The organism is Tabrizicola sp., from assembly GCF_041911175.1.
Classification (GTDB): Bacteria; Pseudomonadota; Alphaproteobacteria; order Rhodobacterales; family Rhodobacteraceae; genus Tabrizicola.
The window spans coordinates 1-55,000 of the sequence record NZ_JAYRPN010000071.1; the positions used below are offsets into that span (position 1 = coordinate 1).

Genomic DNA, 55,000 nt, shown 5'->3' on the forward strand with positions numbered 1-55,000 from the left:
ATGCCGCTCGGCCAGTTTTTCCAGCCAGTCGCGCGGCAGGTCCAGCGCCTGCAGCACCTGATCCGCCGTCACCCCCTCCAGCCCGGAAAACGCCCGCGCGAAGGCCCGGTCGAAGCGGTCGATGTGTCGCTCGTCCTTGACCAGCGTCAGCCGGGCGAGGTGATAGAACCCCTCGGGGTCATAGATCACCAGCCCCGCCGCCATCGCTTCCAGAAAGCTCAGGAACTCCCGCAGCGATACCGGCACGCCTTCTTCCCGCAAGGTCTGGAAGAACGGCAGGAACATGGCCTAGCCGCGCATCATGCGGTCAAGGTAGATGGTGAGAAACAGCCCGACCAGCCCGAAGATGATCGCATGCGCCACCGCGTAAAGCAGGATATCCGCCAGCTTGCCGCCGCGCGCCCTGGCCCGCAGGCCGCCGCCGATTGCTCCCAGAAGAAGACCGCCGATCACGAACATTGCGCCCCTTTTCCGGGGCGATGCGGCCCCCTCAGCCCTTTGTCGCCCGGTCTGCCACCGACGCGATGTCGCGCATCCGGGCCTTGACCACGCTGTCAGGGCCGAAGCCATAGCGCGCCCATGCCGCACTGTCCATGCGCAGCGCGGCGGCTGCCGTGGGGTTGCCCAGCTGGTCCAGCGCCTCGGCCTTGATCAGCATCAGCGTCGCCAGCAGCGCGGCGTTCTGGTGCCGCTGCACCACCGGCATCGCCCGGTCGGCCAGCCGCGCGGCCTCCTCGGCCAGCCCGCCCGCCAGCGCCATCGCGGCCAGTTGCATGTCGATATGGGCGATCTGCAACTCGCCCCCCGGCAGGCGGGCATAGATCGCCGCCGCCCGGTCGAAGGCATCGAACGCCCGCGCGGGCTCCGATCCTGCCAGCAGGCGACCGACCGCGAAATAGCTGAAGGCCAGCCGCCCGTCCTGCCAGCCGGAGGCCTGCGCAATCGCCAGCGCCCGCTCCGCCGCCGCCTTCCGCGCGGACAGAGTGCCGGTCTTGCCAAGCGCCGCCTCGACGGCACGGGTCCAGTCGGGCGGATTGCCCTGACCCACGGCAGCCGAAGTGCCCAGCCGCGCGGCGACCTCCTCCCGGCCCATCCCGCTGGCCAGCGTCGGCGAATAGGTCATCCGCAGGATGTCCATGTCGAAATCGGTCAGCACCGACTGGAAGTTGTCGTCGTTGAAGACGCTGTTCGACAGCCGGTACAGGTCGTTCAACGGCCCCAGCGCCTGCGCCAACTCCTCGTGCAGGCAGTCGCGCACTTCCTGCGGGCTGGTGTCGGCGGGAATGAAGATCGCCGCCGTCTCGCGCCGGGTGACGCTGGCCCAATCGACCTTCTCGGACCCGCGCTGGCGCCGGTACTCGGCCAGGGAGGACACGTTCGGCACCACGAAACAGGCCGCCGTCGGCGCCAGCCGCCGCAGCTCGGCGCGCGAGGCGAATTCCACCGTGATCACCGCCGGCCCGGTGGTGGGCGAGATGTCGATCCCCGCCTCGCTTCTCAACCGCCCGATCAGCACCGCCAGGTCCTTCGCCGCGCTGGCGGGGGCAGGGCCGCGCATCGCCACCGTCACCGGCCCCTCGAACCGGCTGAACGTCTCCAGCTCGTGCCCGTTCTCCATCGCGAAGGTCAGGTCCATGAAATCCCGCGTCAGGGACGATCCGCCCGACGGCACCGCCAGCGCCCGAAAGGCCGAGGGATCGCCGAAGCCCACGCCCACCGGAGGGCTGTTCTTCGAGACCTGGGCAGGCGGGGCACAGGCGGCAAGCGTTGAAAGCGCGGCAAGGATCAGGGGCAGGCGCATCGAAAGACCAGTCGGACACCGCCCCTGGCAGCTTGGGGCCGGGCAAGTGTCCGGCCAGCCGGTCCTCTGAGTCAATTCGGGAAAAACCGCCGATTTTCCGAACACTATCCCTCGCGGTTGAAGTGACCTGTGCCGCAGGATGTATTCGGGACGGTCACGGAATATTACAAATCCAACACTCGCGTCCCGCCGCCTGCGGGTCCGAAATCGACCGCCGTCTGATTCGCCCGGTCCCGGCTTCGCGCCGGACCCCCGCGACCCCGGCTCGCCACAAGGGCTACCGCTGCCCCCGCGCCATGAAGGCCAGCCGTTCGAACAGTTGCACATCCTGCTCGTTCTTCAGCAACGCCCCGTGCAGCCGGGGCAGGGCGGTCTTTGCGTCCTTGCGCAAGTCCTCCGGCGCCAGGTCCTCGGCCAGGAGAAGCCGCAGCCAGTCCAGGACCTCGGACGTCGAGGGCTTCTTCTTCAGCCCCGGCACCTCGCGCAGCTCGAAGAACTGCGTCAGCGCGGCGGCCAGCAGGGCCTCCTTGATCCCCGGAAAATGCACCCGCACGATCGCCGCCAGCGTCTCCAGGTCGGGAAACCGGATGTAGTGGAAGAAACAGCGCCGCAGGAAGGCGTCCGGCAGTTCCTTCTCGTTGTTCGAGGTGATGATCACCACCGGCCGGTGCTTCGCCCGCACCATCTCCCCCGTCTCGTAGACGTGGAACTCCATCCGGTCCAACTCTTGCAGAAGATCGTTCGGAAACTCGATGTCCGCCTTGTCGATCTCGTCGATCAGCAACACGACCCGGCCCTCCGCCTCGAAGGCCTGCCAGAGTTTGCCCTTGCGGATGTAATTCGCGACCTCATGCACCCGTGCCTCACCCAGCTGGCTGTCGCGCAACCGGCTGACGGCATCGTATTCGTAGAGCCCCTGCTGCGCCTTGGTGGTCGACTTCACATGCCATTCGATCAGTGGCAGCCCCAGCGACTGCGCCACCTGCCGCGCCAGCTCGGTCTTGCCGGTTCCGGGCTCTCCCTTCACCAGAAGGGGGCGCTGCAACGTCACCGCCGCGTTCACCGCCAGCGCCAGATCGTCTGACGCGACGTAAGTTTCGGTCGTGGCGAATTTCATCGCTCTGTCAACATCCTGTTTCCCGGCCATTCACAAACCCTACCCATGCCCAAATAATGTCGCAACCGCTAGTGACAATCCTCTGGTCATGGGATACACGCCCGCCCAACAGGAGCGCGCCATGACTGAAGCCCACCTGTCGGCAGGGTCCGGCGCGAAGGAGAGAGTTTCGATGAAGGCCGAAGTTTTCCTTCCAGATGATTACCGTCCCGCCGAGGATGAGCCGTTCATGAATGACCGGCAACTCGAATACTTCCGCCGGAAGCTTCTGGTCTGGAAGCAGGAGCTGCTCGATCAATCCGCCGAAACGATCGACAGCCTGCAGGACAGCGCCCGCAACGTCCCCGACATCGCCGACCGCGCGTCCGAGGAGACCGACCGCGCGCTGGAACTGCGCACCCGCGACCGCCAGCGCAAGCTGGTCGCCAAGATCGACGCGGCGCTCCGCCGGATCGACAACGGCGAATTCGGCTATTGCGAAGTGTCGGGCGAACCGATCAGCCTGAAACGCCTCGACGCGCGCCCCATCGCCACGATGACGCTGGAAGCGCAGGAAAAGCACGAACGCCGCGAAAAGGTCCATCGCGACGACTGAATCGGGAAGGGGGCCGGAGATGTCCAGCCCGTCTGACAGAATGCTCACCGGCGGCTGCTACTGCGGCAGGGTGGGCTATCAGGTCGATGACGCCTTCGACTATGCGCTGATCTGTCATTGCGGCAACTGCCGCCGCACCACCGGATCGGCCTTCAAGCCCTTCGCCGGCATCCCGCGTGACCGGCTTTCCCTGACCCACGGCGCCGACGGGTTGATGGTCTACGGCGACGACCTGACCAACAACACCCATTGCGCAAGCTGCGGCTCGCTCCTCTATTCGGTCGTACGCAACGGCGAATGGGTCCATGTGGCGATGGGCACGCTGATCGACACTCCGACGATCCGGCCCAGCGCGCATATCTTCGTCGGCAACAAAGCCCCATGGCATCAGATCACCGACGATCTGCCGCAATATCAGGAGTTTCCGCCATGAGCCTGATCGGCCAGCCCGTCACCATCATCGGCGCCGGCGTCGCGGGTCTGGCCCTGGCGCGCGCCCTTGCCCTGCGGGGCGCCGCCGTCACCGTGCTGGAACAGGCCGACGCCATCCGCGAGGTCGGCGCGGGCCTGCAGATCTCGCCCAACGGTGCCGCCGTCCTGCGTGGCCTCGACCTGCAGGCGGACCTTGATGCCGCCTCGATGCGCGCCGAGGCGGTGCAACTGATCGACGGGCCCACTGGCGAGGGCGTGACCCGGCTCGACCTCGCGCGCCTGCGTCCGGGCCACGGCTACCACTTCCTGCACCGCGCCGACCTGATCGCGCTTCTCCTCAAGGGCGCCGAGGCTGCAGGCGTGACGCTCCGCCTCCTCTCCCGCGTCGCCGAGGTCGACCTCTCCGGTCCCGTGCCCGCCGCGGTGCTGGAAGGCGGCGAGCGGCTTGAATGCCCGCTCCTGATCGGCGCCGACGGATTGCATTCCAAAGTCCGCGCCGCGCTGAACGGCCCCGAACAGCCCTTCTTCACCCATCAGGTCGCCTGGCGTGCCGTGATCCCCTGCGAACCCGGCGCGGCTCCGGTGGCCGAAGTCCACATGGGACCCGGCCGCCATCTGGTCAGCTATCCGCTCCGGGGCGGCAGCTTGCGCAACATCGTCGCGGTGGAAGAGCGCGACCGCTGGGCCGAGGAAAGCTGGACCCTGCGTGACGACGCGATCACCCTCCGCATCGCCTTCGAACGCTTTTCGCCCCGCATCCGCGGCTGGCTCGACCGGGTGGAGGATCCCTGGCTCTGGGGCCTCTTCCGCCACCAGGTCGCCGACGCTTGGGTGAAGCCGGTAGGGCAGGGCGGGGTGCCGATCCTTGGCGACGCCGCCCATCCGACCCTGCCTTTCCTCGCCCAAGGTGCGTCAATGGGTCTGGAGGACGCCTGGGTGCTGGCGCAATCTCTCGCCACCCACGACACCCCCGCCGCCGCGCTCGCCGCCTACCAGTCCGCGCGAAAACCCCGCACCACCCGCATCGTCGCCGCCGCCAATGCCAATGCCCGGGCCTACCACCTGTCCGGCCTGCCCCGGATGATCGGCCACACCGGCCTCCGCCTTCTGGGCCGCTTCTCCCCCGGCATGATGCTCAGCCGTTTCGACTGGCTCTACGACCACGACGTGACCCAGTAGGTCGGGCTTCAGCCCGCCTCCCCACAGCGTCAAGCCGCCTACAACCCCGACATCTTCAGCACGGCCTCGGGCAGGCGGGCACCCTGCACTTCGATCCCGGCAAGCGCCAAGTCGATCCCGGCAAGATCCTCCGGTGTCAGCGTCACCTGCAACGCCCCCAGGTTTTCCTCCAGCCGATGCCGCCTGGTCGTCCCGGGGATCGGCGACATCGCCTGCCGCCGCGCCAAGAGCCAGGCCAGCGCGATCTGCGCCAGGGTTGCGCCCTTGGCGCTCGCCACATCCCTCACCACCTCGACCAGCGCCAGATTGGCCTTGCGCGCCTCGGGCGCCAGTCGCGGCACCATGTTGCGGAAATCGGTCGGGTCGAAAGTCGTCGTCGCGTCGATCTTGCCGGTCAGGAACCCGGCCCCCAGCGGGCTGAACGGGACGAAGCCGATGTCCAGTTCGTCCAGCACCGGCAGAAGATCGGCCTCCGGTTCGCGCCAGAACAGCGAGTATTCGCTTTGCACCGCCGTCACCTTCTGCACCGCATGGGCGCGGTGAATGGTCTGCACTCCGGCCTCGGACAGGCCGAAATGCCGCACCTTGCCCTCGGCAATCAGCTGCTTCACCGCACCGGCAACCTCCTCGATCGGCACATCCGGGTCGACCCGATGCTGATAAAGCAGGTCGACCCGGTCGGTCCCCAACCGCTTCAGGCTGGCTTCCGCCGCCGCCCGGATATGGTCGGGGCGGCTGTTCGTGCCCGGCCCCCGCACGCCGGTCTCTGGGTCGATGTTGAAGCCGAACTTGGTCGCGATCACCACCTTGTCGCGGATCGGGGCCAGCGCCTGACCGACGAGGACCTCGTTGGCAAAAGGGCCATAGGCTTCGGCGGTGTCGAAATGCGTGACCCCAAGGTCATGCGCATGGCGGATCAGTCCGATCATCGCTTTCGTATCCGCAGGCGGACCATAGGCCGAACTCATTCCCATGCATCCCAGCCCCACGGCCGACACCTCCAGGCTGCCAAGTCTGCGCATCTGCATGATCACTCTCCGTCGTTTGCCCCGGCTATATGGACTCGACCGTTCCCCGGGATTAGACCCGATAATCGACATCTCGTTGTAAGGCAGGCTTCACAATGCAGCGCGACCGGATGGACGATCTCGTCACCTTTGCCGTGGTCGCGCGCGAACGCAGCTTCACCCGCGCCGCAGCGCAGCTCGGGGTCTCGGCCTCGGCCCTCAGCCAGACCCTGCGCAAGCTGGAGGATCGGCTGGGCATCCGGCTGCTCACACGCACGACGCGCAGCGTGTCACCCACCGAAGCCGGGCAGCGTCTCTTGGCGACGATCCTGCCGCGGTTTGATGAAATCCGAACCGAGCTTGATCGCCTTTCGATCTACCGTGACACGCCTGCCGGTACGATCCGCATCACCGCCAGCGAATATGCCGCCGAAAGGGTCCTCTGGCCGCGGCTCGCTCCGGTGCTGCGCGCCAATCCCGACATCACGCTGGAGATCTCCATCGACCACGGCTTTCGTGACATCGTGGCCGACGGCTTCGATGCCGGGGTCCGGCTGGGCGAAAGCGTGGAAAGGGACATGATCGCGGTCAGGATCGGCCCCGATGCGCGTCTGGTGGCCGTGGCGACGCCCGCCTATTTCGCGACCGTCCCGCCGCCGGTGACGCCGAACGACCTGACCGCCCACCGCTGCATCAACCTGCGTTTCGTCTCCACGAGCGCGCTCTATGCGTGGGAGTTCCGGAAGGGCGACCAGACGCTGCGGGCCAGGGTCAGCGGACAGATCATCTCGAACTCGATCAACGCCTGTCTCACCGCCACTCTCGACGGCTTCGGCATCGGCTTCCTGCCCGAGGATCTGGTGGCCCCTGCCATCGCCACCGGCGCGCTGGTTCAGGTGCTCGACGACTGGTCCCCGACCTTTCCCGGCCTGCACCTCTACTATCCCAGCCGCCGCCAGACCTCTCCCGCGTTCCGGCTGGTCCTCGACGCCCTGCGCTACCCGAAAGGCGCTTCGCCAAACCTTACCAAATCCTGAACGTCCACACGCAAGTCCTTGATTTTGGCGGCCCCGAATTTATGTCCACCGTGGACAGCTTCGGCTCACGCCGCGATCTCCACCCAGACCGGCACATGGTCGCTCGGCTTCTCGCCCCCCCGGACCGCCTTGTCGATCCCCGCCGCCTCCAGCCGGTCCGCCGCCTGTGGCGACAGCATCACATGGTCGATCCGGATGCCGTTGTTCCGCTCCCAGGCCCCCGCCTGATAGTCCCAGAAGGTGTAGACCCCGCGCGAGGGGTCGCTCACCCGCACCGCATCGGTCAGCCCCAGGTTCGCCAGCCGCCGGAACGCCCCCCGGCTCTCCGGCAGGAAGAGGGCATCCCCGACCCAGGCCTCCGGCCTTGCCGCATCCACCGCCTGCGGGATCACGTTGTAGTCGCCCAGGCAGACGAACGGCTCTTCCGAGGCCAGCAGCTCCCGCACCCGTGCCTCCATCCGCGCCATCCAGGCGAGCTTGTAGTCATATTTGGGCCCCGGCGCCGGGTTGCCGTTCGGCAGGTAGAGGCCGCAGACCCGCACCGGCCGCCCCGCATCGACCACCGCCTCGATCCAGCGCGCCTGCTCGTCGCTGTCATTGCCGGGTAACCCCCGCCGCACATCCGACAAGGGCAGCTTCGACAGGATCGCCACCCCGTTGAACCCCTTCTGCCCCTGCGTCTCGACCCGGTAGCCCATCCCCTCGAACAGCTCGCGCGGGAAGGCCTCGTCCACCGACTTGATCTCCTGCAGGCAGACCACGTCCGGCGCCGCCTGCGCCAGCCAGGCGGGCAGCGCCTCGGCCCTGGCCTTGATCCCGTTGATGTTGAATGTCGCAAGCTTCATGGCCCGGCCCTCCGCCCGGCCACCCTAGGCCGCACCCGGCCCCAGCTCAACCCGTCTGCCGCAAGGGCAGCGTCGCCGCCTGCAGCCACAGCGCATCCAGCCGGTCGAGTGCGACAGGATCGAACCGCCCCGGCTCCTCCCAATAGCGGCCCGAGGGCACCAGGTAGCCAAGCTCCGCCTCCAGCGCCAAGGCCTCCGCCGCAAGCTCCGGGCACCACGCCCCCGGCCGCGCCGAGGCCACCGCCTTCCGCGAAACCCGGGGCAGGACCAGCCGCGACGGTCCGAAGGACAGGTTCACCACGGCAGCGCCTTGCATCGCCGCCAGCACCCGCCAGCGCGCCGACTTTGCCTCCAGCGACCGCAGCGTGATGTCCTCCCGCAAGGGGTCCGCCGACCCGGTGCCGTAGAAATGCGTCGGTCCCGTTGCGGGGTAGTGCATGTCGCAGCCATAGACCGCGATCACCGAAGGCCGCAGCGCGTGCAGCGCCCAGTACCCCGCCGTGAAGGCCATCGTCGCGCCCGCATAGACGAAACCTCCACAGGCATTCTGCGCCGGCACGAACTCGGCCTCGGTCACGATCCGCTGGCCCGGCCCGGCCACCGCCTGCCGCTCCACCGGGAAATCGAAGGGATGGATTGCCACGTCCCAATCCGGCCTGATCCGCCATGCATTGTTGATCGCCAGCACCAGGTCGAACGGCTCCCGCCGCCAGAGCGCCGCTTCCGCCGCCATCGGCGCCGAGCCGAGCATCAACACCCGCATGATCGCCCTCCCTGTTCCGCGCAAAGCTAGCGCGCCAGGCTGGCACGGCCAGAGGGGTCAGAGCGAAAAGCTTGTCCCGCAGCCGCAGCTGGTCTTGGCGTTGGGGTTTTCCACCACGAACCGCGCGCCGATCAGCTCGTCGGTGAAGTCGATCACGGCGTTCGACAGGAAGGGCAGGCTGACCTGATCGACCAGCACCTTTTGCCCGTCCTTTTCCAGCACCAGATCATCCGCCGCCGGATCGTCCAGCGTGATCGAATACTGGAAGCCCGAACAGCCGCCGCCATCCACCGCCACGCGCAAGGGGCGGGCATCGCCGGTCGCTTCGGCAATCTCGGCCAGCCGCGCAAAGGCGCGATCCGTGACTTTCGGCGGCAGCGTCAGTTCCATGACTGTTCCCGTATCCTTCGGCTTGCCCGGCAAATATATGGAACCCGACCCGCCTGAACAAGGACAGCCCGATGCTTCAGCCCTTCGCCTGCCAACCCGATGCCAGCCGCGGCAGGCTCTGGCCGGAACGGCTGTCCTCCTTCCGCTCGCCCTACCAGCGCGATCGCGACCGGATCATCCATTCCTCCGCCTTCCGCCGGTTGAAGCACAAGACGCAGGTCTTCGTCGAACATGAAGGCGATTACTACCGCACCCGCCTGACCCATACCATCGAGGTGGCACAGGTCGCCCGCACCATCGCCGGGGTGCTGGGGCTGAACACCGACCTCGCGGAAGCCGTCGCCCTGGCGCATGACCTTGGCCATACCCCCTTCGGCCATACCGGCGAAGACGCGATGGAGCGGCTGATGGCGCCCTATGGCGGCTTCGACCACAATGCCCAGGCCTTGCGGATCGTGACCAGGCTGGAACGCCATTACGCCGATTTCGACGGGTTGAACCTCACCTGGGAAACCCTTGAAGGCATTGCCAAACATAACGGCCCAGTGGCCGGCCCCAACGCCGATGCGAAGCACGACGGCCCGCTGCCCTATGCGCTGGCCGAAGTGAATGCCCTGTGGGACCTGGAGCTTGACACCCATGCGTCGGCGGAAGCGCAGGTCGCCGCCATCGCCGACGACGTCGCCTATTCCCACCATGACCTGCACGACGGCCTGCGCTCCGGCCTCTTCACCGAGGTCGACCTGATGGAGCTGCCCGTCACCGGCCCCGCCTTCGAGGAGGTGGACCGTCTCTATCCCGATCTCGACAGGATGCGCCGTCGCCACGAAGCCCTGCGCCGGGTCTTCGGTCGCATGGTCGAGGATGTCATCGCCGTCGCGCAGAACCGGCTGGCCAGCGCCCAGCCGAAATCGGTCGACGACATCCGCCACATGGGCACCACGATCATCCGCTTCTCAAAGCCGCTCTATCAGGACCTGAAGGCGGTGCGCAGCTTCCTGTTCCACCGCATGTACCGCGCGCCTTCGGTCATGGCGGTGCGGGCCGAGGTGACGCGGATGGTCGATGACCTGTTTCCGCTGTTCCTGCGCCAGCCCGACCTGTTGCCGCCGGAATGGCAGGCCGACGTGGCCGCCGCGCGGGATGAAACCCATCTTGCGAGGGTCGTCGCCGACTATGTCGCGGGGATGACCGACCGCTTCGCGATCCAGGAGCACCAGCGGCTGTTCGGCGGAACAATCCCACCCCGGGCCTGAGCTGCGGCCTCTGCGGATGAAGCGAGGTCCCGGGTCAGGCCCGGGACGGGGTCTTTCTTCAGGCAGCCCGCGCCGCCTTGACCCAGATCCCGGCCAGGACCAGCGAGAGGATCGCGTTCCACCCGGCCATCGAGATCCCCAGCATCTGCCAGGCGATGGCGTCGCAGCGCACCACGGCCGCCACATCCTTCGACGGGTCAAGAAGGTCGGCAGTCGAGATGCCTTCGATGGATCCGGCCGTGCAGCTTGCCAGCCCTTCCCACCATTTCTGCTCGACGCCGACGTGGAAGATGCCGATGCCGGCTGTCACCAGCGCCGCGATCACCCCCAGCCAGGCCAGCCCGCGCCAGCCGGTGGTCAGCGCCACCACCCCGATCAGGATCGCTGCGGCATGCGGCCAGCGTTGCCAGAGGCACAGCTGGCAGGGCGCCATTCCACCGATGTACTGGAAGGCAAAGGCCCCGCCCAGAAGTGCGACCGAGCCAAGGGTTGCCAGAAGGATCAGGGTCGGGCGGGTCAGGGTCATCATCGGCTCTTCGCTGCTTGGAAATTGCGTCGCGACCATAGGCCGGGCGCTGCGGAAGGGGAAGGGGATGCAGGCGGCGCTCCCGCTTTCGTGCATTCGCGCTTCCGAAGCGACGGGGCAGCGGATAGGATTTCGCGGAAAGGGTCTGCGGCACGGGTTAAGGATTCGTGAACGCCCGCGACCAAGGTATTGATTTTGCAAGAGTATGGTCGCTTGTCCACTGTGGACAGGGACGGACCGGGGGAAGGGTGAAGGCATGCAGTGGCGCGGTCGCAGGGAAAGTTCCAACATCGAGGACCGCCGCAGCATGGGCGGCGGAGCGGCCCGGATCGGCGGGATCGGCGGGGCGGGGGCCATCGTCGTCTTCCTGATCGCCATGTTCCTCGGCGTCGATCCCAGCCAGCTTCTCGGCCCCGGCGGGATGGACCAGGGCACCGGCGGGGCCCCGGTCGAGCTGACCGAGCAGGACAAGGCCGAGGGCCAGTTCGTCTCGGTCGTCCTTGCCGACACCGAGGAAATCTGGACCCGCGTCTTCAAGGAGCAGCTGAACCGGACCTATACCCCCGCGACGCTGGTCCTCTTCAAGGACGCGACCCCCTCGGCCTGTGGCGGCGCGTCCGAGGCGACGGGTCCGTTCTACTGCCCGATGGACAAGAAGGTCTACCTCGACACCGGCTTCTTCACGACGCTGCACCAGCGCCTCGGCGCCAGCGGCGACTTCGCGGCAGCCTACGTCGTCGCCCACGAGATCGGCCACCACGTCCAGGACGAACTTGGCATCCTCTCCAAGGCCAACGAGATCCGGCAGCAAGTAAGCCAGGAGGAATCGAACGCGATCTCGGTGCAGATCGAGCTGCAGGCCGACTGCCTCTCCGGCATCTGGGCGCGCGAGGCGGCGCAGACCTTGGGCACCATCGAGCGCGGCGACCTCGAAGAGGCGGTGAACGCCGCCAAGCAGATCGGCGACGACACCCTGCAACGCAACGCCGGCCAGCGCCCGATGCCGCACACCTTCACCCACGGCACGTCCGAGCAACGCTCGCGCTGGTTCATGATCGGGCTGCAGTCCGGCAAGCTGGCCGATTGCGACACCTTCCAGGCCGAGAACCTCTGACGGTTGCGGTCCGCATTGACGCGGGCCGCAGCAGGTTCTAAACGGGACCCCGGTGGCCCGAGTGGTGGAATGGTAGACGCAGGGGATTCAAAATCCTCCGCCGCAAGGCTTGCGAGTTCGAGTCTCGCCTCGGGCACCACATCCCTCGAATCGTTGGTACTTTGAGCGGCAGGCTGGCCGTTCGATTCGCTCCCCCCGATCCGAATCCGGGCCAGTCTCAGCGCAAATGGCCGTTTTGGATTCCGGGCAGAAACACTGGCTTTGCCGGCCATCGGCACTGCCGGATTTTCCATGTCGTCGGCATAAACAATTCAAAGTTGAGTCATATGCATCAGCTCTCAAATTGTAGGGCGATTGCGGGCACACGCCATGATTGAAAGGCGGGCTAAAGTAAATGGTTAGGGATGGTCCCTGCGAATTGACTTGAAACAGGGCAAACGTGATGGGCCGTCATGGGCGGCCCGATCAGCGGAAGATTACACGCGTCGGCTGAATTCCGCTGGTGTTGTCCTTGATTGGAAACGTCTTTTTTACTTTTCTCGCCCTGCGGAACCCGGGTATCCAGAAAGGGTAGTACTCTTGGTGTCGGCAGCGTCGGCACCGGCATGAAAGTGATAGAGCGATGTCCATTGGTGACGCCATCCCCGCGCCCTGCGTTCCCGTCGACGCCGCCAAGGCGCCACGTTGCACACCCTGCTTCACACCCGGGACGCTGATCACCACGCAGCGCGGCGAGATGCCGGTCGAACTGATCTCGGCAGGAGACCGCGTCGTGACCCGCGACAACGGCATCCAGACCGTGCGCTGGGTCGGAAAGACCCAGATGTTCCTGCACGATTTCCAGTCCGAGCCGCATCTTCTGCCGGTCTTCATCCAGCAGGGCTCGCTGGGCAAGGGCCTGCCCGAGCGCGACATGATGGTCTCGCCCAACCACCGCGTGCTGGTCGCCAACACCCGCGCCACGGTGCGCTATACCGACCGCGAAGTCCTGGTCGCCGCCAAGCACCTGGCGGCCCAGGGGGTGCATACCGTGCAGTCCAGCGGCACGACCTATGTGCATTTCATGTGCGACCGGCACGAGGTCGTGCTGTCGAACGGCATCTGGACCGAGAGCTTCCACCCCGAGGACACCTCGCTGAAAGGGATCGGCAATGCGCAGCGGCTGGAAATCTTCGAGATTTTCCCCGAGCTGAAGACCGAGGCCGGGCGTGCCGCCTATGGCCAGAGCCGACGCATTGCCGAAGGGATGCAGCTGGCCGAAGCCATCGCGTGACCCCTGAATTTCGTAGCGACTTTGTTAACAGATTGTGCAATAGCGTTACTTGGACGGCTATCCGAAAGGTAGCCTGAAGAACGCGACCGGATCCGACGTCAATATAATGGCGCAAAGCTTTCCGTGTTTGGTCATGGATCAGACATGAAGGCTGACTATCCGGAAGCCGCGAACAGGGGCAGAACAGAATGGCGACAGTTGTAGGCACAACCGGGAACGAGACCCTTCTCGGGAATGATACCGTAGCCGACTCGATCTGGGGCAATAGCGGCACCGACATCATTTATGGCGGCACAGCGGCTGGAACCGGCGGCGGCAATGACTTGCTCGACGGTGGTGCCGGGGCTGACGTCATTTATGGCGGCGACGGCAACGACACGCTGATCGGCGGCAACGACACCCTCAACGATACCCTGTTCGGCGGCGCCGGTACCGACACTGCAGACTACAGCCGCTACCTCACAGCGCTTAGCTCAGGGAGCAGCACGTTTGCGACCAACTCGACCGCCGTCAACGTGAACCTTGCCACCGGCATTGCAACCGGGCTGGGCACTGACAGTCTTTCCGGGATCGAGAACGTCATCGGCGGCTCGGGCGCCGACACCATCACGGGCGACACCCTTGCCAACCGTCTCGACGGCGGCGCCGGGGCCGACCTTATCGACGGTGGCGCAGGGGCCGACTCGCTTTTCGGCGGCACCGGGAATGACACGCTGATCGGCGGTGCCGGCAGTGACAGCCTGGACGGCGGGGCCGACTTCGACATTGCCAGCTATGCCACGTCCACCGCCAACATGACCATCACCCTGGGCGGCACCGCTACGGGTGACGGATCAACGGATACGCTGACTTCCATCGAAGGGGTCATCGGTGGTTCGGGGAACGACACCATCACGGGCGATAGCAGTGCCAACCGTCTTGAAGGCGGCGACGGCAATGACATCATCGATGGTGCTGGTGGAAGCGACACGCTCTACGGTGACGCCGGGGACGACACGGTTTATGGCGGCACCACAAACGCTGCCGATTTCATCTATGGCGGCAACGGAAACGATCTGCTGTTCGGATATGGCGGGGCCGACAGCGTCTATGGCGACGCCGGAAATGACACCCTGTTCGGCGGCAGTGGCGGCGACCGATTGGACGGCGGCGCGGATTTCGACTTCGTCAACTATTCCGACGTCAGCTCGGACATGACGATCAACCTGACAAGCGGGTCTGTGTCCGGTGATGGAGCGGATACCCTTGTCAGCATCGAAGGCGTCATCGGCGGCACGGGCGACGACACCATCACCGGCGACGGTGTTGCCAACGTGCTTGACGGTGGTGCGGGGGCGGACTCCCTCTCGGGCGCCGCCGGGAACGACACCCTTTATGGCGCTGCCGGAAACGACACGATCTATGGCGGCGCGGACGCTGACCTTGTGTATGGCGGGGACGATCAGGACCGGCTCTATGGCAATGACGGTCTGGACACGCTTTATGGCGGTCTGGCGAACGACACGCTGGATGGCGGGGCAGGCGACGATACCCTGGTCGGAGGGGCAGGCGCAGATTCGCTGATTGGCGGGACTGGGACCGATACGGCGGATTACAGCGCGTCGGGCTCTGCCGTTAACGTCAACATGAGCGACACACTGGCCGAGAGCGGCGGCGACGCGGCGGGCGACACCCTGTCCGGGATCGAGAATCTGACCGGCAGCAACCTGAACGACACGCTGACAGGTGACAACGGCGGGAACGTGATCGATGGCGGGGCGAACAGTGACCTTGTCCACGGCGGGGCGGGCAACGACACGCTGATTGGCGGCGCTGGCAACGACACCATTGATGGTGGGGTAGACAGTGACACAATATTTGGCGGATCTGGCGACGACCTGCTTTACGGCGGCACCGCTGCACCTGTCGGTACGACATACATCATAAACGGCAATTTCGACTCCGGCAGTTCCAACTGGTCGGGCACCGATATCGAGGTCAACCCAGAATCTTCATACCTTTCGCCGGGTACGGCTGGCAACGTCGCGGAGATTGATGGGAATAGCGGCCAGATCACGGTGATGAAGCAAAGCTTCGTTATCGACGGCGCGTTGACGGCGCAATTGACTTTCAAAGGCATCGTTCGGACCGCGGGCACCGTAAATACGGATGGATACCGGGTTGACGTCCTGGATGCGTCTGGTGCCGTGATCGCGACCATGAACGTGCTACCGGGGTCCAAGACCGTTTGGGCGGATTACACTCTCGGCATAAACTTCCCCGCAGCCGGTACCTACACCCTGCAATTTACCGAACTCGGCAACAACGACAGCACCGGCGCGTTGGTCGATGACATACAGATCACCTCGACGGCAGTTCTTCAGAACGACCTGGGCGACGCGCTGTATGGCGAGGCAGGGAATGACACGCTCTACGGCGAGGCTGGGGCCGACATTGTCTCCGGCGGCGACAATGCGGACCTCGCCTATGGCGGGACCGAGGCCGACACGATCTACGGCGACGCCGGGAACGATACGCTCTACGGCGATGCCGGCGATGACCGGCTTTTCGGCGGTGACAACAGCGACCTGGCTTATGGCGGCGTTGGTCTGGATACCTTGTATGGTGATGCCGGATCCGACACGCTTTACGGTGGCGACAATGCGGACCTCGCCTATGGCGGAACCGAGGCCGACGCGATCTACGGCGACGCCGGGAACGATACGCTCTACGGCGATGCTGGTGACGACACGCTCTATGGCGGAGCGGGCAACGACAGCCTGGAGGCCGGGGTCGGGAACGATGTCACCTATGGCGACGACGGCGACGACACGATCCGCTACGGCTCGGGCGATGACACCGTCTATGGCGGGGCGGGCAACGACAACATCGACGATGAGTCCGGGACCACCCATGCCGGAGCGAACCTGCTTTATGGCGGCGCAGGGAACGATACGATCTGGGCTGGCGAAAATGACGATACGCTTCATGGCGACGCGGGCAACGATACCCTGTACGGCGAGAACGGGAACGACCGGTTTTACGGCGGAGCCAATGATGATCTTCTGATCGGCGGAACCGGCAACGACACGCTTTATGGCGGTGCGGGGCTGGACGACATCTACGCTGGCGATGATCGCGACCTGATCCACGTCACCTTTACCAAGCCCGGCGATGAATCTGTCGCGGGCGATGCCGTCGCGAACGATATCCTTGGCAACGAGTCGGTCGACGGTGGCAGTGGCCCCGGAACGACCGCGGACAACGACACGCTGACGGTCGACATCACGGGCATGGGTTGGACCCGGATGGACCTGGTCTATACCTCGGCCAACCATGAAAACGGGATCATCACCTTCTTCAACGGGGCCGGTGTCCAGGTTGGCACGCTGACCTTCACCGATATCGAGAACCTGGTGATCGTCTGCTTTACCGCAGGCACGCAGATCATGACCGAGCGTGGCGGGGTTGCGGTCGAGACGCTGGTGCCGGGTGACCTGGTTGTCACGCGCGACAACGGGTTGCAGCCGCTGCGCTGGGTCGGCTCGCGGCACTTGTCCCGGGCGGAATTGCAGGCGCGGCCCGCGTTGCAGCCGGTGCGCATTTCCGCCGGGGCGCTTCCTGAAGGGCCGGATCGGTCGATGCTCGTCTCGCCACAGCACCGCGTCCTGATCGAAGGTATGCGGGCCGAGATGTACTTTGGCGAAAGCGAAGTGCTGGTTCCGGCCAAGCACCTGACCGGGCTGGCGGAAATCACCCGCGCCTTGCCAGCCGAAGGGGTGACCTACGTCCATATCCTGTTCGACCGGCATGAGATCGTGCAATCCGACGGGATCTGGACCGAAAGCTTCCAGCCGGCCGAGCGGACGCTGAACGCGCTGGACGAGGCTGCGCGGATCGAGGTGCTGGAGCTGTTCCCGGAACTGGCCGCCGATGCCACCGGGTTCCCGGCTGCGCGGCTGTCGCTCAAGGCGCATGAGGCGAAGGTGCTGGTATCAGGCTGATGGGCCGGGGCGGCCGAGGTAGGCCGCCCAATCCTCGGGGGTGTCGAGATCAAGCACCGCCATCCGGCCGGGAAGGGGCACGGTCCTGACCCGGTCGGCGTGGCGCTTCAGGACGGACCGCCCGCCTTCGTCACCCGTCACCGCCTGAAGATCGGCCCAGAGGTCACGCGGAAAGAGGGCCGGATGGCCCGGCGTGCCGTCGGTGGTGCCTCCGCGCCAGATCAGTTCGGGCTCGGCGCGAAAACGCGAAATCAGGTCGGCCAGCGCCTTGGCGGAAAATCCCGGCATGTCGGCGGGCAGGATCATCACCCCGTCTTCGGGCCCGGGGTCAGCGGCTGCAACCGTGGCGACGCCCCGCACGATGGACCGCGACATGCCCAACGCGGCATCCGGGACGGCCACGATGGTCACTGGGCTGTCGGCCAGAACCTTGTGCCGAGCCTCGGCGGCAGGGGGAAGCGTGACATAAACCTTCGCCCCGGTTGCCAGGGCGAGGTCGCTGACCAGGCGCAGGATCGGCTTGCCCTTGACCGGCTGCAGCAGCTTGTCACGCCCCCGCATCCGCGACGACGCGCCCGCAGCTAGGACAAGGATGTGCACATCCGGACGCATGCGGAAATGGTCCGCCCGCTGGGCTATCCTGTCAAGCGGTCCGTTGTCAGGTCCGCATCCGCCCGCCATCGTCCCAGAGCGGTGCCAGATGCACCCGCGCCGGGCGGCGTTCGCCGAGGATCTCGACCTCCAGTGCAAGGCCGTCCTGCACCCGGTCGGCGGGAATGAAGCCCTGCGCCACCGATTTGCCGGTCCAGTGGCTGTAGCCGCCGGAGGTGCACCAGCCGACGACCGCGCCGTCCAGCCAGATCGGCTCCCAGGCCACGACATCGGCGTCGGTGGCGTCGACGATGATCGATACCAGCTTGCGCTTCGGACCCTCGGCCTTTTCCTTCAGCGCGGCGGTTTTGCCGATCCAGTCGGCGGGCTTGTTCCAGGCGATGAAACGGTCAAGGCCGGTCTCGGCCGGGGTATAGTCGGGGCTGAACTCGCGACCCCAGGACCCGAACCATTTGTCCAGCCGCAGCGACATCATCGCCCGCATCCCGAAGGGGCGCAGGCCAAGGTCCTTGCCCGCAGCGGACAGCACGTCCCACAGATGCCGCACCGACATTTGGTCGGTGAAGATCTCGTAGCCGAGGTCGGCGGTGTAGCTCACGCGCTGGACGATGCAGTTCGCCATGCCCACGGTCATGCGGCGAACGTCCATGAACTTGAACGCCTGAGCCGAGACATCCGACCGGGTGACACGCGCCAGAAGTTCGTGCGCTTTCGGCCCGGCGATCTGGAAGCCGGAGCGGGAGTCTGAGACATTCTCGATGGTTACGCCGGGTTCTGCATGTTGCTCGAACCAGCGCTGGTGCCAGCCCTGCGCGCCGTAGCTGGCGGTCAACTGGAATTCGGTCTCGCTGAGGCAAGAGACGGTAAAATCGCCGATGATCTTGCCGCTTTCGGCCAGCATCGGGGTCAGCGACAGCCGCCCCGGTTGCGGGATGCGGCCCGCCATGATCCGGTCCAGCCAGGCGCGGGCGCCCGGTCCCTTGACCAGGTACTTGCCGAAGTTCTGCACCTCGTTGATGCCGACGCCTTCGCGCACCGCCATCACCTCTTGCCGCGTGGCCTCCCAGGAATTCGAACGCTTGAAGGTCGGCGTTTCATAGCGCGGCTCGCCCGGCAAGGCGTGATAGTTCACCACTTCCAGCCCGTATTGCTGGCCCCAGACCGCGTTCATCTGGTCGAAGACCTGATACATCGGCGTGGTGCGGAAGGGGCGGGCGGCGGGGCGCTCCTCGTTCGGATAGGACACGCTGAAGCGCATCTGGTAGTTCTCGATCACCTTCGGCACCGTGTAGCCGGGCGAGGTCCAGGTCCCGAAGCGCGCCACGTCGAAGCCGCGCGGGTCACGCTCGACCTCGCCGTGGATCATCCATTGCGCGAGGCTAAGCCCCATGCCGCCGCCCTGGGAGAAGCCCGCCATCACCGCGCAGGCCGACCAGTAGTTTTTCAGCCCCGGCACCGGCCCGATCAGCGGGTTGCCGTCCGGCGCGAAGGTGAAGGGCCCGTGGATCACCCGCTTGACACCGGACCGTTCCAGCACCGGGAAGCGGCGATAGGCGAAGTTGACCGAGTCCTCGATCTTGTCGAACTGTTCGTTCAACAGCTCGTGCCCGAAGTCCCAGGGCGTGCCGTCGACCGACCAGGGCTCGCAGGGCTTCTCATAGAAACCGATACAGAGGCCGCGGCCCTCCTGCCGCAGATAGCTTTCGCCGCCGGGGTCCATCACATGCGGGAATTCGCGGCCGGATTTCAGGATATCCATGATCTCCGGGATGTCATCGGTCACCAGATACTGGTGCGCCATCGGCAGAAGCGGCAGGTAAACCCCCGCCATCGCCCCGATCTCGCGCGCCCAGAGGCCACCGGCGTTGACCAGATGCTCGCAGTGGACGGTGCCCTTTTCGGTCACGACTTCCCAGCCGTCCTTGGTCGGGTTCGTCTCCAGCACCCGGTTGTGCAGCACGATCTCGGCGCCGCCCATCCGCGCGGCCTTGGCATAGGCATGGGTGGTGCCCGAAGGGTCGAGGTGGCCGTCGAGTGGATCGTAGAGGCCCCCCAGGATACCGTCGACGTTCACCAGCCCGTCGGTCAGCTTGCTGATCTCGGCAGGCGACAGGATTTCGGTATCCAGCCCCATGTAGCGATGCTTGGCGCGTTCCGCCTTCAGCATCTCGAAGCGCGCCTCGTTGTCGGCCAAAGTCACCCCGCCGACATGGTGGAGGCCACAGGACATGCCGGTGATCGCCTCCAGCTCCTTGTAGAGCCGGATGGTATAGCCTTGCAGGGCGGCCATGTTGGTGTCGCCGTTGATGGTGTGGAACCCGCCCGCCGCGTGCCAGGTGGAACCTGAAGTCAGGTCCGACCGCTCGATCAGCATGACGTCGGACCAGCCAAGCTTGGTCAGGTGATAGAGCACCGAGCAGCCGACGACGCCGCCGCCGATCACCACCACGCGCGCATGGGTCTTCATTGCAAGTCTCCCCGCCATATCCGGTTTTCACGCAACATGACGGGGCGGGGCCGGGAAGGCATGAGGATTTGCGACAAAGAATGTCGCGGCCAGACAGTGATGCCGGGCCGCGAAGGGGGCTACTTCTCGGGGATCAGACCCTTTGGCGCAAAACGCATGACGACCAGCAGCACGACGCCCAGGGTCAGAAGGCGCATATGGGCGGCGGTGTCCTGGAGATGGTTCTTCAGGTCGCCTGCGGGCAGGAAGCTGGTGATGTGTTCCATCATCTGCGGCCCCAGGAATTCGACCGCGAGGTAAAGCCAGCCGATCAGCAGCCCACCCAGGATCGAGCCCCAGTTGTTGCCCGATCCGCCAACGATCACCATCACCCAGATCAGGAAAGTAAACCGCAGCGGCAGGTAGGAGGGCGGGGTCAGCTGGCCCTCCATCGAGGTCATCATCGCGCCAGCCAGGCCAACCACCGCCGAGCCGATGATGAAGATCTGCAGGTGGCGGAACTTCACGTCCTTGCCCATCGCCGCCGAGGAGATCTCGTTGTCGCGAATGGCGCGGACCATGCGGCCCCAGGGGCTGTTCAGCGCCCGTTCGCAGCCCCAGACCAGGATCATCAGCACCAGGCCGAACATGGCGGCGTACAGCAGTTTGACGAAGATGGTCGAGGCGGTGACGGGGTCGAGACCCATTGCCTGTACCGGTTCCAGGAAGGCCGGGTTCAGCTGCAGGGCGACTTCCTGCGGCACCGGCCAGGGGCGGGGCAGGCCGGTCAGGTTCTTCACCCCGCGCGCCAGCCAGTCCTCGTTGCGCATCACCGTGACGATGATCTCGGCGATGCCGAGGGTGGCGATGGCCAGGTAATCCTCGCGCAGGCCAAGGGCGATCTTGCCGATGATCCAGGCGGCAGCCGCCGCCATCAGCGCGCCGACCGGCCAGGCGATCAGCGAATTCAGCCCGAGCCCGCCGATGTTCCCGGCCTGGGCCGGGTTGTTCGCCTCGACCGCAATCACGCCGGGGTCGAGGATCGCGCGGTAGATGAAGAAGATCACCACCAGATACAGCGCCAACGCCAGCGCCCGCCTGGTGCCGGGTTTCAGCAGACGGTAAAGCCAGACCGCCAGCCCGATCGCCACGGCGGCAAAGAGAAGCGCTCCAAGGATGCGGGGACCGCCTGCGGCCCAGCCCTCGGGCACGGGTTTCGCGGATATCAGCGCGACCGCCAGCCCGCCAAGCGCGACCGAACCGACGATCCCGGTGGAGAAGAGGCCGGCATAGCCCCACTGGATATTCACCCCGATCGCCATGATGCAGGACAGAAGCGCGAGGTTCAGGATGTTCAGCGACAGGTTCCAGCTTTGCAGCACCCCGGTCAGGAGGAACAGCAGCGCCACGCCCGCGAAGAGAAGCAGGTTGCGATAGGGTCCCATGTCACTTGCCTCCGAAGATGCCCTGCGGGCGGAACAATAGGACCATGATCAGGATGGTGAAGCTGACCGCCACCTTGTAGTCGGTCGACAGCGCCTGGTAGAGTCCGTCGCCCAGCCAGTCCGCCGGGACCAGGTAGCCCAGCACCTTCTTCCAGGCGCTGGTGATGACCAGTTCCGAGAAGGCGACGATGAAGCTGCCGATCACCGCGCCCAGGGGCGAGCCGAGGCCCCCCACCACGGCGGCGGCGAACATCGGCATCAGGAGGCTGAAGTAGACGATCCCGCGATAGGATTTGTCGAGTCCGTAGAGCGTCCCCGCGATGCAGGCCAGCGCGCCCGCGATGATCCAGGTGATCGTGACCACACGTTCCGGGTTGATGCCGGACAAGAGTGCGAGGTCCTCGTTGTCGGAATAGGCCCGCATCGACTTGCCGGTCCGGGTCTTCTGCAGGAACCAGAAGAGAAGCGCGCAGCAAAGCAGCGCCGCGATGACGGAAATCGCCTGCGTGGTCTTGATCGCCAGCGGCTCGACCAACCCCGTCCAGGCCTTGAAATCCTGCGGGTTGAGCATCATCCGCGCGCCATCGGAGAAGTTCTGTTCCGACGTGCCGATGATCATGCGAACAAGGCCGTTCATCACGAACATCACCCCGGTCGAGACGATGACCACGATGATCGGCTTCGCCCTTTGCTTGCGGTAGAAGCGATAGACCGCCCGGTCGGTCGCCAGGACCATCGCGATGGTGACGAGGATCCCGAAGGGCAGGGCGAGGAGCGCGGTGGGCAGCGGGCCCGCCGTGATCCCCATCGACTGGAACCACCAGGTGAAGAGGATCACGAAAGCCGTCCCGAAGGCCATCGTGTCGCCATGCGCGAAGTTGGAAAAGCGCAGCACGCTGAAGATCAGCGTGATGCCAAGCGCCCCCAGCGCCAGCTGGCTGCCATAGGCAAGGCCCGGCACGACGATGAAGTTCAGGAAGGCGACAAGGGCGTTGAGAATGTCCATCGGGTCACGGGTCCAAGGTGTCGGGGGGCAGGCTCAGCCGCCGGTGGCGACGCAGGCACCCTCGCCGCTGATGGCGACCGGGCCTGCGGCATGGGCGGTGAAGAGGAACTTGCCGTCCTGGAAGATGCTGACCATGCCCGACATCCCCGCTTGCGGCGGCATGACCAGCACCAGCTCGCCCGTGTCGTCGATGTGGCCTGCGTCGAAAGCCTGCCAGGTCTGCCCGCCCGAGGCCACCGACCAGGTGTCGCCGGTCTGTTCGATCACGAAGGGACCGCCTGCATAGGCCTCGCAGGCGCCGCCGCCGCACTGGCGGTCGACCTTGCATTCAAAACCGGCAAGGGCCGGGGCGGGAAGAAGGGCCAGCAGGGCCAGGACAGTGCGTTTCATCATCAGCCTCCAAGGAAAGATTTGCGGACCTCCGGGTCGGCCAAAAGGGCCGCTCCGGTGTCGGTGTAGCGGTTGCGGCCCTGGACCAGCACGAAACCCTTGTCCGCGATCTCCAGCGCCTGCCGCGCGTTCTGTTCCACCATCAGGATGGAAATCCCGCTGCGGGCGATCTCGATGATGCGGTCGAACAGCTCGTCCATCACGATGGGGCTGACGCCTGCCGTGGGTTCGTCCAGCATCAGGACGCGCGGTTGCGTCATCAGCGCGCGACCGACCGCGACCTGCTGGCGCTGGCCACCCGAAAGCTCCCCCGCTTTCTGGAAGCGCTTCTGCTTCAGGATCGGGAAGAGGCCGTAGATCTGCTCCATCGTGTCGCGGATCCTGTCGTCCTCGCGGATGAAGGCGCCCATCTCCAGGTTTTCCTCCACCGTCATGCCGGTGAAGATGTTGTGGGTCTGCGGCACGAAGCCCATGCCCTTGCGCACGCGGGCCTGCGGGGACAGGCCGGTGATGTCCTCGCCATTCAGTTTCACGCTGCCCTGGCGCAGGTTCAGCATCCCGAAGACCGCCTTCATCGCGGTGGATTTCCCCGCGCCGTTCGGGCCGACGATGACCGCGATCTCGCCCGGCTCCACCGCCAGGGTGCAGGAATGCAGGATGTCGACCGCGCCGTAGCCGCCGGTCATGTTCTCGCCGATCAGGAAGGGTGCGCTCATTCGGGTTGGTCCAGTTGCAGGGCGGCCAGCAGGCCGACATGGACTTGCTGATGGGGGACGATAGTCGTCATTCGGCAAGCTTCGTGTTGGTCAGGAGATCGGCCTGATACCCCGCGTGCTGCGGTGTGTATTCGTTGCCGATGGCATAGGTCATGATCTGCATGACCCGCTTCGGCTCGACGAAGACCGCGTTGGCGAAGACCACGTCGACCCCGTTGAGTGCGACCTTGTAGATCACGGTGTCGCCGGTCAGCCTCCCCAGCTTCGCCGGTTGCACGTCGACGACTTCGGCGGTGTTGCCAGTCGCCATCTTCGCATTGTCCAGTACGACCTGACGCATGAAGTCGGCGGTGATCCCGTCATCGCTGCCCAGGTCCTCGATCAGGTATTGCGCATAGTGGCGGGCGTCGATCCGGTAGGCGGCGTTGATCTCGGGGCTGGCTTCGGGCGAGGGCTTCCAGCCTAGCGAGCCGTTGCAGAACTGCACCCCGGGGGTGATGTCCGTGCAGCCCACCGTCGCGGCACTGCTGGTCACATCCGCGTATTTCCAGGTGCCGTCGTCGAAGAGCGTTACGGTCTTGCCGTCAACCACGGCTTTCCCGACCGCCGATTGGGCCAGCACCGGGATCGGGGCAGCAAGGCACCCTGCCAGCAGAAGGATGGTCAGCCTCACGCCGCGCCCTCCTTCAGCTTGTTCTTCAATCCGCGACCGAGATAGGCCTCGATCACCCGTTCGTCGTTCTTGACCTGGTCGACCGAGCCTTCGGCCAGCACCTTGCCCTCGGCCATCACGATCACCGGGTCGCAGAGGCGGGCGATGAAATCCATGTCGTGCTCGATCACGCAGAAGGTATAGCCGCGTTCCTTGTTCAGCCGCACGATGGCATCGCCGATGGTGTTGAGAAGCGTCCGGTTCACCCCTGCGCCGACTTCGTCCAGGAAGACGATCTTGGCGTCCACCATCATCGTGCGGCCCAGTTCCACCAGCTTCTTCTGCCCGCCCGAGATCATCCCGGCCTTCTGGTCGGCGATATGGCTGATGGTCAGGAACTCCAGCACCTCGTCGGCCTTCGCCCGGATGCGCTCCTCTTCCTCGGCAACCGCCCCGCGCGAGAAAAGCGCGTTCCACAGCTTCTCGCCGGTCTGGCGCGGCGGGACCATCATCAGGTTCTCGCGAACGGTCATGCTGCTGAATTCATGGGCGATCTGGAAGGTGCGCAAGAGCCCCTTGTCGAACAGCTTGTGCGGCGGCAGGCCGGTGATGTCCTCGCCGTCCATGAAGACCTGGCCGCTCGTCGCGTCATAGCGCCCGGCGATCACGTTGAAAAGCGTGGTCTTCCCCGCGCCGTTCGGGCCGATCAGCCCGGTGATCGAGCCGGTCCTGATCTCCAGCGACGCGCCGTCGACGGCGTGAAAACCGCCGAAATGCTTGTGCAGATTCTCGACCCTGATCATGTACTTCCCCCGGACGACCTGCCGCTTCCGCTTCCCCGCGTGCGTGGCCTTTTCTGGATCTTCTAGTCGTCGGCCCGAGGTTTCCCCCGGGCCGATGTCGTCATTCCCGGATCAGCGGTAGCCCACCGAGACCCACTTGCCGTCCTTGATCTCGTCTTCCGAGAACGTGCCCGAGGCATCGCCGCCGTCCAGCAGCGTCACGCCGGTCGCGCCGTCATAGTCGATGGCGGTGCCCGCAGCGATCAGCTCCAGCGCCTTGCCAAGCTCACCAGCCTTGATCTTGGTGCCCGACCCGTCCGCCGGACCGTTGGCGATTTCCATCACCTTGTCCTTGTAGACCTTCGGGTCGGTGGAATTCGCCGCCTGCATCGCCAGCATGATCAGCGCCGCCGCGTCGTAGGAGTTGGCAGAGAAGTTGGTCGAGCCGTCGAAGGACGGATCGGCCGCCTTGGCCAGGTCCAGGAAGGCGGTATAGCCATCCGAGGCCGACGAGGCATGCTGTCCGAACGAGCCGTTCAGCGGCGCGCCGATGGCGGCGATCAGGCTTTCGCCATACATCCCGCCGGGCAGACCGAAGGTGGTGAAGGCGCCACTGTCGACTGCCGCCTGGATGATGCCCTTGCCGCCCTGGTCGATGTAGCCCGCCACGACCAGCACGTCACCGCCCGCCGCCGCGAGCGCACCGACTTCTGCCGAATAGTCGGCCTTGCCGTCGTCATGGCTGGCGTTGATCGTCACGGTGCCGCCCTTGGCGGTGAAGGCATTGGCGATGGCTTCCGCCAGGCCCTTGCCGTAGTCGCTGTTGGAATAGGTCAGCGCGATCGACTTGACGCCGCGCGCTTCCAGGATATCGGCCATCACCACGCCTTCGCGGGCGTCGGACGGCACGGTGCGGAAGAAGAGCCCGTCGTCGGGGTCGGTGGTCAGCGCGGGCGAGGTGGCCGAGGGCGAGACCATCACCATGCCGTTCGGCATCGCGAGGTTGGTCAGCACCGCGCGGGTCACGCCCGAGCAGTCGCCGCCGACGATGCCCTTCACGCCTTCGACGGTGATCAGGCGCTCGGCCGCAGCCGTCGCCGCCGCTGCGTCGATGCAGGTGGAATCGGCGCGGATCGACTGGAATACCCAGCCATTCGCCGCCTTGCCGGAATCGTTGACCTCCTTGATCGCGAGGTCGACCGCCGCGAACATGTTCGGTGCGATGCTCTCGATCGGGCCGGTGATGCCCAGAAGCGTGCCGATCTTGACGTCTTCCGCGACCGCAGCGCCTGCGATCAGCGAGATGGCCGAAGCGGCCAGTAGCAGTTTCTTCATAACAGCCTTCCTTTTTGGAACAAGTCCGCTGGCCACCCTATTCTTGGGCGCAACAGAAGAAAAGGGTCCGCCCGATCAAGGCAGAGCACTGCAAACCCTGGGACTTGCACGGTCTTGGCGACCTTGCCCCGTTGTGACGGGGCAAGGCCGGGATCAGGCGCCGTGACGCCGGATCAGCGGAACTGGACGGTCTCGTACTTGCCGTCCTTGACCACGAACTCCTTGTAGCGGCCAGCCGATTCCCCCGGTCCGATCAGGGTCACGCCCGAAGCGCCGTCGTAGTCGATGGCGGTGCCGGCTGCGATCAGCTCCAGCGCCTTGCCCAGCTCGCCCGGAAGGATCTTGACGCCGGAACCGTCAGCCGGCCCGTTGGCGATCTCCATGATCTTTTCCTTGTAGACGTTCGAGTCGGTCGAGCCCGAAGCCTCCATCGCCAGCATGATCAGCGCGGCGGCGTCATAGCTTTCCATCGTGTAGGGCGAGGTGGCGTCATAGGCCGGATCGTTCTTCTTGCCCATTTCCGCCAGGATCGCCGCGCCGGGGCTGTCGGACTGCGCCACCTGGCCGTAGGAGCCGTCGAGCGCCGGGCCGATCGCTGCGGGCAGCGAATCGCCGACCATGCCGCCCGGCAGGCCGAAGGTGGTGAAGGCGCCCGAGTCGAGCGAGGCCTGGATGATGCCCTTGCCGCCCTGGTCCAGATAGCCTGCGACGACAAGGATATCGCCCCCCGCCGCGGCCAGCGCCGCGACTTCCGCCGAATAGTCGGCCTTGCCGTCGTCATGGGCAGCGTTGATCGTCACGGTGCCGCCCTGGGCGGTGAAACCGGCGGCGATCGCTTCGGCCAGTCCCTTGCCGTAGTCCGAGTTGGAATAGGTCAGCGCGATGGACTTCACGCCTTTTTCCTTCAGGATCTCGCCCATGACTTCACCTTCGCGCGCGTCCGAGGGCGCGGTGCGGAAGAAGAGGCCATTGTCCGGGTCGGCAGTCAGAGCGGGCGAGGTCGCCGAGGGCGAGACCATCACGATGCCGTTCGGCATGGCGACGTTGGTCAGCATCGCGCGGGTGACGCCCGAGCAGTCGCCGCCGATGATGCCCTTGACGCCTTCCGCGGTGATCGCGCGTTCAGCGGCAGCGGTCGCGGCAGCGGCGTCGGTGCAGGTGTCATCGCCACGCACCGAGGAGTAGGTGTTCTTCGCCTTGCCCGAAGCGTTCACTTCGGCCATCGCGGCTTCGGCCGCGTTCGCCATGTGCCCGGTCAAGGATTCGATGGGGCCGGTGAAGCCGATGAGGATGCCGATCTTGACGTCCTCGGCGGACACGGCACCAGCCATCAGCGCGCAGGCCGAAGCGGCCAGCAGAAGTTTCTTCATTTATTGTATCTCCCTGTTTGGATCGAAATCCTGTGCCGACCGTAGTGGGATGCGTTCCAAAAGGGAAGCCATATTTTGTCGACATCCTGTCGACGCAAAAATGACCCGCCAGTCGACATGGCATGCGGCAGCGCCACATTTCAGGGTTGTGCGCTCCGTCCGCCGGGGCAGAAACCATACCGTCCAGGGAAGGGAACGAAATCAGCGCTCTGCCACCGGGGCAGGGGATGCGACACGCAAAAGTGGGCGCCTGTCCCTGCCATTGCGGGGGGCATCCGGATGAGCCCCGGCAAGGGTCAGATCGACAACCGCACCGGCACGACGCTGGGCATGCCTTGCGTCCCGCGTTCACGGTAGGGCGTGGTGCTGTAGTGGCTGCGGTAGCATTTCGAGAAATGCGAGGGCGAGGCAAAGCCGCAGGCCAGCGCCACGTTGATCACGCTCATGTCGGTCTGCATCAGAAGGTTGCGCGCCTTCTGCAGCCGCAGTTCCATGTAGTAGCGCTTGGGTGAGCGGTTCAGGTAGCGGCGGAACAGCCGCTCCAGCTGGCGGGTGGACATGCCCACCTCCTCGGCCAGGTCGGCGGGCGACATCGGGTCCTCGATGTTGCCCTCCATCATCTGGATGACCTGGCTGAGTTTCGGATGCCGCACCCCGATCCGGGTCGGGATCGACAGGCGCTGGGTGTCCTGGTCGGTGCGGATGGTGGAATAGATCAGCTGGTCGGCCACCGTGTTCGCCAGGTCCTCGCCATGATCCGCAGCGATGATCTTCAGCATCAGGTCCAGCGAGGAAATCCCCCCCGCCGTGGTCCAGCGGTTGCCGTCCATGACGTAGACCGACTTCGTCAGCTTCACATCCTCGAATTCTTCCGAGAATCCGTCCTGGTTTTCCCAGTGGATCGTCGCCTTCTTCCCGTCCAAGAGCCCCGCCTTCGCCAGCGCATGCCCGCCGGTGCAGATGCCCGCGATGGTCACCCCGCGCCGGGCTTCGCGCCGCAGCCAGCTGACGATGCCCTTGGTCGTGGTGCGCTGCACGTCGATGCCGCCGCAGACCAGAACCGTGTCCTCGCGGTCCATCTCCTCCAGCCCCATGTCCAGCCGGAAGGTCGCGCCGTTCGAACAGGACTTCTCGCTGCCCTCGCCGCAGAGAACCCAGGAATAGAGCGGCTCGCCCGACACGCGGTTGGCAATCCGCAGGGGTTCGATCGCACCGGCGAAGGAGATCATCGTGAACTTGTCGAGAAGCACGAAGACGAAGCGCCGGGTCGTCGTGGTCTTCTGCGTCTGGGTAGCCTTGCGGGGGGCAAGCGTCATGTCTGCGACCTGAGAATGTCGTTTGCGGGCTATGGAACCTCAAATTCCGCCCCTCCGCAAGGGCCGAAACCACCTGTTTTCGCCCAATCGCCCTTTGCAAAGGCGGAAACCGGGGCGTATACCGCAGGCCGATTGCACGGGACCGGAGTGGTACGATGACCAAGGGATGGACGAAAACGGCATGGCGCGCGAAACCGCGGATCCAGATGCCGGATTATCCCGACCAGAAGGCGCTGAACGTGGTCGAGGCGCAGTTGGCGAAATATCCCCCGCTGGTCTTCGCGGGCGAGGCGCGGCGGCTGAAGAAGCAGCTGGCACTGGCTGCCGAAGGCAAGGCCTTCCTCTTGCAGGGCGGCGACTGTGCCGAGAGCTTTGCCGAGTTCAGCGCCGACAACATCCGCGATACCTTCCGCGTCATGCTGCAGATGGCGGTGGTGCTGACCTATGCCGCCAAGGTGCCGGTCATCAAGGTCGGCCGCATGGCCGGCCAGTTCGCCAAGCCGCGCAGCGCGCCGACCGAGATGGTGGGCGGCGTGGAAATGCCGTCCTACAAGGGCGACATCATCAACGGTTTCGAGCCGACGCCCGAGGCCCGCATCCCCGATCCGAACCGGATGCTGCAGGCCTATACCCAGGCCGCCGCCTCGCTGAACCTTCTGCGCGCCTTCTCCACCGGCGGTTTCGCCGACATCCATCGGGTGCATAGCTGGACGCTGGGCTTCGCCGAGCATGACAAGGCCGAGCGTTACCGCGAGATGGCGAACCGCATTTCCGACGCGCTCGACTTCATGAACGCGGCCGGAGTCAACAGCGACACCGCGAACGAACTTTCGCGCGTCGACTTCTACACCAGCCACGAAGCGCTGCTGCTGGAATACGAGGAGGCGCTCTGCCGGGTCGACTCGATCACCGGGCAGAACGTTGCAGGCTCCGGCCACATGATCTGGATCGGCGACCGCACCCGCCAGCCGGACGGCGCGCATGTCGAATTCGCGCGCGGGGTGTTGAACCCGATCGGGCTGAAATGCGGGCCTTCCACCACCGCCGACGACCTCAAGGTCCTGATGGCCAAGCTGAACCCGGAAAACGAGCCGGGCCGCCTGACCCTGATCGCCCGCTTCGGCGCGGGCAAGGTGGGTGAACACCTGCCGCGCCTGATCAAGACGGTGCAGTCCGAAGGCGCCAACGTGGTCTGGTCCTGCGACCCGATGCATGGCAACACGATCAAGGCCGCCTCGGGCTACAAGACCCGGCCCTTCGATTCCGTCCTGCGCGAAGTCCGCGAGTTCTTCGCGATCCACAAGGCCGAGGGCACCGTCCCCGGCGGCGTGCATTTCGAGATGACGGGTCAGGATGTGACCGAATGCACCGGCGGGTTGCGCGCCGTCAGTGACGAGAACCTCGCCGACCGCTACCACACCGCCTGCGACCCGCGGCTCAATGCCTCGCAGTCGCTGGAGCTGGCCTTCCTGGTGGCGGAAGAGCTGTCCTCGCAACGCGAAGCCGCCCGGCGCGTCGCGCTGTAAGCTTCCGGTTGGTCGAACGGATCAGGCGGTGGGGAAACCCGCCGCCTTGTCATTCGGTGCTGTGAACCAGCGCCAGATGACCATAGCGGCGGATCGGCTTCGGCGGCGGCGCCTCAACCGTCAAGGCAGCGGGAGGCGGCATTGTCTCCTCGCGCCGCGCCCGGATCTGGAACTTGCAGCGCACGGCCCCGGCGATGAAACTGATGGCCCCAAGCAGCAGCTTCCGATCCGACACGTCGGCCAGCGGCAAGAGAAGCAGGCGTGCGATCACCGTCTCGCCCCCCAGCCGGTCGGACCCAAGGTCAAGCTCTACTGCGGCGGGGCCCGAGAAGACGCTTTCGACGCATTGGGCGAGGAGCGGCCGCGAGTCCGCGGCGAAGAGGCAGGACAGCGGCAATCCGCGCACATCCATTCCGGCGAAATCGCCCAGCCCGGACCCCGCGACGCGCAGTTGCACCAGCCCCCGGCCGATGCGTTCGGCCAGGAAGACGCGGTCCAGCACCCCGCCCAGCCCGCGCGGATCAAGCGCCGAGCGCTGCGGCAGGCCGTCCTCGCTGCGCAACCCCTCCCAATAGGCGCGGACCTGGGCAAGTCCGTCGAAGACCGGCAGGGGCGGCTGGTCGCGGCGTGTGCGGAACCGGTCAAGAAAGCTCAGCGTCATCTTTGTCACCACCTCCCGCATCCCGGCCCTTGCGGGGGGCCCGCCCGTCGCGCCATGAAGGGAAAATACCCCGGACCGGCAGGATTCGGGCGAAAATCTAATCAAATGGTAAATACCGCACTCGGCGGTTGAATGAGGGCCCCATGATCTCGATGACAGGTTTCGCGGCCCGGCGTGGCGCGGGCGCGGGCTACACCTGGGTCTGGGACCTGCGGTCGGTCAACGGCAAGGGGCTGGACCTGCGGCTCCGGGTGCCGGACTGGGTCGACGGGCTGGAACCGACGATCCGGGCCGAGCTGCAAAAGGCGGCGACGCGCGGAAACCTCAGCCTGACGCTGAAGGTCACCCAGGATGAGACACGCGACGCAAGCAGCTACCGGCTGAACGAAGCGGCGCTGGCAGCCGCCTTGTCGGCCCTGTCCCGGGTCGAAGGCGCCGCGATGGATGCGGGCGTAACCCTGCGCCAGCCAACTGCGGCGGATGTGCTCACTCTGCGCGGCGTGATCGACGCGGCGACGCAGGAAACCGATACCGCGCCCCTGCGCGCGGCCCTGCTCGCCGACCTGCCGGGCCTGCTGGCCGACTTCGCCGCGATGCGGGCCGCCGAGGGCCGCGCTCTGGCGACGGTGCTGGGGGGGCAGCTTGACCGCATCGCCACACTGACCGCCGAGGCAGGCCGCGAAACCGCCGCCCGCGCCGCGACCCAGGCCGACAGCCTGCGCGACGGGCTGGCGCGCATCCTGGCGGCAACCGATGCCGTCGACCCGTCACGCCTTGCCCAGGAGCTTGCGCTGCTGGCGGTCAAGACCGACGTGACCGAAGAGCTTGACCGCCTCTCCGCCCATGTCACCGCCGCCCGTGTCCTTGTCGCCGACCCGGCCCCGGCGGGCCGCAAGCTGGATTTCCTGATGCAGGAATTCATGCGTGAGGCGAATACCCTGTGCTCCAAGGCGCAGTCGCTGGCGCTGACCCGGATCGGCCTTGACCTGAAAACCGTGATAGACCAGATGCGCGAGCAGGTTCAGAATGTGGAATGACGCATGACCCGGCGCGGGCTTCTTCTCATCCTTTCTTCGCCTTCGGGCGCCGGAAAATCGACCTTGTCCCGGATGCTGATGGCCTGGGACCCGACGATGCGCTTCTCGGTTTCTGCCACCACGCGGAGACCCCGACCGGGAGAAGAGGACGGGCGCGAATACTATTTCCGCTCGCGGGGTGAGTTCGAGGCCCTGGTCGCGCAAGGCGAGATGCTGGAACATGCCGAGGTTTTCGGCAATTTCTACGGCTCGCCCCGCGCCCCGGTCGAAGCGGCCATGCTGGCGGGCAGCGACACCGTCTTCGACATCGACTGGCAGGGTGGCCAGCAGGTGAAACATGCGATGCGCGGCGACGTGGTCTCGATCTTCATCCTGCCGCCCTCCATCGCCGAGCTGGATCGCCGCCTTCGCTCGCGCGCGCAGGACAGTGATGAGGTGATAGCCGGTCGCATGGCGAAAAGCCGCGACGAGATCAGCCACTGGGCGGAATATGACTATGTGCTGGTGAATGACGATCTTGAGGTAACCTTCGACCGGCTCAAGACCATCCTTACCGCCGAACGGCTGAAACGCGACCGCCAGCCGCAGCTTTCCGCCTTCGTCCGTGAGCTATACGAGGAGTTCGAAGCCCGATGATTTACGCCCTCGACGGTATCGCCCCCAGCATCGCCCCCTCCGCCTGGGTTGCCGATGAAGCCACGCTGATCGGCAAGGTGATCGTGGAAGCCGATGCCTCCATCTGGTTCGGCGCGGTGATCCGCGGCGACAATGAGGAGATCCGGGTCGGCGCCGGAACCAACGTGCAGGAGAACGCAGTCCTGCACACCGACATGGGCTATCCCCTGACCATCGGCGCCAACTGCACCATCGGCCACAAGGCCATGCTGCACGGCTGCACCATCGGCGAGGGCACGCTGATCGGCATGGGGGCGACCGTCCTGAACGGCGCGAAGATCGGCAAGGGCTGCCTGATCGGCGCTTGCGCACTGATCACCGAGGGGAAGGAGATCCCGGACGGCGCGCTGGTGATGGGGTCACCCGGCAAGGTTGTGCGACAGCTGGACGAGACCGCGCGGGCGAAGCTCTTCGCCTCTGCCGCCGGCTACCAGGCCAATGCCCGGCGCTTCAAGGCCGGCCTAAGCCCCGCCTGACTCGGGCGGGCCTTCCTCGATCAGCTCGATGGTGATGCCCTGACGCGCCGCATGGCTGCGAAGCTCCCGCAGGACGATCTGCCGGTTCGGCAGCTTGGGCGCCACCACGCGCAACAGCTTGCGATAGTCCTGCGCCCCCAGGCGTTCGATAATTTCCAGCGCATCGAAGGTCTTGCAGAACAAGGGTGTCACGACCAGTTCCAGCCCGGCGGGCAGCGGAAGAAAGCCGTCGAAATCGCCAAGCTCGATCGAGGCGAACTCCTCCGGACGCAGACTGCCCTCGGCCGCCTTCGCCTCCGGAATACCGATGACCAGACACCTGAGCTTTTGCGACATCTCTCCACCTCTCATCAAGTGAGGCGCCGCCAAATCGTCTGTCTTCAGGACTCGCGTCGGGGCCGACCATTGCTCCGGTCAAAGGCCGGCACCGCACCGCGTTACATGTACAACCGGGAATTTACTGGTATTCCCGCGCAAGACAAGGCCTGCTTCCACAATCATGGGGAGAAGTCGCGCGAATGACCGAGCCTGAGCTTCAGCGCCTGTTGTCCGGCCTGCCGCTGCCCGCGATGCTGGTCCGGCATGACGATCAGGTCCTGGCCGTGAACGCCCCCGGCCACGCGCTTCTGGGCGACGGCATCACTGGCCGCCACCCCGCGATGGCCGTCCGCGCGCCTGCGGTGCTGGAGGCGATGGCGGCAGTGGCCCGCGATGGTGGCGTGCAGGAGAGCCGGATGGTGCTCCGCCGCGACGGGCAGGAGGCGGTGCTGCAGGTCACCCTCTCCGACCAGGGCGAGGGGTTGGTGCTGGCCGTCTTCCGCGACGCGACCGAGGAGGAGCGGGCGGGCGAGATGCGGCGGGATTTCGTGGCCAACGTCTCCCATGAACTGCGCACGCCCCTGACCGCGCTGATGGGCTTCATCGAGACGCTGAAGAATGCCGCGAAGGACGACCCCGCCGCGCGGCAGCGGTTCCTCGGGATCATGGAGGCCGAGGCGGGGCGGATGAACCGGCTGGTGCGCGACCTTCTCCAGCTTTCCCGGGTGGAGGCGGAGGAGCGGGTGCGCCCGAAGGAGGCGGTGGACCTGCGGGGGCTGCTGGAGGGTGTGATCTCCGCGCTGAAGGGGGTGGCGGAGCGTAAGGGGGACCGGGTGGAGCTGGTGGGGGAGGCGGTGACGGTGCCGGGGGATCATGACCAGCTGGTGCAGGTTTTCACCAACCTGATCGAGAACGCGCTGAAATACGGGGGCGCGGGGCAGGTGGTGCGGGTCTCGCTTGCCCCGGAGGAGACGGTGCGCGGCCCGGCGGTGCGGGTCGAGGTCGTGGACGAGGGGGAGGGGATCGATCCGGTCCACCTGCCGCGGCTGACCGAGCGGTTCTACCGGGTCGATTCCCATCGATCCCGCGAGATGGGGGGGACGGGGCTGGGGCTGGCCATCGTGAAGCACATCGTGAGCCGCCACCGGGGCTGGCTGCGGGTGGAGAGCGTGGTGGACGAGGGGAGCCGGTTCTCGGTGGTGCTGCCGGTGGGGTGAGGTGGGGGCCGCAAAGGACTCCGGCTGTCCACGGTGGACATTTTCGGATTATGGTTTGCAAGCAATGGGTTGCGCGTGGGCGATAGGGGTTTATTAAGGGGGTGGTTAATGAAGTCAATATTGCGGAGATTCGGCTTTCAGCACCATCTCTGAAGTAAACTCAAGAAAGTTCTGCGCGTTTTGAACGTCGAAGCCAAGATTGGTCCTCTAGTTTCGTCGAACGCGAGCAATAATCTGACCGAGTTCTCCAGACGCTTGGAGTTCCGGTGCAAACCCGTTCGCCAAGGCAACGGGCTGGCCGCTTGACAGCAAGGCACGCACATACGTCTCCGTCAGCGCGTTTACGTAAGACGGCCATATCGCTTCGTTGGAGGGCTGGCCCCGTGCTTCGTCAAGCTCTCTGACGGCCTGAGCTGCGGCCACCGACTCGCCGAAACTTGCCATCATCCGCCAACGTTCGGCCTTAAGTTGAAACCGCTCTGGATCAAGTCTGATCGCTTGGTCCATACTCTCGATGGCAGCCGGAAAGTCTCCCGTGAACTCCGCTTCCTTTGCATAGATTTCGAATGGCGCCGCATCCGCGCCGGGATGACGTTCTAAGTCGCCAAGTGCATTCTCGAATAGGCTGTCGATATTGTCCGGCACGGGGTCGTTCGATTTATCGCGACGAAACTTCCACTCCAGGTACACATTGGCGAGAGCACTCAAGCTGAAAACCGTGCGCTTCAAACCAACGTAAATTTTGGCGTAGCGCTCTGCCTTCTCGAAATCCGGTTTCCAGCTGGCCAGAATACACCTAACAAGCGGTCTATAAATGTACTCCAATCGTCGATTTTTGTCACGATTCAGAGAAATCGCTCGCTCGTATGCCTTGATCGCTTCGGGGAAGTTGCGCTGATACTCGTGCAGATCGGCAGCCAGAAATGCAGCGATGGGTTTGCTCCGGTGGTCTGCTTCCAGCCTTGTGATGCAAGCTTCTGCTTCAGAGTATTTTCGCATTCTTGTCGCTGTCAAGCAAAAATAGCGATCAATCTCAACTTTAGACGCGTCGCGAAACTCGGCACGACTGTCATGTGCTTTCTTGAGAAGCCGATAGGCAGGTTGCCATTTCCGTGCATGATAGAGCCTGATTCCGGCCTGAAACCAATGCGCTGCCGAAACAAAGGCGCCCAAGCTGTTCGGCAGACTGTCAACGCCGGATAGTAGCGCGGCGTTCACCCTTGCTTCGAGCCGGATGTACTCATGATTTCCCTCGTCCGAAACCGTTGTCATCTCAAAGGGACTCGCTGCGAATGCTTTCTGCGCCCCTGCGGCCCACTGCACAAGTTCTGGACGAATTAGTTGACGGTTCAAACGACTAGCCAGCAAGGGAGTCAGTCGGTAGATGTCATCGGTTTCTCTTTCGACCAAGCCAAGATTCAGCAACCGGCTGAGCACGCGAATTATTGAGACTGAAGGTGTAACCGCCTTCTCTATGTCGACGATATGACACGGTGTGACATCATTCAGAAAGAGAAGCGTCTTCTGTGCATTCAGGTCATCGCGAAGCTGTGCAAAAGCCCACCGTACAAATGCAGTGATGCTCTCCGCCATCCGGTCGCCACGCTGTGCCAACATTGCCTCGACGTTGTCGAAACTGTCGATCCGGGCGGCGGACCGGACGATACCCACAAGAAACCCGACGGTGCCGTTCGCTGCCAGCGCGACGCGCTTTACATCTTCGTCGCTCCAGCGAGACGGGTTTGTGTCAAAGTAGCCCACAAGTTCATAGCAAAAGTTTGTCATCTCCTCTTCACCCATGGTGGGCACTCGGAAGGCGACCATCTTCTCCGAGCATTTGATCAGCCTGGTGCCCGACAGAGGTTGCTGAGACAATACGAACAGTTTTGGTCTCGTAGCTGGAGAAAGTGCCAGCGAAACATCGTCCAACCACTCGGGAAGCTCAACCTCCTCTTGGATGATCCGACCGTGTCGAAGAATCAGATAATTTCCGGCCTGATATATACGTTCAATCGCTGTTGCTACTGCGGCGGTATCGCCTTCTGCAGTCCCTTGAAGTATGGCCTGCAATGTTTCCAGGTTCGCACCAAAAGCCTCGCTTTCTATCCTAAGCAGAAGCTGTCGAGGCAACGTTGCTTCATTGATCTCGATCACAATGGCCGCACCGTTCGGGGTCAGATTGCGATTAAGGTCCGACACCAACCCTTCGCGGCCAACGCCATTGAATCCCGAAACCCAGCAGGCCGGTTGCAGGGTGAACCTGTCACGCTGGAGACTTTTGCGCAACGCACGAACAAGAGTGTCTCGCTGCATGCGGGGATGGTCTGACTGGAGGAGCGGCTCGGCTACGGAAGAGATGAGTGAAACTGCTTTTTGGACTGATGCATTCGCCTCGGAGGCTCGATAGTCAGCTAGGGGCCTGAGTGCTTCGAAAACTGGCTTCAAAGCTTCGTCCATTCCGTCGCGCCAGGAAATCGGGTAATCGTCGAGGCGGGCGATCACCGGCTTCACCAAACCAAGTCGGTACAGTGAAGCTGCCTGTTCGATTTCGCGAACGCAGCCGACGCTGCTTGGGTAGTTCCGCGACCAAAAGACTACAAATACTCGTGCTTTTGGCAGTTCTTGAAGCCCAATTTCATCCCACATATTGGCGCCGAGACGGCCAGTTTTTGAGTATAGGTAGACCCAATCTGACGGGAACGCCTCCCAGGCGCTCTCGGCAAATTCAATATCTTTTCCTGAGACTGAATAGAACAATGGGTACATAGCTTCGGTGCTCCAACGCCAAGCGCCAGAGCAAAGCTATCGTGACCAGATCCGTTTGGGAAGTCCCTCACAACCTCCCCAACCGCTCCGTCAGGAGCCGGTAGAACCCCTCCCGGTCCACGCCGCCCATGAACATCGCGTTGGGCTCGCGACCCGTCACCCGCCACCAGTCGGCGACGGTCATGCCGAGGGTCAGCTCCGATCCCGTCTCGATCTCCACGTTGATGTGGCGGCCGTGGAAGAGGGCGGGCTCCAGGAGGTAGGCGATCACGCAGGGGTCGTGCAGGGGGGCGCCTTCGCTGCCATACTTGGCGGTGTCGAAGCGTTCGAAGAAGTCGGTCCAGCTGGCGACGGCCTGGCCGACGGGGGTGCCTAAGCTGCGCATCTCCTCCACCCACGCCCGCGAGGTCAGGGCCTTGTGGGTCACGTCCAAGGGCATGACCACAAGGAGAACGCCGGATTTGAACACGATGTCAGCGGCTTCCGGGTCGACATAGATGTTGAATTCGGCCGCCGGGGTGATGTTGCCGCCCTCGAAATAGCCACCGCCCATCAGGACGATCTCGGCCACCTTCGGCACGATGTCGGGGGCGCGGCGGAAGGCGGTGGCGATGTTGGTGAGCGGTCCGAGCGGGCAGAGGGTGATGCTGCCGGAAGGATGGGCGCGCAGCGTATCGATCAGGTAGTCGACGGCGTGGCCGGGCTGCAGGGGATGGGTCGGCTCGGGCAGGGGAACGCCGTCCAGCCCGGTCTTGCCGTGGACATGCTCGGCGGTGACGAGCTTGCGGGTCATCGGCGCGTCGCAGCCGGCGTAGACCGGGGTGTCGCGACGGGCGAGTTCCACGATGACGCGGGCGTTCTTCTGGGTGAGGGGGAGCGGCACGTTGCCCGCGACGGCGGTGAGGGCGAGGACCTCAAGCTCCGGGCTGGCCAGCGCGAGGAGGATGGCGACGGCGTCGTCCTGGCCGGGGTCGGTGTCGATGATGATCTTGCGCGGCATTGGGGTCTCCTTTCCGGGAAGGAGAGGGCGGCGAAGGGGATTTGTCCAGAGGGCGGCTTGTGGCAGGCTGGGGAAAACGGGGGGTGCCGCGATGGAGATACTGGTCGGGACGACGAAGGGGCTGTTCGTGCTGGAGGACGGTCGGGTCGAGGGGCCGTTCTGCGAGGGCTGGCCGATCAACCACGCCATCGGGCGCGGGGGCGAGATTTTCGCGGCGGGGGGCTCGGGCTGGCTCGGGGCCGGGGTGTGGCGGCGGGTCGGGGGCGAGTGGGCGGTGTCGAAGGGGCCGTTCGAGGGGGCGGAGCAGCTCTGGTCGCTGTGTCTGGATCGCGACCGGCTGCTGGCGGGGTCGAAGCCGGCCTATCTGTATGAGAGCCTCGATGGGGGCGGGACCTGGCGGCGGCTGGAGGCGCTGACCGACCAGCCGGGGGCGGACCAGTGGATGCCGGGGGCGGCGGGGCTGACGCTGCACACGATCCTTGCCGATCAGAAGGGGGGCCTCTGGGTGGGCATCTCGGCGGCGGGGGTGTTCGAGTCGCGCGACGGCGGCGCGAGTTGGGCGATGCGGAACCGGCGGGGGAACCGGGCGGGGCCGGCGGGGGCGCTCGCGCGGGACTGGGGGGACGGGGTGGAGTTCCGGCAGGAGGACGAGATTTTCTCCTGCGTCCACAACCTGGCCTTCGGGGCGGCGGAGGGGCTGATCTACATGCAGAACCACCAGGGGGTCTATCGGTCGCGCGACGGGGGCGCCGTCTGGGAGGAGGTGACGGAAGGGTTGCCCTCGACTTTCGGCTTCCCGGTGGCGGCGCATCCGTCGAAGCCCGGGGTGGCCTGGGTGTTCCCGCTGAACGGGGATTCGATCGGGCGCTATCCGGTGGAGGGGCGGGCGCTGGTCTGGAAGACGGAGGATGGCGGGGAAAGCTGGGCGGGGAAGGGCAAGGGACTGCCGGAGCGGGACTGCTTCTTCACGGTGCTGCGGCAGGGGATGGCCTCGACCGACGGCGGGGTGGCCTTCGGGACGAATTCGGGGTCGGTCTACCTCAGCCGGGACGAGGGGGAGAGCTGGGAGGAGGTCGCCAGGCATCTGCCGACGGTGTTGTCGGTGGAGTTCATGGGGTAGGTGTCCACGGTGGACAGAATTTTCGACGTAACGAAAACAATGCGTTATCCGTGGACGTTCAGGATTTGGAAAGGTTTCGAGGGCAGGGATTTCCGACCTGTTCCCCTGCGGTCGATGCGCTAGGGTCCCGCGCAGCCGGGTTTGCAGGGGGATCTTCATGCATCTGCTTTTGTCGATTGCCCTTGTCGTCGGCGCCGCTTTCGGCAGCGCGTGGCTGGTGGACGGCTGGCTGGGCGAAGCGCGGCGCTTCTGGGTCGGGGTGGTGGGCGTCGGGCTGATGGTCGGCGGCGGAGCGCTGGTGCAGGCGAGCGGGATCGCGGAATTGACCCGTGTCTTGCGCAACGCGGTGGTCAGGGCCGGGATCGGCGCGGCGCAAGCCCGCGCCGGAGTGCGGCTGGGCTGGCTGCGGCGCGGGCTGCGCCGGGTGGGCGTGGAGACCGGGGCGACAGCGGAAGACGTGCCAGTGGTGTCGCGGTTTGGCGGCTGGCTGCTGACCCTGGGCTGGGCCGGGTCGCTGGTCGGGCTGGGGATGGTCTGGACGGGGATGTGCGGGGGGTGATCCGAACCGGCGGACCGGGAAAAACCCGAAGCCTTCCACAATCGTGCCCATTTGGCCTGATCTGGTCCGGGATATGCCACTGGCTCTGCCACCAGGAGAAACGACGTGCGCGCGCTGATCCTTGTCCTGCTTCTGGTCCTGCCCAGCGGGCCGCTGTCGGCCTATACCGCCGAGGAACTGGGTCAGGAATTCGACGCCCGCCAGCTGACCGAGCAGGAGAAGCGCTTCCTGCAGGTCGGGCTGGCCTTTGGCAGCTTTTATAACGGCATGATCGACGGGGCCTGGGGTCAGGCCAGCCAGCGGGCGCTGGAGCGCTACACGCTGGCCAATGGCGGCACATCAATCGTGACCAACGCGGATGCGCTCTTCGCGGCGCTCGACGCCTATGAGGCGCTTGATGCGGAAGGCTGGGAGCGGCAGTACAACTCGGCGCTGGACATGTCGTTCCTGGTTCCGACCGCCGCCCTGATCGACGGCACGCCGTCAGATGTCTTCGTCAACTTGAACGTGCGGGGCCGGTCGATTGGCTATTCGATGACCATCGACAATGGCCGCGCGGCACAAGGGTATCACGAATACACGGCGGGCAGGGCCATCGGAGAGGTCTACACGCTGCGCCGCCCGCTGTTGTGGATCACCTCGGCGCGGACCTCGGGCGGGATCAGCCTTTACACCAGATCGGATTACCGGGGCGGCAGCTGGTCGACACTGATGATCGCCGGAGCCGACAGCGATTCCGGGGCCTTTGCCGCCATCACCGGAAGCATCGCGCCGGGCTATGCCCCGGCCATCGGAGTTTCTTCCGGACGACTGGCCACCGGGATCGAGACATTGGCCCGGATCATGGACGAGCGGGACAGGCCGGACCCGACGCCTTCGGCACGCGCTCCCGACACGGGCGGGGAAACGGTGGCGGCCTCCGGCCCCCATGCGGCGGGGTTCGGGACCGGGTTCATCGTGTCCGAGGACGGCTATCTGCTGACGAACCAGCATGTCGTCTCGGGCTGCGCCAGCTTGTCGGTGGATGGCGAACCGGCCAGCGTGGTGGCGGAAGATGCGGTCTTCGACCTGGCCCTGTTGCGGGTGCCTGCCCTGTCGCACGCCAAACCGGCCAGCTTTGCCGCCGATCCGGCGCGGCTGAATTCGGACGTCACGGTGGCGGGCTATCCGCTGCCCGACCTGCTCGGCGGCCTGAACGTGACCCGCGGGTCGGTCACCAGCCTGAAGGGGATGGGCGGCGACGGCATCAACATGCAGATCTCGGCCCCGGTCCAGCCGGGCAATTCGGGCGGGCCGGTGCTGAATGCGGCGGGTCAGGTTGTCGGGGTGGTGGTGGCCAAGCTGGATATCGCCTATGCGCTCAAGGCTTACGATGACATTCCGCAGAACGTGAACTTCGCGATACGCGGCGAGATCGCCAAGCTGTTCCTGGCGCAAAACGGGGTCGATCCGGTGATCGGCGGGGCAGGGCCGGGGATGGCGCCGGAGACGCTTGCCGATCTGGCCGCAGGCTTCACGCGGTTGATTGCCTGCAATTGAAAAGAGCGCGCCCTGGGGCGCGCTCTTTCTGGAGTCGGGCTGAAGCCCGACCTACGGGTGGGATCACCCGTCGAAGTCGACCGTTTCCATGATCTTCAGCGCCGCGGCGCGGGCCTTGGCGATGTCGGCGAGCGGCGTGGTGTCGGCGGTGAACTCGCCCCAGCTCTTCACCAGAGCGGAGCGTTCGACCCCGGCCTTGACCGGGAATTCGTAGTTCGTCTCGGCATAGATCTTCTGCGCCTCGTCCGAAGTCAGCCATTCCATGAATTTCAGCGCGTTTTCCTTGTTCGGGGCGGATTTGGTCATCGCCACGCCCGAGATGTTCAGGTGCGTGCCGCCGCCCTCGAAGGTCGGGAAGATGATCGAGACCTGCTCGGCGGCGTCCTTCTCCTCGGGGTTCGCGAGCATCTGGCCGATGTAGTAGGTGTTCCCCAGCGCGATGTCGCATTCGCCCGCCGCGATGGCCTTGGCCTGGTCGCGGTCGCCGCCGTCGGGCTTGCGGGCGAGGTTGGCCTTCAGGCCCTCGGCCCATTTCGTCGCATAGGCCTCGTCATGGTGGACGATCATCGCCCCCAGAAGCGCGATGTTGTAGTCGGCCAGTCCCGACCGGGTGCAGAGCCGCCCCTTCCACTTGTCCGAGGCGAGGTCCTCGTAGGTGGTCACTTCGCCGGGCTTCACGCGGTCCTTCGAGGCATAGACGACGCGGGCGCGCGAGGTGAGGCCGAACCAGTGGTCCTCGGGGTCGCGCAGTTCGGCGGGGATGTTGGCTTCCAGCACGTCGGACTGGACGGCTTGCGTGACGCCCGCGTCGACGATCTGCATCAGTCGCGCGATGTCGACGGTGAGGACGAGATCGGCGGGGGAACGGTCGCCCTCGGCTTGCAGGCGCTCGGCCATGCCCTTGTCGACGAAAGCCACGTTGACGGTGATGCCGGTGTCCTTGGTGAAGGCGTCGACAAGCGGCTGGATCAGCTCGGGCTGGCGGTGGGAATAGACGTTGATTTCCTGCGCGAAGGCCGGAACCGAGGCGGCGAGGAGAGCAAGGGTCGAGAGGCGCAGCATTGGCTGACTCCTTTTGTCGGGTTTATGCGGCGCTTAAACCTGAGTCTTTCACTTTGGTCAACCGGGAAACTGTCGCGGTGGTTGCCCGATGGCAACCATCGGTCGATTTCCGCAGGCGCGGGATTGACCCGTTGCCTTCGACCGGCCAGGTAGGATCGGCGAGGCCACGTCCTCCCCCTTTGGCAGGGTCGATGTCCGGGACGGCCCGGCGGTTCGACAGAAGGGGGCTGCAATGGCCTGGGTTTCGCTGTTTTTCGCCGGAGTGTTCGAGATCGTCTGGGCCTGGGCCATGAAGGCCTCGGACGGGTTCACCAGGCCCTGGGCGGTGGTGCTGATGCTGGTGACGATGGGCCTGAGCTTCGCGCTGCTGGCCCATGCGATGCGGGTGCTGCCGCTGGGGACGGCCTATGCGATCTGGACCGGGATCGGGGCGCTGGGGGCGTTCGGCGTGGGGATCGTGGTGCTGGGCGAACCGGCGACGGCGCTGCGGATGCTGGCGGCGGGGCTGATCCTGTCGGGGATCGTGCTGATGAAGCTCGCGACCTAGCGCGACTTGTCCTCGGCCTTGGCGCGGTTCCAGAGGGTGTCCATTTCGGCAAGATCGCTGTCGGCCGGTTTGCGGCCGGTTTCCGCGAGCCAGTCCTCGATCCGGGCGAAGCGGCGGGTGAACTTCTGGTTGGCGGCGCGCAGGGCCGCTTCGGGATCGACCTTCAGGTGGCGGGCGAGGTTGGCCACGACGAAGAGGAGGTCGCCGATTTCCTCGGTCAGGGCGGCGTGGGACAGGGTATCGCGGGCCTCGACCACCTCGCGGGCCTCTTCGACCAGTTTGTCCAGCACCTCGCCGGTCGAGGGCCAGTCGAAGCCGACGCGGGCGGCGCGGTTCTGCAGTTTCAACGCGCGGGTGAGGGCGGGGAGCGACTGCGCGATGCCGTCGAGGGTGCGGGCGGCCCCGCGTTCGGCGGCCTTCTGCGCCTCCCAGTCGCGGGTCTGCTGTTCGGCGGTCTTGTCGCGGGAGTGGTCGCCGAAGACATGCGGGTGGCGGGCGACCATCTTGTCGGAAATGGTTTCGACCACATCGGCGAAGGCGAAATGCCCGGCCTCCTCGGCCATCCGGGCGTGGTAGACGGTCTGGAACAGGAGGTCGCCAAGCTCCCCTTTCAGCTCTGGCCAGGCCTGGCGGTCGATGGCATCGGCGACCTCGAAGGCTTCCTCCAGCGTGTAGGGCGCGATGCTGGCGAAGTTTTGCTCGATATCCCAGGGGCAGCCGGTTTCCGGGTCGCGCAGGCGGGCCATGATGGCGAGGAGGCGGTCGATGCCGGAGGGGGGGAGGGGGGGCGACATGGGGCCTCGCGATCAGGTGCGGGGCCAGCTTAAGGGGGGCGCGGGGGCGAAGGCCAGCCCCCGCGCGCAGGGATCAGAAGGACAGGCCGACGCGAAGCGAAACCGTGTCGAGATCGATGTTCACTTCCTGGCCCAAGCCGTTGGGATTGTCACCGTTCAGATCGCGGGCAAGGTATTCCAGACCGATGTTCAGGCGCTGGGTCGCACGGAAATCCACGCCGAGCCCATAGGAAAGACCAGAGGGATCCCAGTTCCCGGAACCTTCGTCATAGCTCGACATCGAATAGCCGAGCACGCCATAGAATAGCACCCGGTTCGCAGCCATGCCAACGCGGCCCTTGAGGTCGATGCTCCGATCAACTTCGCAGCAGGTGAACCCCGTCACGAAATTGTCCTTCAAGCGGGTGTAGGCGAGTTCGCCGCCATACACGAGATTGTTCCGCTGCCAAAGGTAGCCGAGATACAGTGCCGTGGCGTTGCCGCTGTCGAGACTTTGCGCGGGCACCGGATCGAAATCCAGATCGCCCGAGCTTCTGCCGTAGCTGAGCCCGGCGTACAAGCCGGACCAGTCGGTGGTTGCAGCCGGTTCGGGCATGACGGTGGGGACGGGATCGGGCTCGACGATGGTCGGTCCGCCGGCCAGTGCGGGACTGGCCAGAGCAAGCAACGCCGCAGCTGACAATGTGGTTCTTTTCATTTTCCAACCCAGGAACAAGGCAATCGCATGAGCAAAGACTACCATACCAGCCAAGCAAGCGCGGCGCGGTTTGGATTCGCTTTCTCACTTTCGAGGTGAACTGGTGCCGAGTTGCATCGGTCCGGGCGGGGCGGGTCAGGCAGTCGTTACCTTCGCGGGGCAGCAGGGTCATTGCGGTCGGCCCGGTTTTCGGATGTGATCAAAGGCTGACAAGTCACACCGCCAAGGAACCTACGTCATGCCCGTTCTGAACCGTATCGCCTCTTATGCCGAGGAAATGAAGGGCTGGCGGCGGTATCTGCACCAGCACCCGGAACTGGCCTTCGACTGCCATGATACGGCGGCCTGGATCACCGAGCGGCTGCGCGAGATCGGGGTGGACGAGATTCATCCGGGAATCGCGAAGACCGGGATCGTGGCGCTGATAAGGGGGCGGGGGGAAGGGCCGGTGATTGGCCTCCGCGCCGACATGGACGCGCTGCCGATCGAGGAGCTGACGGGCGCGCCTTACGCCAGCACGGTGAAGGGGAAGATGCATGCCTGCGGCCATGACGGGCATGTGACGATGCTTCTGGGCGCGGCGAAATACCTGGCGGAGACGCGGAATTTCGCAGGCACCGTGGCGCTGATCTTCCAGCCGGCCGAAGAGGATGGCGGCGGGGGGCAGGTCATGGTGCAGGAGGGCATCATGGACCGCTTCGGGATCGGCCAGGTCTACGGCATCCACAACGCGCCGAACGTGCCCTTCGGGCATTTCCAGACCACGCCGGGGCCGCTGATGGCGAGCGTGGATACGGCGGTGGTGAAGGTCACGGGGAAGGGCGGGCATGGGGCGACACCGCATGAATGCGTCGATCCGGTGGTGGCCATCGTCGGCATGGTGCAGGCCCTGCAGACGATCATCCCGCGCAACGTCTATGCGCTGGACGAGGCGGTGATCTCGGTCACGATGATCCATACCGGGTCGGCCTCGAACATCATCCCGGAGGACGGGAGCTTTGCCGCGACGATCCGCTGCTTCAAGCCGGATGTGCGGGCGCTCTTGAAGAAGCGGTTCTTCGAGATCGTCGAGGGGCACGCGGCGGCCTACGGCGTCACGGCCTCCATCGACTACGACTGGGGCTATCCGGCGACGATCAACCACGAGGAGGAGGCGGATTTCGCCGCCGAAGTGGCGCGCGAGGTCTCGGGGGAGGAAGCGGTGGATGCGCGGGCCGGGCGCGAGATGGGGTCGGAGGATTTCAGCTATATGCTGGAGGCGCGGCCGGGGGCCTATCTCTTCCTCGGCACCGGGCCGGGGGCGGGGTTGCACCATCCGGCCTTCGACTTCAACGACGAGGCGGCGCCGGTGGGTGCCAGCTTCTTCGCCCGGCTGGTGGAGCGGGCTCAGCCGCTGGGCTGACGGACGAGCGGGATCAGGCCGAAGCCGATCTGCCCGGCCAGCCCAAGCGCGCCGGGCGGGGTGGTCATTGCCGACAGGAATTGCCCCGGCGTCTGGCCGAAAGCCAGCGCGGCGGCGAGTTCCAGGAGCATCAGGATCAGGAGGCTGGCGAGCCCCATGCCAAGGCGCGGGGTCCGGGGCCAGCGGCGCAGCACCCGGCCCGCGACGGCCCAGGACAGGGCGAGGACCAGCGGCAATTCCAGCGCCACGGCGAGGAGGGGGCCGGTCCTTGGCGCGATCAGGCCAACGCGCAGCGCGCCAAGCGCGAAGGCGGTGACGAAGACCGGGAGGACATAGGCGAGGGCGGGTTTGAGCATCGGGATGTCTGACTGGCCGGGCAATGATCCTGCCGCTAGACTGCTGCCATCGACCCTTTTCAGGAAGAGGATTCTGCCGTGAAGGCCATTGCACTTGCCATCCTGACCCTCGCTGCATCCCCCGCGCTTGCCGACGACTATTTCGGTTTCCGCTCGCCCACCGGGAACATCCACTGCGCGATGTATACCATCGATGGCCGGACCGAGGCGCGCTGCGACCTGCGGTCCTATACCCCCACCTACACCAAACGCCCGGCGGGCTGCGAGCAGGACTGGGGCATGGCCTTCGGTGTCGCCGCTTCCGGCAAGGGGGAACTCCTCTGCGTCGGCGACACGGTGCAGGACCCCGGCAACCCGGTGCTGCCCTATGGCGAGGCGGTGTCGCTGGGCGGCATCTCCTGCGTCTCGTCCAAGACGGGGATGACCTGCACCAATGCCGAAGGGCACGGGTTCAGCGTGGCGAAGGCGAAGCAGAAGCTGTTCTGAGGCCGCGCCCCGGCGGTGAGCGGCAGTTGCCTCCGGCGGGGATATTTGGGCCAGTATGAAACTGCCGAATCGGCTTTGGCGGCTGTCGGCGGCGGGGCAGGGGTCCTGATGGGGCCTCATCAACCTTTGGACACCATATCTTGCCCTGACCCAACCTTTGGAGCAATCAGGGGGCTGGCCGTGTTTTGATCAAACTGCTACACTGACTGCGCAGTCAGTCACCGGAGAGAGTCATGACCCTCGATCTGCCGAACAGCCCGTCGCCCCATGACCTGTGGGAGATGGACCGGGCGCATTCCTTGCATCCCTGGACCAATTTCGGGTCGTTCGAGAAGGACGGCTCGCTGGTCATCGCGCGGGGCGAGGGCTGTTATCTCTGGGATGCCGAGGGGCGGCGCTATCTGGATGCGGTGGGGGGCATGTGGTGCACCAACATCGGGCTGGGGCGCCGCGACATGGCGCAGGCGATTGCTGACCAGGTGGAGCGGCTGGCCTTTGCCAACAGCTTCGTCGACGTGACGAACGAGCCCTCGGCGCGGCTGTCGGCGAAGCTGGCGGCGCTGGCGCCGGGCGACCTGAACCGGGTGCATCTGACCACGGGCGGGTCGACGGCGGTGGACACCGCTGTCCGCATGGTCTGGTACTACCAGTCCTGCATGGGGCGGCCGGAAAAGACCGACATCGTCGCGCGGGATCATTCCTATCACGGCTCGACTTACCTCACGCAATCGGTGGGCAAGCGGCCGGGCGACCGGGTGGCCGAGTTCCGCTACAAGGAGGACGGCATCCACCACCTGACCCCGCCGAACCCCTATCGCCGCCCGGAGGGGATGAGCGAGGCCGCGTTCTGCGACTTTCTGGTGGCCGAGTTCGAGGCGCTGATCGCGCGGGTGGGGGCCGACCGGATCGGCGGCTTCATCGCCGAACCGATCCAGGCCTCGGGCGGGGTGATCGTGCCGCCGGAGGGCTATCTGCGCCGGATGTGGGACGTGTGCCGGCGCCACGATATCCTCTTCATCGCCGACGAGGTGGTGACGGCCTTCGGTCGGCTGGGGCACTGGTTCGCCAGCGAGGCGGAATTCGGCGTGGTGCCGGACATGATCACCTGCGCCAAGGGGCTGACTTCGGGCTACCTGCCTTTGGGCGCGCTGGTCTTCTCCGACCGGATCTGGGAGGCGATGGCGGCGAAGGGGGAGCGTTGGTTCACCACCGGCTTTACCTATTCCGGGCATCCGGTCAGCTGTGCGGCGGCGCTGAAATCCATTGAGATCATCGAGAGTGAGGGGCTCTTGGAGAATGCGGCGGTTGTCGGGGACTATTTCCTCGACCGGCTGAAGGGGCTGGAGGGCCTGCCGCTGGTTGGTCAGGTGCGCGGGCGGCGGCTGATGGTCTGCGTGGAGAATGTGGCCTCGAAAGCGACCAAGGAGCCGCTGCCGGACGGGGTGAATGAATCGAAGCGGATCAGCGACGCCGCCGAGGCGATGGGACTGATGGTGCGGCCCATCGGGCATCTGAACGTGATGTCGCCGCCCCTCACGATCACCAAGGGGCAGGTGGATTTCGTGGTGGAGACACTGGGACGCGCGATCGGCAAGGTCACCGACGAGCTGGTGCGGGAGGGCCACCGGATCGGGTGAGCGCCCGGAGCCTTGGAAGGCTCCGATGCGATTTCTTCGAAGAAATCGCCCGCTTGACAGGGGCGCGCGGGGTGGATCAACTGCCGGGACCGGATCCGCGCGTCTCCGCTGAACGACTGCGCCGAAAGACCCGAGATTCTCATGGCACTTGAAGACGCGAAGACGCAGGTCGACACTGCGTTCACCCGGAAATCCAACCGGGGCTATGCCTTTGAAAACGCCTTCGGCGGGGCGACCTCTTTCCTGCGCCGGACCTACACCAAGGACCTGACCGGGGTCGATCTGGCGATCACCGGGGTTCCCTTCGACCAGGCGGTCACGCACCGGACCGGTACCCGCTTCGGGCCCCGCGCGATCCGCGAGGCATCAAGCCTGCAACCCTACGATCCGCCCTATGGCTGGCCGACGAACCCCTTGGAGGAGCTGTCGATCGTCGACTACGGCGACTGTGCCTTCGACTATGCCAAGGTTTCCGACTTCCCCGACACGCTGACGGCGCATATCCGCGCCATCCTGGCGGCAGGGGCGGGGACGGTGACGCTGGGGGGCGACCATTACATCACCTATCCGATCCTGAAGGCCTATGCGGAAAAGTTCGGGCCGCTGGGGGTGATCCATTTCGATGCGCATTCCGACCTCTGGCCCGATGACGACCTGAGCCGGATCGACCACGGGACGATGCTTTACAAGGCGGTGAAGACGGGGCTGGTCGATCCGAAACGGTCGGTGCAGATCGGCATCCGCACCACGACCGAGGATTACCTGGGCGTGACCGTGATCGACGCGCGCGAGGTGCATGAGAAGGGCGTCGCGCATGTGGTGGCGAAGGCGAAAGACATCGTCGGCGACGGCGCGACCTATGTGACCTTCGACATCGACTGCCTCGATCCCTCCGCCGCGCCGGGGACGGGGACGCCGGTCTGGGGCGGGCTGCATTCGTGGCAGGCGGCGGCTGCCTTGCGCGATCTGGCGGGGATCAACATGGTCGGGGGCGACATCGTCGAGGTCTCGCCGCCCTATGACACCACCGGGGCCACGGCGATTGCCGGGGCGCATGTCGCCTATGAGCTGATCTGCCTCTACCACTGGGCGCGGACGCAAAGATGAGGGTCCGGGCGAAGGCTGGGCCGGGGCTGGCCTTCGCCGTCATCGCCTTCCTGGGGGCGCTGGCCTTCATCCGGCTGGCGCCGTCCGACCCGGCAGTGTGGAACGTGGACCTGGCTGCGGGGGATTTGCCGAGCAATGCCCATGTGTTCTGCATCCGGCCCGATACCCGCTATGGTCCGATCACCGGCGACCCGAACGCTCTGCTCGCCCGGCTGGACGCGATTGCGATGGCCACCCCGCGCACCGAGCGGCTGGCAGGGTCGGCGGCGGAGGGGCGGATCACCTGGATCACCCGCAGCCTGCTGATGGGATACCCCGATTACACCACCGCCGAGGTGATGGACGGCCCGTCGCTGTGCATCGCCGGGCGGCAAAGGTTCGGATCGGGCGACATGGGCGTCAATGCGGCGCGGATCGGGGCCTGGGCGCAGGCGCTGCTGGGTTTGCAGGAAGCGCCGGAGATGACCGGGCTGTGATGCGGGTCGGGGCGCCTGCCGTATTGAGCGCCTTGCGGCGCGAAGACTCCTTGTCTCGCGGTCTTGCGTGAAGGACGCAAGACCGCTCGGGATGCCTCCGGCGGGGATATTTGGGCCAATGTGAAAGGGCCGGGGGCTGCCCCTTGACGCTTGCGGGGTTCCGGGCCAAACCCCGGCGCATGGTTCCGCTCGACAAGCTTGCCCAGATCACCGAACGCTTCGAGTTCATCGAGGCGCAACTGAACGCGGGAGCGGCCCCGGCCGAGATCGCGCGGATCAGCCGGGAATACACCGACCTGAAGCCGGTGGTGGAGGAAATCCGCGCCTATCGGCAGTCGCTCGACGATCTGGCCGAGGCCGAGGCGATGCTGGCGGACCCCGAGATGAAGGCGCTGGCCGAGGAGGAGCTGCCCCGGCTCAAGGCCCGCATCCCCGAGATGGAGCAGGCGCTGCGGCTGGCGCTTCTGCCGAAGGATGCCGCCGACACGAGGCCGGCGATCATCGAGATCCGGCCCGGCACCGGGGGCGACGAGGCGGCCTTGTTCGCGGGCGACCTCGCGCGGATGTACCAGCGCTATGCCGAACGCATGGGCTGGACCTTCGAGGTGATCAGCGAACAGGCGGGCGAGGTCGGGGGTTTGAAGGAATTCTCGGCCCATATCCAGGGCGAGGGGGTCTATGCCCGGATGAAGTTCGAATCCGGCGTGCATCGGGTGCAGCGGGTGCCGGAAACCGAAGCGCAGGGCCGCATCCATACTTCTGCGGCGACGGTGGCGGTGCTGCCGGAGGCGGAGGAGGTGGATATCGACATCCCGGCCTCGGACATCCGCATCGATACCATGCGGTCCTCTGGGGCGGGCGGGCAGCATGTGAACACCACCGACTCGGCAGTCAGGATCACTCACCTGCCCAGCGGGATCGTGGTGACATCGTCGGAGAAATCGCAGCACAGGAACCGCGAGATCGCGATGCAGGTGCTGCGGGCGCGGCTTTACGAGGCGGAGCGGGAGCGGCTGCATTCCGAACGCGCGGCGGACCGGAAGTCGCAGGTCGGCTCGGGGGATCGGAGCGAGCGGATCAGGACCTACAACTTCCCGCAAGGCCGGATGACCGATCACCGGATCAACCTGACGCTCTATGCCCTGCCGCAGATCATGGGCGGCGACCTGGCCGAAGTGATCGACGCGCTGGTGGCGCATGACCAGGCGGCGCGGCTGGCGGAGATGGAGGGGTGAAGGCCGAGGCGGCGCTGCGGCTGGCCATTCCCCGGCTGGAGGCGGCGGGGGTCGAGGGCGCGGGCCGCGATGCGCGGGTGCTCTTGGCCTTTGCGCTGGGTGTGACGCCGGACCGGCTGACGCTGCACCTGCCCGACGAGATGACCGGGGCGCAGGCGGCTGCCTTCGAGGCGGCGGTGGTTGCCCGCGAGGCCCGGCAGCCGGTGGCACAGATCACCGGGCGGCGGCTGTTCTGGGGCCAATGGTTCCGGGTGACGCGCGATACGCTCGACCCACGCCCGGACACCGAGGCGCTGGTGGCCGAGGCCTTGGCGGAGCCGTTCCTGAAGGTCTTGGACCTTGGCACCGGGACCGGCTGCATCCTCTTGTCCTGCCTGAAGGGCATGCCGATGGCGCGGGGGGTGGGCGTCGATATTTCTGAGGCGGCGCTTGCGGTTGCGGGCGACAATTCATCCGACCTCGGGCTTCGGGACCGGGCGCGGTTCCTGCACTCGGACTGGTTCGGGGCCGTCACCGGCGCTTACGACCTGATCGTCGCGAACCCGCCCTACATCGCCGCCGAGGAGATGGCGGGACTTGCCCCCGAAGTGCGCGACTGGGAGCCGCATCTGGCGCTGACCCCCGGCGGCGACGGGCTGGAGCCCTACCGGATCATCGCGCGGGGTGCACCGGCCCGCATGATGCCGGGCGGGCGGCTTCTGGTGGAGATCGGGCCGTCGCAGGGCGAGGCGGTCAGCGCGCTGTTCCGGGCGGAGGGGTTGGAGGGCATCCGCATCCTGCCCGACATGGACGGGCGCGACCGGGTGGTGGCGGCGCGGAAGCCCGGCGGCGACAGTTGCGGTTGTGCCTGAACCCCGCCGATTCCACCGCAAACCCACAGAAATCCCTTGTCAGGTTCCCTTCCCTGTGATTAGTGACCCCTGTCGGGCGCGGGTTTTCACCTGCCCTGGCAAGCTACCCAGGCCCTGCTGACCTTGATTTTGCTGCCCATGAGGGGCGGCGGTTGCAGGCCAAAGCCATCGTAAGGAAAAGATGCGCTCCTCCAAGAAACGCTCGCGTTCCAACCAGAACCGCCCGCGCACCCTCGGCAACATCATCAACCGCGTCTTTGACAGCTCGGGTCCCGAGGGCAAGGTGCGCGGCACGCCGCAGCAGATCATCGAGAAATACCAGATGCTCGCCCGCGATGCGCAGCTCTCGAACGACCGTGTGGCGGCCGAGAATTTCCTGCAGCACGCCGAGCACTATACGCGCATGCTCGCCGAGGCGACGAAGGAAATGGCGGCCGAACAGGAAGCGCGGCAGCAACAATACCAGCAGAACGGCGGCCAGCAGGGCCAGAATGGCCAGAACGGCGGCCCGCAGGGCCAGCCGCGCGGCGACCGGCCCGAGGGCGAGGGTCGGCGCGACCGCGACAACCGGGGCGATCGCGACAACCGCGAGAATCGCGAGAACCGGGGCGACCGCGACAACCGGGGCGAACGGCAGGACCGGGGCGAGCGTCGGCAGGAGTTCAGCCGCGACTACCGCGAGGAGCGCAGCTTCCCCGCCGAAGAGCAGCCGATGGCCAGCGACGTGATCGACCTCGACGCGGGCGACGATACCGGGTTGATCGAGACGCCGGAATCCGCACCGCGCGCCCGGCCCGCACCCGAGCCCGCCCCTGCGCCCGAAGCGGCAGCGGCGGCAGAGGAAGCCGCCCCGAAGGAAGAGCGCGCGCCCCGGCGCCCGCGCGGGCCGCGCAAGCCCAAAGGCGACAAGCCCGATGGCGAGCCGCCGAAGGAAGCCGCAGAATAGGAAAAAGGCCGCCCCGAGGGCGGCCTTTCGCGTCACGGCGTGGCGAGGGCCAGTTCGTTGCGCTCGCCCGCCTTGACCGCCAGCGGCGTCTCGGACGTCTTGTCGCCCTTGCTGACCCGGACGATGTAGTCGCCCGCTGGCAGCGCGGACTGCCAGGCCGGGCCGTAGCCATAGGCGATCGAGGCGCGATTGCCGTTGATGTCGGGTTTGGCGGCCAGGATCTCGATGAACTCGTCGCCCGGCGAGGTGAAGGCCGCGACGCCGGCGTTCAGGGGCGCGATGATGTCGGTCCGCTCGCCGACCTTGACGGTGAAGGGCACCTCGGACTTGGCCGCGCCCAGCGTGACGACCGCGACATAGTCGCCCGCCGGAAGGTCGAACTTCGCGCCCGCGCCATAGGTGTAGCCGACCGACTTGCGGTTGCCTTCGATGTCCTTCTTCGCCCCGAAGATTTCGACGAACTGGTCATCGCCCTCGACCGTCATGCCCTCGGCATAGGTGGCATCGACCACGGCAAGGCCGACGCCCAGCACCAGGTCGAGGTCGGTCATCTTGCCCGCCTCGATCACCACCGACTGGCTGGTTTCCGCCGCGCCGAGCTTGGCGTTCAGGCCGTATTCGCCCGCCGGGAAAACGCGCTGCGCCTGCCCGTAGCCGGTGTCGCTGACCTCGTTCGGGCCGTGCATCTCCCAGAAGGCATCCGGGTCCGGGTCGGCACCGGGCGAAGGGCGGAGCGTCAGCTTCAGGATACCGGCGTCCATCACGGCCAGCGGTTGCGACAGCTCGGTCGCCGGGGCGATCTCGACCTCCTCTGTCACCACCGCTTCGTCCAGCGTCGTGACCATGCGGTACTTGCCGGGCGGCAGGGCGCCCTTGCTCGCACCATAGATGGTGGCCGTCGTGTCTGCAGCGACGCTGCCATCGGCGGCGATGGCGTAGAAGTAGAAATAGGCGTCGTCCAGAATGTCTGCCTCCGGTTCCGGTCCGCCTTCGGCAAGGTAGAGGACCGGATCGACGTTGTTCTCCAGCGCTGCCGGGGCGGGGGCGGGTTCGGGGACAGGTACGGGCTCCGGCTCGGCCACCGCAACCGTGGTCTTCAGCGCCTCGACCAGACTACCCGCG

53 protein-coding genes, 1 tRNA gene and 1 pseudogene (1 of these 55 cut by a window edge) are annotated in these 55,000 nt (G+C 65.8%); 26 read left to right on the plus strand and 29 right to left on the minus strand.

Annotated elements, in window-relative coordinates:
* The 4 genes and pseudogenes from ACE3P6_RS08900 to ACE3P6_RS08915 form a co-directional block, all read right to left on the minus strand.
* Positions 1-285 (minus strand): annotated as a pseudogene (locus ACE3P6_RS08900) (VWA domain-containing protein); the annotation flags it as partial.
* Positions 286-288: 3 nt separating this feature from the next.
* The gene (locus tag ACE3P6_RS08905; protein ID WP_374376549.1) at positions 289-459 is read right to left on the minus strand and encodes a hypothetical protein; all 171 of its coding nucleotides are present in this window, start codon (positions 457-459) and stop codon (positions 289-291) included.
* A 31-nt stretch (positions 460-490) separates the two neighbouring features.
* Positions 491-1,801 carry a DUF2927 domain-containing protein gene (locus ACE3P6_RS08910; RefSeq protein ID WP_374393910.1) on the minus strand — a complete coding sequence of 437 codons (1,311 nt, stop codon included), beginning with the start codon at positions 1,799-1,801 and terminating at the stop codon, positions 491-493.
* A gap of 277 nt (positions 1,802-2,078) precedes the next feature.
* The gene (locus tag ACE3P6_RS08915; RefSeq protein WP_374393912.1) at positions 2,079-2,918 is read right to left on the minus strand and encodes an AAA family ATPase; all 840 of its coding nucleotides are present in this window, start codon (positions 2,916-2,918) and stop codon (positions 2,079-2,081) included.
* Between the two features lie 172 nt (positions 2,919-3,090).
* Here ACE3P6_RS08915 and dksA point away from each other — a divergent pair, with 172 nt between their 5' ends.
* Genes dksA through ACE3P6_RS08930 form a run of 3 tightly spaced genes read left to right on the plus strand, consistent with a single transcriptional unit; the run spans position 3,091 to position 5,124 of the window.
* Positions 3,091-3,513 carry an RNA polymerase-binding protein DksA gene (gene dksA / locus ACE3P6_RS08920; RefSeq protein ID WP_374375598.1) on the plus strand — a complete coding sequence of 141 codons (423 nt, stop codon included), beginning with the start codon at positions 3,091-3,093 and terminating at the stop codon, positions 3,511-3,513.
* A 19-nt stretch (positions 3,514-3,532) separates the two neighbouring features.
* Complete coding sequence (locus tag ACE3P6_RS08925) at positions 3,533-3,946, plus strand: GFA family protein (RefSeq protein WP_374393913.1); 414 nt, start codon at positions 3,533-3,535, stop codon at positions 3,944-3,946.
* On the plus strand, positions 3,943-5,124 hold the full coding sequence (locus tag ACE3P6_RS08930; protein WP_374393915.1) for an FAD-dependent monooxygenase: 1,182 nt from the start codon (positions 3,943-3,945) through the stop codon (positions 5,122-5,124). Before ACE3P6_RS08925 ends, ACE3P6_RS08930 begins: the two co-directional genes overlap by 4 nt.
* A 38-nt stretch (positions 5,125-5,162) precedes the next feature.
* On the opposite strand, the gene ACE3P6_RS08935 is transcribed toward ACE3P6_RS08930, so the two are convergent.
* Positions 5,163-6,152 carry an aldo/keto reductase gene (locus ACE3P6_RS08935; protein ID WP_374393917.1) on the minus strand — a complete coding sequence of 330 codons (990 nt, stop codon included), beginning with the start codon at positions 6,150-6,152 and terminating at the stop codon, positions 5,163-5,165.
* A gap of 95 nt (positions 6,153-6,247) precedes the next feature.
* Here ACE3P6_RS08935 and ACE3P6_RS08940 point away from each other — a divergent pair, with 95 nt between their 5' ends.
* Positions 6,248-7,168 (plus strand): LysR family transcriptional regulator, encoded by a 921-nt coding sequence (locus tag ACE3P6_RS08940; RefSeq protein WP_374393919.1) that lies wholly within the window; start codon positions 6,248-6,250, stop codon positions 7,166-7,168.
* A 65-nt stretch (positions 7,169-7,233) separates the two neighbouring features.
* On the opposite strand, the gene xth is transcribed toward ACE3P6_RS08940, so the two are convergent.
* From xth to ACE3P6_RS08955, 3 genes are read right to left on the minus strand one after another with little or no spacing between them, the layout of a single operon-like run.
* Positions 7,234-8,013 (minus strand): exodeoxyribonuclease III, encoded by a 780-nt coding sequence (gene xth, locus ACE3P6_RS08945; protein WP_374393921.1) that lies wholly within the window; start codon positions 8,011-8,013, stop codon positions 7,234-7,236.
* Between the two features lie 46 nt (positions 8,014-8,059).
* Positions 8,060-8,776, minus strand: a complete 717-nt coding sequence (locus tag ACE3P6_RS08950) for a hypothetical protein (RefSeq protein WP_374393923.1) — start codon at positions 8,774-8,776, stop codon at positions 8,060-8,062.
* 57 nt (positions 8,777-8,833) lie between these two features.
* The gene (locus tag ACE3P6_RS08955) at positions 8,834-9,160 is read right to left on the minus strand and encodes a HesB/IscA family protein (protein ID WP_374375601.1); all 327 of its coding nucleotides are present in this window, start codon (positions 9,158-9,160) and stop codon (positions 8,834-8,836) included.
* A 77-nt stretch (positions 9,161-9,237) separates the two neighbouring features.
* Between ACE3P6_RS08955 and ACE3P6_RS08960 the strand changes: the two genes are divergently transcribed.
* Entirely contained in the window at positions 9,238-10,422 is a 1,185-nt protein-coding gene (locus ACE3P6_RS08960; protein WP_374393926.1) for a deoxyguanosinetriphosphate triphosphohydrolase, read from the plus strand.
* A gap of 58 nt (positions 10,423-10,480) precedes the next feature.
* Here ACE3P6_RS08960 and ACE3P6_RS08965 read toward each other — a convergent pair whose 3' ends face one another.
* Complete coding sequence (locus ACE3P6_RS08965; RefSeq protein ID WP_374394056.1) at positions 10,481-10,942, minus strand: disulfide bond formation protein B; 462 nt, start codon at positions 10,940-10,942, stop codon at positions 10,481-10,483.
* Positions 10,943-11,204: 262 nt separating this feature from the next.
* Here ACE3P6_RS08965 and ACE3P6_RS08970 point away from each other — a divergent pair, with 262 nt between their 5' ends.
* The 4 genes from ACE3P6_RS08970 to ACE3P6_RS08985 all read left to right on the plus strand — a co-directional run bounded on the left by ACE3P6_RS08970 (position 11,205) and on the right by ACE3P6_RS08985 (position 17,318).
* Positions 11,205-12,062 (plus strand): neutral zinc metallopeptidase, encoded by an 858-nt coding sequence (locus tag ACE3P6_RS08970; RefSeq protein ID WP_374393929.1) that lies wholly within the window; start codon positions 11,205-11,207, stop codon positions 12,060-12,062.
* A gap of 55 nt (positions 12,063-12,117) precedes the next feature.
* A tRNA-Leu gene (locus ACE3P6_RS08975) sits at positions 12,118-12,201 on the plus strand.
* Positions 12,202-12,684: 483 nt separating this feature from the next.
* On the plus strand, positions 12,685-13,335 hold the full coding sequence (locus ACE3P6_RS08980) for a Hint domain-containing protein (RefSeq protein WP_374393931.1): 651 nt from the start codon (positions 12,685-12,687) through the stop codon (positions 13,333-13,335).
* A gap of 188 nt (positions 13,336-13,523) precedes the next feature.
* Positions 13,524-17,318 carry a Hint domain-containing protein gene (locus ACE3P6_RS08985; protein WP_374393934.1) on the plus strand — a complete coding sequence of 1,265 codons (3,795 nt, stop codon included), beginning with the start codon at positions 13,524-13,526 and terminating at the stop codon, positions 17,316-17,318.
* Here ACE3P6_RS08985 and ACE3P6_RS08990 read toward each other — a convergent pair.
* The 11 genes from ACE3P6_RS08990 to ACE3P6_RS09040 all read right to left on the minus strand — a co-directional run bounded on the left by ACE3P6_RS08990 (position 17,310) and on the right by ACE3P6_RS09040 (position 29,388).
* Positions 17,310-17,930, minus strand: coding sequence for an NTP transferase domain-containing protein (locus tag ACE3P6_RS08990; protein WP_374393936.1), 621 nt, complete (start codon positions 17,928-17,930; stop codon positions 17,310-17,312). The genes ACE3P6_RS08985 and ACE3P6_RS08990 overlap by 9 nt on opposite strands.
* 46 nt (positions 17,931-17,976) lie before the next feature.
* Positions 17,977-20,397, minus strand: coding sequence for an FAD-dependent oxidoreductase (locus tag ACE3P6_RS08995; RefSeq protein ID WP_374393939.1), 2,421 nt, complete (start codon positions 20,395-20,397; stop codon positions 17,977-17,979).
* A 119-nt stretch (positions 20,398-20,516) separates the two neighbouring features.
* Positions 20,517-21,821 (minus strand): branched-chain amino acid ABC transporter permease, encoded by a 1,305-nt coding sequence (locus tag ACE3P6_RS09000; RefSeq protein WP_374393941.1) that lies wholly within the window; start codon positions 21,819-21,821, stop codon positions 20,517-20,519.
* A 1-nt stretch (position 21,822) separates the two neighbouring features.
* Positions 21,823-22,827, minus strand: a complete 1,005-nt coding sequence (locus tag ACE3P6_RS09005; protein ID WP_374393943.1) for a branched-chain amino acid ABC transporter permease — start codon at positions 22,825-22,827, stop codon at positions 21,823-21,825.
* A gap of 33 nt (positions 22,828-22,860) precedes the next feature.
* Positions 22,861-23,217, minus strand: coding sequence for a hypothetical protein (locus tag ACE3P6_RS09010; RefSeq protein WP_374393946.1), 357 nt, complete (start codon positions 23,215-23,217; stop codon positions 22,861-22,863).
* Positions 23,218-23,219: 2 nt separating this feature from the next.
* Positions 23,220-23,933: an ABC transporter ATP-binding protein gene (locus ACE3P6_RS09015; RefSeq protein ID WP_374393948.1), complete on the minus strand. Its 714-nt coding sequence runs from the start codon at positions 23,931-23,933 to the stop codon at positions 23,220-23,222.
* Between the two features lie 67 nt (positions 23,934-24,000).
* A complete protein-coding gene (locus ACE3P6_RS09020) occupies positions 24,001-24,606 on the minus strand; it encodes a hypothetical protein (RefSeq protein ID WP_374393950.1) in 606 nt (201 codons plus the stop codon).
* On the minus strand, positions 24,603-25,388 hold the full coding sequence (locus tag ACE3P6_RS09025) for an ABC transporter ATP-binding protein (RefSeq protein WP_374393954.1): 786 nt from the start codon (positions 25,386-25,388) through the stop codon (positions 24,603-24,605). Before ACE3P6_RS09025 ends, ACE3P6_RS09020 begins: the two co-directional genes overlap by 4 nt.
* 111 nt (positions 25,389-25,499) lie before the next feature.
* Positions 25,500-26,702 (minus strand): ABC transporter substrate-binding protein, encoded by a 1,203-nt coding sequence (locus tag ACE3P6_RS09030; RefSeq protein WP_374393956.1) that lies wholly within the window; start codon positions 26,700-26,702, stop codon positions 25,500-25,502.
* A gap of 173 nt (positions 26,703-26,875) precedes the next feature.
* On the minus strand, positions 26,876-28,072 hold the full coding sequence (locus ACE3P6_RS09035) for an ABC transporter substrate-binding protein (protein ID WP_374393959.1): 1,197 nt from the start codon (positions 28,070-28,072) through the stop codon (positions 26,876-26,878).
* 296 nt (positions 28,073-28,368) lie between these two features.
* A complete protein-coding gene (locus ACE3P6_RS09040) occupies positions 28,369-29,388 on the minus strand; it encodes a GlxA family transcriptional regulator (RefSeq protein WP_374393962.1) in 1,020 nt (339 codons plus the stop codon).
* 155 nt (positions 29,389-29,543) lie between these two features.
* Between ACE3P6_RS09040 and ACE3P6_RS09045 the strand changes: the two genes are divergently transcribed.
* The gene (locus ACE3P6_RS09045) at positions 29,544-30,914 is read left to right on the plus strand and encodes a class II 3-deoxy-7-phosphoheptulonate synthase (RefSeq protein ID WP_374393965.1); all 1,371 of its coding nucleotides are present in this window, start codon (positions 29,544-29,546) and stop codon (positions 30,912-30,914) included.
* A 49-nt stretch (positions 30,915-30,963) separates the two neighbouring features.
* Here the strand turns inward: ACE3P6_RS09045 and ACE3P6_RS09050 are convergent, their stop codons facing one another.
* Positions 30,964-31,575: a PAS domain-containing protein gene (locus tag ACE3P6_RS09050; RefSeq protein WP_374393967.1), complete on the minus strand. Its 612-nt coding sequence runs from the start codon at positions 31,573-31,575 to the stop codon at positions 30,964-30,966.
* Positions 31,576-31,718: 143 nt separating this feature from the next.
* Between ACE3P6_RS09050 and ACE3P6_RS09055 the strand changes: the two genes are divergently transcribed.
* Genes ACE3P6_RS09055 through ACE3P6_RS09065 form a run of 3 tightly spaced genes read left to right on the plus strand, consistent with a single transcriptional unit; the run spans position 31,719 to position 33,763 of the window.
* The gene (locus ACE3P6_RS09055) at positions 31,719-32,612 is read left to right on the plus strand and encodes a YicC/YloC family endoribonuclease (RefSeq protein ID WP_374393970.1); all 894 of its coding nucleotides are present in this window, start codon (positions 31,719-31,721) and stop codon (positions 32,610-32,612) included.
* 3 nt (positions 32,613-32,615) lie between these two features.
* Positions 32,616-33,248 carry a guanylate kinase gene (gene gmk / locus ACE3P6_RS09060; protein ID WP_374393973.1) on the plus strand — a complete coding sequence of 211 codons (633 nt, stop codon included), beginning with the start codon at positions 32,616-32,618 and terminating at the stop codon, positions 33,246-33,248.
* Positions 33,245-33,763, plus strand: coding sequence for a gamma carbonic anhydrase family protein (locus ACE3P6_RS09065; RefSeq protein ID WP_374393976.1), 519 nt, complete (start codon positions 33,245-33,247; stop codon positions 33,761-33,763). Before gmk ends, ACE3P6_RS09065 begins: the two co-directional genes overlap by 4 nt.
* Here ACE3P6_RS09065 and ACE3P6_RS09070 read toward each other — a convergent pair.
* Positions 33,749-34,099, minus strand: a complete 351-nt coding sequence (locus tag ACE3P6_RS09070; RefSeq protein ID WP_374393977.1) for a hypothetical protein — start codon at positions 34,097-34,099, stop codon at positions 33,749-33,751. The genes ACE3P6_RS09065 and ACE3P6_RS09070 overlap by 15 nt on opposite strands.
* 182 nt (positions 34,100-34,281) lie before the next feature.
* Between ACE3P6_RS09070 and ACE3P6_RS09075 the strand changes: the two genes are divergently transcribed.
* Positions 34,282-35,298, plus strand: coding sequence for a sensor histidine kinase (locus tag ACE3P6_RS09075; protein WP_374393980.1), 1,017 nt, complete (start codon positions 34,282-34,284; stop codon positions 35,296-35,298).
* A gap of 207 nt (positions 35,299-35,505) precedes the next feature.
* Here the strand turns inward: ACE3P6_RS09075 and ACE3P6_RS09080 are convergent, their stop codons facing one another.
* Positions 35,506-38,055 carry a tetratricopeptide repeat protein gene (locus ACE3P6_RS09080; protein ID WP_374393983.1) on the minus strand — a complete coding sequence of 850 codons (2,550 nt, stop codon included), beginning with the start codon at positions 38,053-38,055 and terminating at the stop codon, positions 35,506-35,508.
* Positions 38,056-38,131: 76 nt separating this feature from the next.
* Positions 38,132-39,064, minus strand: a complete 933-nt coding sequence (locus tag ACE3P6_RS09085) for a nucleoside hydrolase (protein WP_374393985.1) — start codon at positions 39,062-39,064, stop codon at positions 38,132-38,134.
* A 91-nt stretch (positions 39,065-39,155) separates the two neighbouring features.
* Here ACE3P6_RS09085 and ACE3P6_RS09090 point away from each other — a divergent pair, with 91 nt between their 5' ends.
* The 3 genes from ACE3P6_RS09090 to ACE3P6_RS09100 all read left to right on the plus strand — a co-directional run bounded on the left by ACE3P6_RS09090 (position 39,156) and on the right by ACE3P6_RS09100 (position 42,282).
* Positions 39,156-40,184, plus strand: coding sequence for an exo-alpha-sialidase (locus tag ACE3P6_RS09090; protein ID WP_374393987.1), 1,029 nt, complete (start codon positions 39,156-39,158; stop codon positions 40,182-40,184).
* A 157-nt stretch (positions 40,185-40,341) separates the two neighbouring features.
* Entirely contained in the window at positions 40,342-40,743 is a 402-nt protein-coding gene (locus tag ACE3P6_RS09095) for a hypothetical protein (protein WP_374393989.1), read from the plus strand.
* 105 nt (positions 40,744-40,848) lie between these two features.
* Positions 40,849-42,282, plus strand: coding sequence for a S1C family serine protease (locus ACE3P6_RS09100; protein ID WP_374393991.1), 1,434 nt, complete (start codon positions 40,849-40,851; stop codon positions 42,280-42,282).
* A gap of 63 nt (positions 42,283-42,345) precedes the next feature.
* Here the strand turns inward: ACE3P6_RS09100 and ACE3P6_RS09105 are convergent, their stop codons facing one another.
* Positions 42,346-43,344, minus strand: a complete 999-nt coding sequence (locus tag ACE3P6_RS09105; RefSeq protein WP_374393993.1) for a Fe(3+) ABC transporter substrate-binding protein — start codon at positions 43,342-43,344, stop codon at positions 42,346-42,348.
* A gap of 232 nt (positions 43,345-43,576) precedes the next feature.
* Between ACE3P6_RS09105 and ACE3P6_RS09110 the strand changes: the two genes are divergently transcribed.
* Entirely contained in the window at positions 43,577-43,891 is a 315-nt protein-coding gene (locus ACE3P6_RS09110; RefSeq protein WP_374393995.1) for a multidrug efflux SMR transporter, read from the plus strand.
* On the opposite strand, the gene mazG is transcribed toward ACE3P6_RS09110, so the two are convergent.
* Positions 43,888-44,685 (minus strand): nucleoside triphosphate pyrophosphohydrolase, encoded by a 798-nt coding sequence (gene mazG, locus ACE3P6_RS09115; RefSeq protein ID WP_374393998.1) that lies wholly within the window; start codon positions 44,683-44,685, stop codon positions 43,888-43,890. The two genes, ACE3P6_RS09110 and mazG, sit on opposite strands and share 4 nt — an antisense overlap.
* Positions 44,686-44,758: 73 nt before the next feature.
* Complete coding sequence (locus tag ACE3P6_RS09120) at positions 44,759-45,382, minus strand: outer membrane protein (RefSeq protein ID WP_374394001.1); 624 nt, start codon at positions 45,380-45,382, stop codon at positions 44,759-44,761.
* Between the two features lie 238 nt (positions 45,383-45,620).
* Between ACE3P6_RS09120 and ACE3P6_RS09125 the strand changes: the two genes are divergently transcribed.
* Entirely contained in the window at positions 45,621-46,784 is a 1,164-nt protein-coding gene (locus ACE3P6_RS09125; protein ID WP_374394003.1) for a M20 aminoacylase family protein, read from the plus strand.
* Here ACE3P6_RS09125 and ACE3P6_RS09130 read toward each other — a convergent pair.
* Complete coding sequence (locus tag ACE3P6_RS09130) at positions 46,769-47,140, minus strand: hypothetical protein (RefSeq protein WP_374394006.1); 372 nt, start codon at positions 47,138-47,140, stop codon at positions 46,769-46,771. The two genes, ACE3P6_RS09125 and ACE3P6_RS09130, sit on opposite strands and share 16 nt — an antisense overlap.
* A 78-nt stretch (positions 47,141-47,218) precedes the next feature.
* Here ACE3P6_RS09130 and ACE3P6_RS09135 point away from each other — a divergent pair, with 78 nt between their 5' ends.
* From ACE3P6_RS09135 to ACE3P6_RS09165, 7 genes are all read left to right on the plus strand, one after another.
* Positions 47,219-47,626: a DUF6636 domain-containing protein gene (locus ACE3P6_RS09135; protein WP_374394008.1), complete on the plus strand. Its 408-nt coding sequence runs from the start codon at positions 47,219-47,221 to the stop codon at positions 47,624-47,626.
* 233 nt (positions 47,627-47,859) lie between these two features.
* Positions 47,860-49,263, plus strand: a complete 1,404-nt coding sequence (locus tag ACE3P6_RS09140) for an aminotransferase (RefSeq protein ID WP_374394011.1) — start codon at positions 47,860-47,862, stop codon at positions 49,261-49,263.
* Positions 49,264-49,404: 141 nt separating this feature from the next.
* Positions 49,405-50,370 carry an agmatinase gene (gene speB / locus ACE3P6_RS09145; protein ID WP_374394013.1) on the plus strand — a complete coding sequence of 322 codons (966 nt, stop codon included), beginning with the start codon at positions 49,405-49,407 and terminating at the stop codon, positions 50,368-50,370.
* Positions 50,367-50,846 (plus strand): DUF1499 domain-containing protein, encoded by a 480-nt coding sequence (locus tag ACE3P6_RS09150; RefSeq protein WP_374394016.1) that lies wholly within the window; start codon positions 50,367-50,369, stop codon positions 50,844-50,846. Before speB ends, ACE3P6_RS09150 begins: the two co-directional genes overlap by 4 nt.
* Positions 50,847-51,025: 179 nt before the next feature.
* Positions 51,026-52,081: a peptide chain release factor 1 gene (prfA, locus tag ACE3P6_RS09155; protein WP_374394019.1), complete on the plus strand. Its 1,056-nt coding sequence runs from the start codon at positions 51,026-51,028 to the stop codon at positions 52,079-52,081.
* On the plus strand, positions 52,078-52,932 hold the full coding sequence (gene prmC, locus ACE3P6_RS09160) for a peptide chain release factor N(5)-glutamine methyltransferase (protein ID WP_374394021.1): 855 nt from the start codon (positions 52,078-52,080) through the stop codon (positions 52,930-52,932). The genes prfA and prmC overlap by 4 nt, the downstream gene beginning before the upstream one ends.
* A gap of 181 nt (positions 52,933-53,113) precedes the next feature.
* Entirely contained in the window at positions 53,114-53,878 is a 765-nt protein-coding gene (locus ACE3P6_RS09165; RefSeq protein WP_374394023.1) for a DUF4167 domain-containing protein, read from the plus strand.
* A 32-nt stretch (positions 53,879-53,910) separates the two neighbouring features.
* On the opposite strand, the gene ACE3P6_RS09170 is transcribed toward ACE3P6_RS09165, so the two are convergent.
* A protein-coding gene (locus tag ACE3P6_RS09170; RefSeq protein ID WP_374394025.1) for a VWA domain-containing protein crosses the window boundary here: on the minus strand, positions 53,911-55,000 show its 3' portion. 578 nt of this gene lie beyond the right edge of the window; 1,090 of the gene's 1,668 nt are visible here — the last part of the coding sequence; its start codon lies beyond the right edge, outside the window; it ends in the stop codon at positions 53,911-53,913.

What these genes read in the sequence shown, in the direction of transcription:
- ACE3P6_RS08905 (WP_374376549.1), bottom strand. Translation starts at nt 459, where the DNA reads ATGTTCGTGATCGGCGGTCTTCTTCTGGGAGCAATCGGCGGCGGCCTG.
- ACE3P6_RS08910 (WP_374393910.1), bottom strand. Translation starts at nt 1,801, where the DNA reads ATGCGCCTGCCCCTGATCCTTGCCGCGCTTTCAACGCTTGCCGCCTGT.
- ACE3P6_RS08915 (WP_374393912.1), bottom strand. Translation starts at nt 2,918, where the DNA reads ATGAAATTCGCCACGACCGAAACTTACGTCGCGTCAGACGATCTGGCG.
- dksA (WP_374375598.1), top strand. Translation starts at nt 3,091, where the DNA reads ATGAAGGCCGAAGTTTTCCTTCCAGATGATTACCGTCCCGCCGAGGAT.
- ACE3P6_RS08925 (WP_374393913.1), top strand. Translation starts at nt 3,533, where the DNA reads ATGTCCAGCCCGTCTGACAGAATGCTCACCGGCGGCTGCTACTGCGGC.
- ACE3P6_RS08930 (WP_374393915.1), top strand. Translation starts at nt 3,943, where the DNA reads ATGAGCCTGATCGGCCAGCCCGTCACCATCATCGGCGCCGGCGTCGCG.
- ACE3P6_RS08935 (WP_374393917.1), bottom strand. Translation starts at nt 6,152, where the DNA reads ATGCAGATGCGCAGACTTGGCAGCCTGGAGGTGTCGGCCGTGGGGCTG.
- ACE3P6_RS08940 (WP_374393919.1), top strand. Translation starts at nt 6,248, where the DNA reads ATGCAGCGCGACCGGATGGACGATCTCGTCACCTTTGCCGTGGTCGCG.
- xth (WP_374393921.1), bottom strand. Translation starts at nt 8,013, where the DNA reads ATGAAGCTTGCGACATTCAACATCAACGGGATCAAGGCCAGGGCCGAG.
- ACE3P6_RS08950 (WP_374393923.1), bottom strand. Translation starts at nt 8,776, where the DNA reads ATGCGGGTGTTGATGCTCGGCTCGGCGCCGATGGCGGCGGAAGCGGCG.
- ACE3P6_RS08960 (WP_374393926.1), top strand. Translation starts at nt 9,238, where the DNA reads ATGCTTCAGCCCTTCGCCTGCCAACCCGATGCCAGCCGCGGCAGGCTC.
- ACE3P6_RS08970 (WP_374393929.1), top strand. Translation starts at nt 11,205, where the DNA reads ATGCAGTGGCGCGGTCGCAGGGAAAGTTCCAACATCGAGGACCGCCGC.
- ACE3P6_RS08980 (WP_374393931.1), top strand. Translation starts at nt 12,685, where the DNA reads ATGTCCATTGGTGACGCCATCCCCGCGCCCTGCGTTCCCGTCGACGCC.
- ACE3P6_RS08985 (WP_374393934.1), top strand. Translation starts at nt 13,524, where the DNA reads ATGGCGACAGTTGTAGGCACAACCGGGAACGAGACCCTTCTCGGGAAT.
- ACE3P6_RS08990 (WP_374393936.1), bottom strand. Translation starts at nt 17,930, where the DNA reads ATGCGTCCGGATGTGCACATCCTTGTCCTAGCTGCGGGCGCGTCGTCG.
- ACE3P6_RS08995 (WP_374393939.1), bottom strand. Translation starts at nt 20,397, where the DNA reads ATGAAGACCCATGCGCGCGTGGTGGTGATCGGCGGCGGCGTCGTCGGC.
- ACE3P6_RS09000 (WP_374393941.1), bottom strand. Translation starts at nt 21,821, where the DNA reads ATGGGACCCTATCGCAACCTGCTTCTCTTCGCGGGCGTGGCGCTGCTG.
- ACE3P6_RS09005 (WP_374393943.1), bottom strand. Translation starts at nt 22,827, where the DNA reads ATGGACATTCTCAACGCCCTTGTCGCCTTCCTGAACTTCATCGTCGTG.
- ACE3P6_RS09010 (WP_374393946.1), bottom strand. Translation starts at nt 23,217, where the DNA reads ATGAAACGCACTGTCCTGGCCCTGCTGGCCCTTCTTCCCGCCCCGGCC.
- ACE3P6_RS09015 (WP_374393948.1), bottom strand. Translation starts at nt 23,933, where the DNA reads ATGAGCGCACCCTTCCTGATCGGCGAGAACATGACCGGCGGCTACGGC.
- ACE3P6_RS09025 (WP_374393954.1), bottom strand. Translation starts at nt 25,388, where the DNA reads ATGATCAGGGTCGAGAATCTGCACAAGCATTTCGGCGGTTTTCACGCC.
- ACE3P6_RS09030 (WP_374393956.1), bottom strand. Translation starts at nt 26,702, where the DNA reads ATGAAGAAACTGCTACTGGCCGCTTCGGCCATCTCGCTGATCGCAGGC.
- ACE3P6_RS09035 (WP_374393959.1), bottom strand. Translation starts at nt 28,072, where the DNA reads ATGAAGAAACTTCTGCTGGCCGCTTCGGCCTGCGCGCTGATGGCTGGT.
- ACE3P6_RS09040 (WP_374393962.1), bottom strand. Translation starts at nt 29,388, where the DNA reads ATGACGCTTGCCCCCCGCAAGGCTACCCAGACGCAGAAGACCACGACG.
- ACE3P6_RS09045 (WP_374393965.1), top strand. Translation starts at nt 29,544, where the DNA reads ATGACCAAGGGATGGACGAAAACGGCATGGCGCGCGAAACCGCGGATC.
- ACE3P6_RS09050 (WP_374393967.1), bottom strand. Translation starts at nt 31,575, where the DNA reads ATGACGCTGAGCTTTCTTGACCGGTTCCGCACACGCCGCGACCAGCCG.
- ACE3P6_RS09055 (WP_374393970.1), top strand. Translation starts at nt 31,719, where the DNA reads ATGATCTCGATGACAGGTTTCGCGGCCCGGCGTGGCGCGGGCGCGGGC.
- gmk (WP_374393973.1), top strand. Translation starts at nt 32,616, where the DNA reads ATGACCCGGCGCGGGCTTCTTCTCATCCTTTCTTCGCCTTCGGGCGCC.
- ACE3P6_RS09065 (WP_374393976.1), top strand. Translation starts at nt 33,245, where the DNA reads ATGATTTACGCCCTCGACGGTATCGCCCCCAGCATCGCCCCCTCCGCC.
- ACE3P6_RS09070 (WP_374393977.1), bottom strand. Translation starts at nt 34,099, where the DNA reads ATGTCGCAAAAGCTCAGGTGTCTGGTCATCGGTATTCCGGAGGCGAAG.
- ACE3P6_RS09075 (WP_374393980.1), top strand. Translation starts at nt 34,282, where the DNA reads ATGACCGAGCCTGAGCTTCAGCGCCTGTTGTCCGGCCTGCCGCTGCCC.
- ACE3P6_RS09085 (WP_374393985.1), bottom strand. Translation starts at nt 39,064, where the DNA reads ATGCCGCGCAAGATCATCATCGACACCGACCCCGGCCAGGACGACGCC.
- ACE3P6_RS09090 (WP_374393987.1), top strand. Translation starts at nt 39,156, where the DNA reads ATGGAGATACTGGTCGGGACGACGAAGGGGCTGTTCGTGCTGGAGGAC.
- ACE3P6_RS09095 (WP_374393989.1), top strand. Translation starts at nt 40,342, where the DNA reads ATGCATCTGCTTTTGTCGATTGCCCTTGTCGTCGGCGCCGCTTTCGGC.
- ACE3P6_RS09105 (WP_374393993.1), bottom strand. Translation starts at nt 43,344, where the DNA reads ATGCTGCGCCTCTCGACCCTTGCTCTCCTCGCCGCCTCGGTTCCGGCC.
- ACE3P6_RS09110 (WP_374393995.1), top strand. Translation starts at nt 43,577, where the DNA reads ATGGCCTGGGTTTCGCTGTTTTTCGCCGGAGTGTTCGAGATCGTCTGG.
- mazG (WP_374393998.1), bottom strand. Translation starts at nt 44,685, where the DNA reads ATGTCGCCCCCCCTCCCCCCCTCCGGCATCGACCGCCTCCTCGCCATC.
- ACE3P6_RS09120 (WP_374394001.1), bottom strand. Translation starts at nt 45,382, where the DNA reads ATGAAAAGAACCACATTGTCAGCTGCGGCGTTGCTTGCTCTGGCCAGT.
- ACE3P6_RS09125 (WP_374394003.1), top strand. Translation starts at nt 45,621, where the DNA reads ATGCCCGTTCTGAACCGTATCGCCTCTTATGCCGAGGAAATGAAGGGC.
- ACE3P6_RS09130 (WP_374394006.1), bottom strand. Translation starts at nt 47,140, where the DNA reads ATGCTCAAACCCGCCCTCGCCTATGTCCTCCCGGTCTTCGTCACCGCC.
- ACE3P6_RS09140 (WP_374394011.1), top strand. Translation starts at nt 47,860, where the DNA reads ATGACCCTCGATCTGCCGAACAGCCCGTCGCCCCATGACCTGTGGGAG.
- speB (WP_374394013.1), top strand. Translation starts at nt 49,405, where the DNA reads ATGGCACTTGAAGACGCGAAGACGCAGGTCGACACTGCGTTCACCCGG.
- ACE3P6_RS09150 (WP_374394016.1), top strand. Translation starts at nt 50,367, where the DNA reads ATGAGGGTCCGGGCGAAGGCTGGGCCGGGGCTGGCCTTCGCCGTCATC.
- prfA (WP_374394019.1), top strand. Translation starts at nt 51,026, where the DNA reads ATGGTTCCGCTCGACAAGCTTGCCCAGATCACCGAACGCTTCGAGTTC.
- ACE3P6_RS09165 (WP_374394023.1), top strand. Translation starts at nt 53,114, where the DNA reads ATGCGCTCCTCCAAGAAACGCTCGCGTTCCAACCAGAACCGCCCGCGC.